Source organism: Pseudomonas baltica (assembly GCF_014235765.1).
GTDB lineage: Bacteria > Pseudomonadota > Gammaproteobacteria > Pseudomonadales > Pseudomonadaceae > Aquipseudomonas > Aquipseudomonas baltica.
Window position 1 is genome coordinate 1,712,978 of the sequence record NZ_JACMYH010000001.1, and the last position, 57,671, is coordinate 1,770,648.

47 protein-coding genes and 1 tRNA gene (1 of these 48 cut by a window edge) are annotated in these 57,671 nt (G+C 62.3%); 26 read left to right on the top strand and 22 right to left on the bottom strand.

Annotated elements, in window-relative coordinates; all coding sequences use genetic code 11:
• Positions 1 to 4: 4 nt before the first annotated feature.
• Positions 5 to 1,459 carry a pyruvate kinase gene (gene pyk, locus H7993_RS07680; RefSeq protein ID WP_122479344.1) on the top strand — a complete coding sequence of 485 codons (1,455 nt, stop codon included), beginning with the start codon at positions 5 to 7 and terminating at the stop codon, positions 1,457 to 1,459.
• Positions 1,460 to 1,558: 99 nt separating this feature from the next.
• Here pyk and H7993_RS07685 read toward each other — a convergent pair whose 3' ends face one another.
• Both H7993_RS07685 and H7993_RS07690 read right to left on the bottom strand, forming a co-directional pair.
• The gene (locus tag H7993_RS07685; protein ID WP_185793961.1) at positions 1,559 to 2,488 is read right to left on the bottom strand and encodes an iron-sulfur-binding ferredoxin reductase; all 930 of its coding nucleotides are present in this window, start codon (positions 2,486 to 2,488) and stop codon (positions 1,559 to 1,561) included.
• The gene (locus H7993_RS07690) at positions 2,481 to 3,587 is read right to left on the bottom strand and encodes a GGDEF domain-containing protein (protein ID WP_122479346.1); all 1,107 of its coding nucleotides are present in this window, start codon (positions 3,585 to 3,587) and stop codon (positions 2,481 to 2,483) included. Before H7993_RS07690 ends, H7993_RS07685 begins: the two co-directional genes overlap by 8 nt.
• Positions 3,588 to 3,916: 329 nt before the next feature.
• On the opposite strand from H7993_RS07690, the gene H7993_RS07695 reads away from it, so the two are divergent.
• The 10 genes from H7993_RS07695 to H7993_RS07740 all read left to right on the top strand — a co-directional run bounded on the left by H7993_RS07695 (position 3,917) and on the right by H7993_RS07740 (position 27,363).
• Entirely contained in the window at positions 3,917 to 5,440 is a 1,524-nt protein-coding gene (locus H7993_RS07695) for a fumarate hydratase (protein WP_185793962.1), read from the top strand.
• A gap of 188 nt (positions 5,441 to 5,628) precedes the next feature.
• The gene (locus tag H7993_RS07700) at positions 5,629 to 9,177 is read left to right on the top strand and encodes a Tc toxin subunit A (RefSeq protein WP_185793963.1); all 3,549 of its coding nucleotides are present in this window, start codon (positions 5,629 to 5,631) and stop codon (positions 9,175 to 9,177) included.
• A 153-nt stretch (positions 9,178 to 9,330) separates the two neighbouring features.
• Complete coding sequence (locus tag H7993_RS07705; protein ID WP_185793964.1) at positions 9,331 to 14,151, top strand: Tc toxin subunit A-related protein; 4,821 nt, start codon at positions 9,331 to 9,333, stop codon at positions 14,149 to 14,151.
• Positions 14,152 to 14,263: 112 nt separating this feature from the next.
• Positions 14,264 to 18,700, top strand: a complete 4,437-nt coding sequence (locus tag H7993_RS07710) for a SpvB/TcaC N-terminal domain-containing protein (RefSeq protein ID WP_185793965.1) — start codon at positions 14,264 to 14,266, stop codon at positions 18,698 to 18,700.
• A gap of 531 nt (positions 18,701 to 19,231) precedes the next feature.
• The gene (locus H7993_RS07715) at positions 19,232 to 22,117 is read left to right on the top strand and encodes a ribonucleoside-diphosphate reductase subunit alpha (RefSeq protein WP_185793966.1); all 2,886 of its coding nucleotides are present in this window, start codon (positions 19,232 to 19,234) and stop codon (positions 22,115 to 22,117) included.
• 161 nt (positions 22,118 to 22,278) lie between these two features.
• The gene (gene copM / locus H7993_RS07720; protein ID WP_185793967.1) at positions 22,279 to 22,620 is read left to right on the top strand and encodes a CopM family metallochaperone; all 342 of its coding nucleotides are present in this window, start codon (positions 22,279 to 22,281) and stop codon (positions 22,618 to 22,620) included.
• Between the two features lie 50 nt (positions 22,621 to 22,670).
• Entirely contained in the window at positions 22,671 to 23,498 is an 828-nt protein-coding gene (gene nadE, locus H7993_RS07725; protein ID WP_185793968.1) for an ammonia-dependent NAD(+) synthetase, read from the top strand.
• Positions 23,499 to 23,552: 54 nt separating this feature from the next.
• The gene (locus tag H7993_RS07730) at positions 23,553 to 24,455 is read left to right on the top strand and encodes a LysR family transcriptional regulator (RefSeq protein ID WP_185793969.1); all 903 of its coding nucleotides are present in this window, start codon (positions 23,553 to 23,555) and stop codon (positions 24,453 to 24,455) included.
• 383 nt (positions 24,456 to 24,838) lie between these two features.
• Positions 24,839 to 26,140 (top strand): MFS transporter, encoded by a 1,302-nt coding sequence (locus tag H7993_RS07735; protein ID WP_185793970.1) that lies wholly within the window; start codon positions 24,839 to 24,841, stop codon positions 26,138 to 26,140.
• Positions 26,141 to 26,175: 35 nt separating this feature from the next.
• Positions 26,176 to 27,363 (top strand): M20 aminoacylase family protein, encoded by a 1,188-nt coding sequence (locus tag H7993_RS07740; protein WP_185793971.1) that lies wholly within the window; start codon positions 26,176 to 26,178, stop codon positions 27,361 to 27,363.
• On the opposite strand, the gene pdxJ is transcribed toward H7993_RS07740, so the two are convergent.
• The 11 genes from pdxJ to rpoE form a co-directional block, all read right to left on the bottom strand.
• Positions 27,360 to 28,103 carry a pyridoxine 5'-phosphate synthase gene (gene pdxJ / locus H7993_RS07745; protein ID WP_185793972.1) on the bottom strand — a complete coding sequence of 248 codons (744 nt, stop codon included), beginning with the start codon at positions 28,101 to 28,103 and terminating at the stop codon, positions 27,360 to 27,362. The genes H7993_RS07740 and pdxJ overlap by 4 nt on opposite strands.
• 41 nt (positions 28,104 to 28,144) lie before the next feature.
• Positions 28,145 to 28,831, bottom strand: a complete 687-nt coding sequence (recO, locus tag H7993_RS07750) for a DNA repair protein RecO (protein ID WP_185793973.1) — start codon at positions 28,829 to 28,831, stop codon at positions 28,145 to 28,147.
• A gap of 125 nt (positions 28,832 to 28,956) precedes the next feature.
• Entirely contained in the window at positions 28,957 to 29,859 is a 903-nt protein-coding gene (gene era, locus H7993_RS07755; protein ID WP_122797209.1) for a GTPase Era, read from the bottom strand.
• Complete coding sequence (gene rnc / locus H7993_RS07760) at positions 29,852 to 30,541, bottom strand: ribonuclease III (RefSeq protein WP_122479360.1); 690 nt, start codon at positions 30,539 to 30,541, stop codon at positions 29,852 to 29,854. The genes era and rnc overlap by 8 nt, the downstream gene beginning before the upstream one ends.
• On the bottom strand, positions 30,538 to 30,915 hold the full coding sequence (locus H7993_RS07765; protein WP_122479722.1) for a DUF4845 domain-containing protein: 378 nt from the start codon (positions 30,913 to 30,915) through the stop codon (positions 30,538 to 30,540). Before H7993_RS07765 ends, rnc begins: the two co-directional genes overlap by 4 nt.
• 52 nt (positions 30,916 to 30,967) lie before the next feature.
• A complete protein-coding gene (lepB, locus tag H7993_RS07770) occupies positions 30,968 to 31,822 on the bottom strand; it encodes a signal peptidase I (protein ID WP_122479361.1) in 855 nt (284 codons plus the stop codon).
• A gap of 9 nt (positions 31,823 to 31,831) precedes the next feature.
• Complete coding sequence (gene lepA, locus H7993_RS07775) at positions 31,832 to 33,628, bottom strand: translation elongation factor 4 (protein WP_122479362.1); 1,797 nt, start codon at positions 33,626 to 33,628, stop codon at positions 31,832 to 31,834.
• Between the two features lie 204 nt (positions 33,629 to 33,832).
• Complete coding sequence (locus H7993_RS07780) at positions 33,833 to 35,218, bottom strand: DegQ family serine endoprotease (protein ID WP_240998822.1); 1,386 nt, start codon at positions 35,216 to 35,218, stop codon at positions 33,833 to 33,835.
• Positions 35,219 to 35,539: 321 nt separating this feature from the next.
• Positions 35,540 to 36,490 (bottom strand): MucB/RseB C-terminal domain-containing protein, encoded by a 951-nt coding sequence (locus H7993_RS07785; protein WP_185793974.1) that lies wholly within the window; start codon positions 36,488 to 36,490, stop codon positions 35,540 to 35,542.
• Positions 36,491 to 36,498: 8 nt separating this feature from the next.
• The gene (locus H7993_RS07790) at positions 36,499 to 37,092 is read right to left on the bottom strand and encodes a sigma-E factor negative regulatory protein (protein WP_122479365.1); all 594 of its coding nucleotides are present in this window, start codon (positions 37,090 to 37,092) and stop codon (positions 36,499 to 36,501) included.
• Positions 37,093 to 37,122: 30 nt separating this feature from the next.
• Positions 37,123 to 37,704 (bottom strand): RNA polymerase sigma factor RpoE/AlgU, encoded by a 582-nt coding sequence (gene rpoE / locus H7993_RS07795; RefSeq protein WP_011535354.1) that lies wholly within the window; start codon positions 37,702 to 37,704, stop codon positions 37,123 to 37,125.
• 579 nt (positions 37,705 to 38,283) lie between these two features.
• Here rpoE and nadB point away from each other — a divergent pair.
• Positions 38,284 to 39,900, top strand: a complete 1,617-nt coding sequence (nadB, locus tag H7993_RS07800; RefSeq protein WP_185793975.1) for an L-aspartate oxidase — start codon at positions 38,284 to 38,286, stop codon at positions 39,898 to 39,900.
• Here the strand turns inward: nadB and H7993_RS07805 are convergent.
• Both H7993_RS07805 and H7993_RS07810 read right to left on the bottom strand, forming a co-directional pair.
• On the bottom strand, positions 39,869 to 40,321 hold the full coding sequence (locus H7993_RS07805) for a protein YgfX (protein WP_185793976.1): 453 nt from the start codon (positions 40,319 to 40,321) through the stop codon (positions 39,869 to 39,871). The genes nadB and H7993_RS07805 overlap by 32 nt on opposite strands.
• Positions 40,305 to 40,559, bottom strand: coding sequence for an FAD assembly factor SdhE (locus H7993_RS07810; protein WP_122479368.1), 255 nt, complete (start codon positions 40,557 to 40,559; stop codon positions 40,305 to 40,307). The genes H7993_RS07805 and H7993_RS07810 overlap by 17 nt, the downstream gene beginning before the upstream one ends.
• 126 nt (positions 40,560 to 40,685) lie before the next feature.
• On the opposite strand from H7993_RS07810, the gene ygfZ reads away from it, so the two are divergent.
• Together ygfZ and H7993_RS07820 are read left to right on the top strand one after the other, a co-directional pair.
• Entirely contained in the window at positions 40,686 to 41,627 is a 942-nt protein-coding gene (ygfZ, locus tag H7993_RS07815) for a CAF17-like 4Fe-4S cluster assembly/insertion protein YgfZ (protein ID WP_185793977.1), read from the top strand.
• A gap of 53 nt (positions 41,628 to 41,680) precedes the next feature.
• Positions 41,681 to 42,493, top strand: coding sequence for an HDOD domain-containing protein (locus H7993_RS07820; protein WP_122797203.1), 813 nt, complete (start codon positions 41,681 to 41,683; stop codon positions 42,491 to 42,493).
• Here H7993_RS07820 and H7993_RS07825 read toward each other — a convergent pair.
• Together H7993_RS07825 and H7993_RS07830 are read right to left on the bottom strand one after the other, a co-directional pair.
• Positions 42,490 to 43,872: a sensor histidine kinase gene (locus H7993_RS07825; protein WP_185793978.1), complete on the bottom strand. Its 1,383-nt coding sequence runs from the start codon at positions 43,870 to 43,872 to the stop codon at positions 42,490 to 42,492. The genes H7993_RS07820 and H7993_RS07825 overlap by 4 nt on opposite strands.
• Positions 43,865 to 44,536, bottom strand: coding sequence for a response regulator (locus H7993_RS07830; protein ID WP_049860714.1), 672 nt, complete (start codon positions 44,534 to 44,536; stop codon positions 43,865 to 43,867). The genes H7993_RS07825 and H7993_RS07830 overlap by 8 nt, the downstream gene beginning before the upstream one ends.
• A 281-nt stretch (positions 44,537 to 44,817) precedes the next feature.
• Between H7993_RS07830 and H7993_RS07835 the strand changes: the two genes are divergently transcribed.
• The 4 genes from H7993_RS07835 (at position 44,818) to H7993_RS07850 (ending at position 48,959) form a co-directional block, all read left to right on the top strand.
• Positions 44,818 to 45,801 (top strand): Bug family tripartite tricarboxylate transporter substrate binding protein, encoded by a 984-nt coding sequence (locus H7993_RS07835; protein WP_122713340.1) that lies wholly within the window; start codon positions 44,818 to 44,820, stop codon positions 45,799 to 45,801.
• Between the two features lie 153 nt (positions 45,802 to 45,954).
• Positions 45,955 to 46,413, top strand: a complete 459-nt coding sequence (locus tag H7993_RS07840; RefSeq protein WP_185794201.1) for a tripartite tricarboxylate transporter TctB family protein — start codon at positions 45,955 to 45,957, stop codon at positions 46,411 to 46,413.
• Position 46,414: 1 nt separating this feature from the next.
• On the top strand, positions 46,415 to 47,929 hold the full coding sequence (locus H7993_RS07845) for a tripartite tricarboxylate transporter permease (RefSeq protein WP_185793979.1): 1,515 nt from the start codon (positions 46,415 to 46,417) through the stop codon (positions 47,927 to 47,929).
• Complete coding sequence (locus H7993_RS07850; RefSeq protein ID WP_122479724.1) at positions 47,922 to 48,959, top strand: AbrB family transcriptional regulator; 1,038 nt, start codon at positions 47,922 to 47,924, stop codon at positions 48,957 to 48,959. Before H7993_RS07845 ends, H7993_RS07850 begins: the two co-directional genes overlap by 8 nt.
• Here H7993_RS07850 and ung read toward each other — a convergent pair.
• Positions 48,956 to 49,642: a uracil-DNA glycosylase gene (gene ung, locus H7993_RS07855; protein ID WP_122797200.1), complete on the bottom strand. Its 687-nt coding sequence runs from the start codon at positions 49,640 to 49,642 to the stop codon at positions 48,956 to 48,958. The two genes, H7993_RS07850 and ung, sit on opposite strands and share 4 nt — an antisense overlap.
• A gap of 176 nt (positions 49,643 to 49,818) precedes the next feature.
• Here ung and H7993_RS07860 point away from each other — a divergent pair, with 176 nt between their 5' ends.
• Entirely contained in the window at positions 49,819 to 50,931 is a 1,113-nt protein-coding gene (locus H7993_RS07860; protein WP_185793980.1) for an enoyl-CoA hydratase/isomerase family protein, read from the top strand.
• 48 nt (positions 50,932 to 50,979) lie between these two features.
• On the opposite strand, the gene H7993_RS07865 is transcribed toward H7993_RS07860, so the two are convergent.
• Entirely contained in the window at positions 50,980 to 51,375 is a 396-nt protein-coding gene (locus tag H7993_RS07865) for a hypothetical protein (RefSeq protein ID WP_122713343.1), read from the bottom strand.
• Between the two features lie 221 nt (positions 51,376 to 51,596).
• On the opposite strand from H7993_RS07865, the gene H7993_RS07870 reads away from it, so the two are divergent.
• From H7993_RS07870 to H7993_RS07885, 4 genes are all read left to right on the top strand, one after another.
• Complete coding sequence (locus H7993_RS07870) at positions 51,597 to 51,806, top strand: cysteine-rich CWC family protein (RefSeq protein WP_185794202.1); 210 nt, start codon at positions 51,597 to 51,599, stop codon at positions 51,804 to 51,806.
• Positions 51,807 to 51,813: 7 nt separating this feature from the next.
• Complete coding sequence (locus H7993_RS07875) at positions 51,814 to 52,506, top strand: pseudouridine synthase (RefSeq protein ID WP_185793981.1); 693 nt, start codon at positions 51,814 to 51,816, stop codon at positions 52,504 to 52,506.
• A 165-nt stretch (positions 52,507 to 52,671) separates the two neighbouring features.
• Positions 52,672 to 52,745: transfer RNA gene (locus H7993_RS07880), tRNA-Gly, on the top strand.
• Between the two features lie 288 nt (positions 52,746 to 53,033).
• A complete protein-coding gene (locus tag H7993_RS07885) occupies positions 53,034 to 53,255 on the top strand; it encodes a PLDc N-terminal domain-containing protein (protein ID WP_185793982.1) in 222 nt (73 codons plus the stop codon).
• Positions 53,256 to 53,332: 77 nt separating this feature from the next.
• On the opposite strand, the gene H7993_RS07890 is transcribed toward H7993_RS07885, so the two are convergent.
• On the bottom strand, positions 53,333 to 53,773 hold the full coding sequence (locus tag H7993_RS07890) for a YqaA family protein (RefSeq protein ID WP_185793983.1): 441 nt from the start codon (positions 53,771 to 53,773) through the stop codon (positions 53,333 to 53,335).
• A gap of 368 nt (positions 53,774 to 54,141) precedes the next feature.
• Here H7993_RS07890 and H7993_RS07895 point away from each other — a divergent pair, with 368 nt between their 5' ends.
• Positions 54,142 to 54,723, top strand: coding sequence for a hypothetical protein (locus H7993_RS07895; RefSeq protein ID WP_185793984.1), 582 nt, complete (start codon positions 54,142 to 54,144; stop codon positions 54,721 to 54,723).
• Positions 54,724 to 54,823: 100 nt separating this feature from the next.
• Positions 54,824 to 55,138: a hypothetical protein gene (locus H7993_RS07900; RefSeq protein ID WP_185793985.1), complete on the top strand. Its 315-nt coding sequence runs from the start codon at positions 54,824 to 54,826 to the stop codon at positions 55,136 to 55,138.
• Between the two features lie 98 nt (positions 55,139 to 55,236).
• Here the strand turns inward: H7993_RS07900 and H7993_RS07905 are convergent, their stop codons facing one another.
• Positions 55,237 to 56,307, bottom strand: a complete 1,071-nt coding sequence (locus H7993_RS07905; protein ID WP_185793986.1) for a glycerophosphodiester phosphodiesterase — start codon at positions 56,305 to 56,307, stop codon at positions 55,237 to 55,239.
• Positions 56,308 to 56,447: 140 nt separating this feature from the next.
• Here H7993_RS07905 and H7993_RS07910 point away from each other — a divergent pair, with 140 nt between their 5' ends.
• On the top strand, positions 56,448 to 57,467 hold the full coding sequence (locus H7993_RS07910; RefSeq protein ID WP_185793987.1) for a DUF4917 family protein: 1,020 nt from the start codon (positions 56,448 to 56,450) through the stop codon (positions 57,465 to 57,467).
• Positions 57,468 to 57,489: 22 nt separating this feature from the next.
• Here H7993_RS07910 and H7993_RS20825 read toward each other — a convergent pair whose 3' ends face one another.
• Positions 57,490 to 57,671, bottom strand: the 3' portion of a protein-coding gene (locus H7993_RS20825) for a response regulator transcription factor (protein ID WP_342214368.1). The gene runs 31 nt beyond the window's last position; only the last 182 of its 213 coding nucleotides appear in the window; the start codon falls outside the window, past its right edge; its stop codon occupies positions 57,490 to 57,492.

Genomic DNA, 57,671 nt, shown 5'->3' on the forward strand with positions numbered 1-57,671 from the left:
GTGCATGACCGTTCGCCGTACCAAAATCGTTGCCACCCTGGGCCCCGCCTCCAACTCGCCGGAAGTGATCGAACAACTGATCAAGGCTGGTCTGGATGTCGCTCGCCTGAACTTTTCCCACGGTACACCGGATGAGCACAAGGCTCGCGCCCGTCTGATCCGCGAGATCGCCGCGCGCCTGGGGCGTCACGTCGCCCTGCTCGGCGACCTGCAAGGTCCGAAGATCCGCATCGCCAAGTTCACCAACAAACGCATCGAACTGAAGGTCGGCGACCGCTTCACCTTCTCCACCAGCCATCCGCTCACCGACGGCAACCAGGAGGTCGTGGGTATTGACTACCCGGACCTGGTCAAGGATTGCGGCGTGGGCGACGAACTGTTGCTCGACGATGGCCGCGTGGTCATGCGCGTGGAAACCGCCACCGCCGACTCGCTGCACTGCTCGGTACTGATCGGCGGTCCGCTGTCCGACCACAAGGGCATCAACCGCCGCGGTGGTGGCCTGACCGCACCGGCCCTGACCGAGAAAGACAAGGCTGACATCAAGCTTGCCGCCGAGATGGACCTGGACTACCTGGCCGTGTCTTTCCCGCGTGATGCGTCGGACATGGAATACGCGCGCCAGTTGCGCGACGAGTCGGGCGGTACCGCCTGGCTGGTGGCCAAGATCGAACGCGCCGAAGCTGTCGCCGACGACGAAACCCTCGACGGCCTGATCCGCGCCAGTGACGCGGTCATGGTAGCCCGCGGCGACTTGGGAGTGGAAATCGGCGACGCCGAGCTGATCGGCATCCAGAAAAAGATCATCCAGCACGCTCGCCGCAACAACAAGGCGGTGATCGTGGCGACCCAGATGATGGAGTCGATGATCCAGAACCCGATGCCGACCCGCGCCGAAGTGTCCGACGTGGCCAACGCCGTGCTCGACTACACCGACGCCGTGATGCTGTCCGCCGAAAGTGCTGCCGGCTCCTACCCGATCGAAGCCGTGCAGGCCATGGCGCGGATCATCGTCGGCGCGGAAAAGCATCCGACCAGCAAGAAGTCCAGCCATCGCCTGTACACGCAGTTCCAGCGTTGCGACGAAAGTATCGCGCTGGCTGCCATGTACACGGCGAACCATTTCCCGGGCGTGAAGGCAATCATCGCGCTCACGGAAACCGGCTACACCTCGCTGATCATGTCGCGCCTGCGTTCTTCGGTGCCGATCTTCGCCTTCTCGCCACAGCGGGCCACCCAGGCCCGTGCCGCGATGTTCCGTGGGGTCTACCCGGTGGATTTCGATCCGGCCGTTCTGCCGCCGAGCGAAGTGAGCAAGGCTGCCATCGACAAGCTGCTCGAGATGGGCATCGTGCAACAGGGCGACTGGGTCATCCTGACCAAGGGCGACAGCTATGCGCAAACGGGTGGCACGAACGGGATGAAAATCCTGCACGTGGGTGACCCGCTGGTCGACTGATAGCCGTTGGCTGCAAGACCAAAGGCCCCGGGGTTGAAACCTCGGGGCCTTTTGCATTTCTGTAGGAGCGCTCTGTGGCCCGCGAATGCGTGTTGCGACTCAGCCGCGGCCGACGAAGACATCGCTGTACAGCTGACTTCGGGGCAGGCCGGCCAGGAACAGCCTTCGGGAAAACTCTTCCACGCTGATCGGCGAGCCGCACACCAGGGCGATGGTCTGGCGCGACAGGAGGCGCAACGGCGGCGGCTCGCCTGCCGGGAACTGCTCTACCGCAAGGTTGGCATGAAGCTGGGCAAGCGCGCGCAACGGTTCATCCAGGTAGTGCTCGTTGGCCATGTGCAACAACCGGATCGGGCCGTGATGACCTTGTCGCAACGCTTCTCGCAGCACACCCCACAACGGAGCCAGACCCGTGCCGGCAGCGAACAACCACAATGGCCGGGCCTGCCATTCAGGATCGTAGTGCAAGGCTCCACCGCGCACTTCGCCCAGCTGCAGAGTATCGCCAACCTTCAGGCGACGAGCCTGGTCGATGAAAGCACCGGGGCGCCGACAGTCCAGATGAAACTCCAGAAAGTCATCGGCCTGGACGAGGCTGGCGATGGAATAGGGCCGCGCGATTTGCACGCCGTCGGGTGCAACCGTCCACAGCAGCATGTGCTGACCGGCTTGATAGCGCAGCGGGCGCTGCGCCTCTAGTCGCAGGCGCAGCACGTTTGCCGAAGGCCAGTCACAGCCGATCACATGCGCCGTCACACCGTCGCCCTGTGGATCGAAGACCGCCACCTGCAGATCCTCGACGACTTGACACTGACAGGCCAGGCGCCAGCCCTGCTCACGCTTGGTGGCATTCAACGCATCGGGCTTGCGGTCCTGTGGCTCGCCGCCAACACAGCGCACCAGGCAGGCGTGGCAACTGCCGGCGCGACAGCTGAAGGGCACCTGCAAGCCGGCCTGGTTGAGGGCGTCGAGCAGGTTGCTGCCCGCCGCCACCGTCCAGCGCCTGCCACCGACGTCCAGCTCAGGCATCGGCCATGTCCCAGGCCGCCGCGCAGCGGTTGCGGCCCTCACCTTTGGCGCGATACAGCGCCTGGTCGGCACGCTGCAGCGCATCATCCAGGTCATCGCCCTGCTTGAGCATCGTCATGCCCACCGACAGACTCAGATTGGCTGCTCCCAGCCCTTGCGGATCGGCGTCGGCAAAGGCGCTGCGCAGCCGCTCGCAGCACCGCACCAGCTGGTCTGCGTCGACTTCGGGCATGAGCAGCACGAATTCTTCACCGCCGTACCGAGCCAGCACGTCGCCGTCGCGCAGGCAATCCTGGGTCAAGGCCGCGAAGGCTTGCAGCACCTGGTCACCGGCCGCATGGCCGTGGATATCGTTGATGCGTTTGAAGTGATCGAGGTCGATCAGCGCCAGGCCATGCTCGACATCGGGCTTGAGCGTGGCCAGCTCGCGCGAGGCCAGGCGCAGGAAGTGTCGACGATTGAACAAGCCTGTCAGCTCATCGGTGGCGACCAGGTCTTCAAGCTGGCGCATCATGCCCCGCAGGGTATCCTGATGGGCCTGCAAGGCATAACGGCGTTGGCGCATGCGTTGGCGCGAGGTTTGTACATAGCTTGCATACATGCACAACCACAACAGCACCACCAGCATGGCGCAGATCTGCAGGGTGGCCAGGCCTGGGTCCGGCAGGGCCATGCGGTAGGCCTCCCACAGATTGACCCCGACGAAGGCGACGAACACCACCAGCGCACAGCGTACGAAGGCGCGACGTGGCAGGTGGAAAACGCCGAACAGCAGGATCAACACATACATCACCATGAAGGTGCCGCGTGCCACTTCCAGATTGCCGATCAACCAGGTGTGCCAGGCCACTGCCAGCAGCACTTGAAACTCGGTGAGGCTGGGATCGCTGAAACGTTGATTGGCACCGCTGCGAAAAACCCAATACAGCGCGCCCTGGCTGATCGCGACCAGGCAGGTGGTACCCACCGCCGTCACCAGAGACACGCGGCAATACTGCGTCAGAACCGCCACCCACACCAGCGCCACTACCAAAGCGTAAGTGCCGGCGGCCAGTGAGAAACGCTTGATCAATAGATGTTGCAGGGTGGACTCGGTCACTCGCAGGCTCGCTGTGCTGAATGGGAATCCCTCCCCTGATTGCACCGTAATAGTGCAAAGGCGTGATGCCATAGTAATGGCCAAGGGGTGAAATAACTATTCAAATTTGGATTGCTCGACGAAGTCTACTGGCTACCGGACCAACGGCGTATCCGCCTCGACACCACGCCAACCCGCCATTGCGGAGTGTCAGCTCGATCCAGCCGCGCTATACTGCCGCGCCTTTTTCGCGCCGACCTGCTACAAGTTGACGCACCTCGAAAGCCATGCGCCAGGCAAGACCTGACCGGCTTTTTCAACGAATGTTCCCCACAAGAGGAGCGCGCCCCATGACCGTGATCAAACAAGACGACCTGATTCAGAGCGTCGCCGACGCCCTGCAATTCATTTCCTATTACCACCCCGTGGATTTCATTCAGGCCATGCACCAGGCCTACCTGCGTGAAGAATCCCCGGCGGCGCGCGACTCCATCGCCCAGATCCTGATCAACTCGCGCATGTGCGCCACCGGCCATCGGCCGATCTGCCAGGACACCGGCATCGTCACCGTGTTCGTGCGGGTAGGCATGGATGTGCGCTGGGACGGCGCCACCATGAGCCTGGACGACATGATCAACGAGGGCGTGCGCCGCGCCTACAACCTGCCGGAGAACGTGCTGCGCGCGTCCATCCTGGCCGACCCGGCTGGCGCTCGCCGCAACACCAAGGACAACACGCCGGCCGTGATCCACTACTCCATCGTTCCCGGCAACACCGTGGAAGTGGATGTAGCCGCCAAGGGCGGTGGCTCCGAGAACAAGTCGAAGATGGCCATGCTCAACCCGTCCGACTCGATCGTCGACTGGGTACTCAAGACCGTGCCGACCATGGGCGCGGGCTGGTGCCCGCCCGGCATGCTCGGCATCGGTATCGGCGGCACGGCCGAGAAGGCTGCGGTAATGGCCAAGGAAGTGTTGATGGAGTCCATCGACATCCACGAACTCAAGGCCCGCGGCCCACAGAACCGCATCGAGGAGATCCGCCTGGAGCTGTTCGAGAAAGTCAACCAGCTGGGCATCGGCGCCCAGGGCCTCGGCGGCCTGACCACCGTGCTCGACGTCAAGATCATGGACTACCCGACCCACGCTGCCTCCTTGCCGGTGTGCATGATCCCCAACTGCGCCGCCACTCGCCACGCCCACTTCGTGCTCGACGGCTCCGGCCCGGCTGAACTCGAAGCGCCGGACCTGGACGCTTACCCGGAAATCGTCTGGGAAGCCGGCCCGTCGGCGCGCCGGGTCAATCTCGACACGCTGACGCCCGAAGAGGTGCAAAGCTGGCAGCCCGGCGAAACCGTCCTGCTCAATGGCAAGATGCTCACCGGCCGCGATGCTGCGCACAAGCGCATGGTCGAGATGCTGAACAGGGGTGAAACCCTGCCGGTCGACCTCAAGGGCCGCTTCATCTACTACGTCGGCCCGGTCGATCCGGTCCGTGAAGAAGTGGTAGGCCCTGCCGGTCCGACCACCGCCACGCGGATGGACAAGTTCACCCGGCAGATCCTCGACCAGACCGGCCTGCTGGGCATGATCGGCAAGTCCGAGCGCGGCCCCACCGCCATCGAGGCGATCAAGGACCACAAGGCCGTGTACCTGATGGCCGTGGGTGGCGCCGCCTACCTGGTGGCCCAGGCGATCAAGAAGTCGCGCGTAGTGGCCTTCGAAGAACTGGGCATGGAAGCGATCTACGAGTTCGACGTCAAGGACATGCCGGTCACCGTGGCTGTCGACAGCAAGGGTGAGTCGGTGCACATCACCGGGCCGGCCATCTGGCAAGCCAGGATCGCCGAAAGCCTGGCGGTGGAAGTGCAGTAAGCGTTTTGTGCTGAACCGAGAAGCCCGGCCCTGTGCCGGGCTTTTTGCGTTCATGAGCCGGATTCAGCTGGACAGGCGACCCTAACCGCATTGCCAGGCTTTGCCTACCTATCAGTTCTATGGATATCCCGCTCTCGGCAGGCCCGCTAAAAAGTCGGCCCTGATTACCCCCATGAGCGAGGCACACCATGAACACACCTGAACTCCCCGACCCAGTTTTCGATGACGGCGACCACCTGCCTGCCGAGGTCGAGCTGCCCGAGCTGGCGGATCCAACACCCAACCCGCTGTTCGACAACCTTGTTCCACTCACTCCGGAAAACCACCTGCTGGGCAGAATGAGCTTCGCCGATGCGATGCCGGAAATGGGCATGAGCTCGGTATTCGACATCATTCGCCAACCCAAGGCCGAATTCACCCGTCAGCTACGCACCCTCAGCGATGCCGATGGCGAACTGGCCTACGACAATGCCCTGTGCTACGCCACCCAGATCGCCCGTTCCTATCGTGAAGACATCGTGTCCTCAGGCCGCAACCTGCCACTGATCGCTCCGCAGACCGGCGTGCGTGCACTGGTCGACATCGGCCCGAGCTACCCCAACCTGTTCAAGGAAAACTGGGACCAGTTCTGCAAGGTCGGCGCCATCGAAGCCATGGACGGCCCGGTGGCCTACCTGGGCTCGTTGCGCCGCTTTGCCGAGCAGAAGATCGAAGGCGCGTCTACCTCGCCACTGCGGATACCGCTGGCGGTGCGCCGGCCGGATCTGGACAGCCTGGTGATCGACGAGCAGAGCACCTACCAGAGCGTGCCAATGCTGGACCTGGTGAACAACGTGTTGAGCCAGGGCATTGCCAAATACCAGACGGAGAAAGGCGACGCGCGGCCGATTCATGAGTTGCTGGCGGAGAAAAAGCATCCGTTCGTGTTTCCGTATCACTTTGCGCATCAGCAGGTGAGCTTGGCACTGGCTGGAGACAAGCCACAGCTGGGGGAAATCAACCACAAGCTGAGTTTGACGGTGCCCGTGGCCCAGCCGAAGACCAGTCGTTACAGCCATACCCAGGCGCAGCAATTGCTCTCTGGGTTAAGCCCCGCGCAGCAGAAATTGCTGACTGCTCCCAGCCTCTTTCCAACATTCACAATCAATGCCGCTGAGCTGGATCGAGCATTGAACCCTGCAGCCGCTTGGATCTCACCAGCCTTCAGTACGTTGTATCCCTACGAGAATTACAACCTCCATCTTTTGGTCCCCAACCAGGAAGGCGTGGTCTGTACACCTGCAGCTGTCGCATCAGGCAACACGAAGACCAATACGCTCATCCAACTCAGCGTACGCGGTGCGGCAGGCGAAAAAGTCATCACCCTGACCGCTTGCATGATGGTCAACGTGCCAGGCGCTTATTCGATCAACTACAACCACGTTTCGCAAAAGCTGGGTAGCCGCCTGCACATGTACCTCGATCCAAGCAACAACCCTGGCCTGGTACTTCCCGCCGATTACTCGGCGACCTTCATCGTAAACGTGGGTACCAATGTGGGTCGCCAACCCCTGATCGCTCAGTGGCGAATCTGTATCGACTTGTCCGCCGCGCCGCGGCTCGATGATCTGCAGCAGCGGTATTTCACCGACCACCTTGGCGTGGTGGAAAACTCGGTCGATGGCCAGCAGTTGGCAGACACCGACCGTTTTTGCGGTCAGACCGGCATCGATGCCGAGCAACTGGAAGCACTGATCGCGCGTAAAAGCGGGCGAACCACGCTTTCGCCAAACTGCCTGTCCAAACACGCGACAGCCGCCGACTCAGCGCCTGCGCGGCGCCTGCCCAACCCTTCCCACCACGCCGCAAGCTATATCAATGCCGGTGGCGCGATGGACGCTTGCATCAGCGACGACCGCCGCTACAACAATGCAATCGATCTGATTCAGCGCGAAGGCAGCCAGCGCTGGATCCTGGTCAATATCTCCCCCGACAGGCTGGACCGCATGCAACGCATGATCCGCCTGCAGCGCTGGCTGGACATACCGTTTGCGGAACTGGACACACTGATCATTGCCGCGATGCGCGGCGAATATGGTAGCAACCCAGCCCGTGAGCTGAATGCCAATACCCTGCGCTGCCTGGGGGTATTCCGCTATTTCAACCAGCACCACGGCATGGCTCCCGACGAATTTGCGGCGTTCATGGACGACCTGTGCCCCTTTGCCACCCAGCACAGATCATCGCTGTTCGACAGGGTCTTCAATACCCCGATGTTGTTCGGCACGCCGTTGGTCCTCGACCACAACGCATTTGACTACCCTGCAACCCCCACTTCATCGAAAACCATCAACCAACTGTGCGCGGGGCTTGGCGTTGAACCTGATGCGCAGTCCTTCGGGCTGATGGTAGCGGCTGCTCGTATCAACGTAGCGAGTGTGCTGCGGCGAACGCCACTGCTCATGGGATCGTTATACCGCCAGGCACGTTGCGCGCAGCTGTTCGGGATGAGTATTGCCGAGTGCCAGCAAGTGTTGCGCTTGTTGGGTGGGGAGGAGTACGTCAACACATTGGCCAAGGGCAAGCTGCTGCCACGCCTCGATACCGGCAATGCCCCCGCTGACATCCTCGACATCTTGATGGAGCTGGACTGGGTAGCACGTTGGGCCGCAATTAATAAGCTCACGGTTACCGGATTGCTTGCCTTGTTGGATACGGGCGACGCGCAGGAGCCAGCCACCGCCCTGCTCGAGCGCCTGCAGCAGATGGCCGATGAGGCCCGTACCTTGGCCGTGAACGCTGCCACGATATCCGCCCTCGGTCTACCCAACAAAGCCACCGGCGCGGCCATCGACTGGCACATGGAACTGGGCAAAGGGACCTCAGCCATCATTGATGCGGCCGGGCTGGTCAAGCCGCTTCAACCAACGCTGACCGACACCGATCAGCAGCAGTTGGCAGAAAAGGTTCGCTCGCTGGTCGCCTCGCTGGGGCTGGCCGCCAGTGACGTCCAGATCGCCGAAGACACACTGAATACGTATCTGGCCAACGCCCTGTGCCGCCAGCAGCGGCTTGTGGAAGGCCTGCTGCAGGAACACACCACGCTCCTGCCGGAATTGGCGGTATGGGTCGCCCACTGCGCCGATGTTTCACCCTACCGCCTGCTCGAGCGCACCCTCCAGGCCTGGCCAATAAACACCGAGCCCGATGCCGCCAAAGTGAGTGCGGTTCTGGCCGACCTGCGCCAGATCGGCACCTGCGCACGCGCTGTCAGCTGGGCCAAGGTCGGCGCCGCCGCGTTGCGCACCTTCGTCGTCAATCCGGCGTGGCTGGGGTGCGACAACCTGTGGCCGTTGTCCTTGAACACCCTGCACCTGCTCAAGGCCTACGACAGCCTGTTCAACACCTTGGGCCAGCCGGAAGAGCGCCTGCTCGGTTACGTGCAGCAAGCCAATGCATTGGTATCCAGACGGCCCGGCAAACGCCAACTGGCGGTCCAGTCGCAAACCTGCAATGCCGCCCTGGCGAGCTTGCTGGGCTGGAGCGAAAGCGAGGTGGCGATGCTCACCGCGCTGCTGCCTCAGCAAACCGCCAAGACCGTTGCCCATATCGACTGGGTGCGCCGCGCACAGGCCCTTTCGCTGGAAACCGGCCTCGACGCCGCGACCCTGCTCAAAGCCTGCTCCCTGAATGCCGACAGCCCCGAAGCTGACTGGCAAACGGTGGGCCAGGCGGCCATGGCGGCCGTGAGCCGCTGATTCATCAGGTGTGCCTGGGCCTGCCACTTCGCGGGTAGAACCCGCTCCCACAGGGCTCGTCGCTGCACCCCGACCTCTTGTGGGAGCGGGGCCTGCCCGCGAAGTGGCAGGCCCTAGGCGCCCTTTCATACATCACTTAAAGGAATTCACTGCATGACCATTGCAGCCACACTCAACGAAAGCTTTCGCGACGCCCTCGTCGCCTACTACCTGGGCGAAGTCGTGCCCAACGACGACACTCTGGCCGACCTTGGCCTGGCCAATAAACTGAAAACCGAAAACGACCTCTACGAATACCTGCTGCTGGACACCCAGGTCACCCAGGCTGTGGAAACCAGCCCCGTAGCCAGTGCCATCGCCAGTCTGCAGCAGTACATCAACGGCGCGCTGCTGGGCATGGAGCCGGGTTACGACAACGTGCGCTTCAGCGAAGCGCTGCTCGGCGAATGGCGCGACCAGCGTAGCCAGTACCCGTTGTGGGCCGCCAACCAGCAGCTGGCCTGGTACCCCTCGCTGTATATCGATCCCTCGCTGCGGATGAAAAAGTCGGCGTATTTCCAGCAGCTGGAAAACGACATCAACCAGAACCGTATTAGCGTGGACACCACTCAGGAGGCGGTAAAAAACTACCTGGCCAGCTTCGAGGAAGTGGCCAATCTGAGCATCATCAACGGCTATATCAATGGAACGGATTTCAAAGAGTCCACGTACTACTTCATCGGCAAGTCCCGCGCCGAAGGCGCCTATTACTGGCGCTCGGTAAACATGGCCGAACGCACTTACGTTAGTGGTACCCAAGGGCCGAAGGAGGATAATCCCAACCCCGGAGCGTGGTCAGACTGGAAACGCGCCAACCTGCCGATTTCAGACTCGGCCATCGAGCACACCGTTCGCCCGGTCTATTTCAACAACCGCCTGTTCGTGGTGTGGTTGGAAGTCACGGACAGCACGAGTTCTTCTGACAATGGCGAAGTGCAAGCCACACTGTCCAAGACCGACGTTGAGTACCCACCCCAGCTGCTGACCGGCTCGACACCCAAATCAACACAACAGCTGCGCCTTAACCTGACGTACAAGAAATATGATGACAGCTGGAGTGCGCCGCTTTGCTACTTGCAAGTGCCCGCTGAACGTGAACTCGTCAAGGACATCGGCACATCGCGCCTGAACACCATTGCCGTGGTAGACGCCAGCACCGCTTCAGAGTACCTGTACCTTGCGGTCCATGCGGATTACCGACCTGATCTCAGCGAGCCAGACGCCCACTCACGCGACGGCCTGAATGATCAATACGGACTTCTGCATACCCTTCAGCTCGACAAGAACTTCAACGCTACGCCACTTTTTCCTGCCTCGGGGAAGGTCGCAGCCAATGAGCCATTCGTGCCCGCTGACCGGCACCTGTTCGTACTGCGCTCAGGTGTTGTATTCGCTCAGCTGAATGCTGGCCGATTCCAGTTCCGTGTCGCCCCGCTACCCATGCGTATTTCAAGTGTCGAGACTACTGCTCCCCATGCGGGAACAGGCGATGTACGCGGCTGGGATTATGAAGGATGGCGAAACACCGTTGGCAGCCCTGCCCAAGGGCTGGACGTTGTCCTGGATTCGGAGCGTTCGGTATTGACGTTCGACACCACCGTGACAGCACCTTGGCCTGTGAGACCAACTCGAACGATTGAGTTCTCATCTGACGATGCCATCAAACCTATAGCGTTAAAACTCGTCCTCAATCCCGATGGCCCCACCGAATTGTACAAGTACTACAATTACTATCGATTAGCGGAAGGGTCGACGCTCACTGCGGCCAGGGGAAAGTTCAAGACCGAACCCGATTGCTATTTCCAAGGGTTCAAAGACTGGACAATCAGCTCTGCCATCCGCGATGAACTCAGTGACAATGAGCGGCTTCGTCTGAACATGGCGTCGGGATCGATGAGCTTGGCCGGGAAATACATCCAAAAAGAGTTGGTCGATAAAATTATTGAGTTTCCTACTGACGTGCAGCTGACCGTGTCGTTTCCCGGTGACACACAAATGTCAAACTTTGGCGCCTCTCGATTTTCCATCTCGGATCTACATGCCTTCACCCAGTTCGTCGCTCGCCCCGCGTCGATGGCAATCCCCAATCCGCCCAGCATGGCGGACAAAGTTAATCTGACGGCTGATCACCATACCGCGTTGACGCTCGAAAGCGGTGCCAAGAGACAGATCAGCATCAATATTGACCCTGAAACGCTGAGGCCTGCGTGGGCAACCAATACTTGGTCGGGCAATGCGAAGAAGTTCACCCTTATTCATGGGGTCTACTGTACCCAGCGGGGTGCCAACGGAGAACGAGGCGCAGGCCACTGTGTTAAGGCGACCGAAATCGAACTGGAATACGCCACGACCAGCGGTCACTTGAAAGCACCCGGTATGGGTGCCCATCAGGACATGTCGATGGGCATTGCCGAATTCATTGACTTTACCGATTCAAGCATTGCCCAGAATGATGCCCTTACTGGCGGCCGACACCCTATACGCATGAACACTCTGTTCAGTCGCACGCTGATCGAACGAGCGAATATCGCTGTCGAGAACCTGTTGTCCTGGCATACACAACTGTTGCCGGAGCCATCCCTCTCGGGTGTTGGCGAGCAGCCGAGCATGGACTTCAAAGGCGCCAACGGCCTGTACTTCTGGGAACTGTTCTTCCATCTGCCCTTCCTCATCAGCCACCGCCTGAACACCGAACAGCAGTTCAGCCAAGCCGAGTACTGGCTCAGCTTCATCTTCGACCCTAGCCGACGCGCCGACAGCAGCGGCCGTCCCGACTACTGGAACGTGCGCCCGCTGGTGGACGACCTGAGCCGCGAGCGTGCCACCCGTGCACCGATCGACCCCGACGGCATTGCCAGCGATAACCCGGTGCATTACCGCAAGGCGGTGTACAGCCACTTCATCAAGAACCTGCTGGACCGCGGCGATGCGGCGTATCGCCAGTTGACGCCGGATGCGTTGAACGAAGCCAAGCTTTGGTATGTGCGCGTACTGGACCTGTTGGGCCCGCGTCCGGACAAACGCCTGGTCAGTGGCTGGAACCCGCTGACGCTGAAAAAGCTGTCGGATTCGGTCAGCGGCGGGCTGCGCGCGTTCGAGCAACGTCTGATCGAGCAGGAGCGCCTGGTCGCCGAAAGTGCCGCCGAGAACGACGGTCGGTCACTCATCATCTTCCAGCAGCCGCCGCTGGCGCTCATGGCGTTCGCCAACGACCCCACCGTGCCGGAACTGGACAGCCCGCATTTCCGTGTGGCCCTGAACCGCGAGCTGGTGCAGAACTGGGACACCGCCGAAGCACGCCTGCGCAACCTGCGCCACAACCGCACCCTGGACGGCAAGCCGTTACAACTGCCGCTATTCGCTGCGCCGCTGGATCCGCGTGCCTTGATGTCGGCATTCGGCTCTGCAGCGGCCGGCGGTGGCGCGGGCCGTTTGCTAGGCCAGGAGATTCCGCACTACCGCTTCAGCGTGATGCACAATCGCGCCAGCGCTGCGGTGGAGAATCTGATCCAGTTCGGCAGCACCCTGCTGTCATTGCTCGAGCGCAAAGACAACGCTCAACTTCAGGAAATGCAACAGCAGCAAGCGTGGGACATGGCCAAGCAGGCCGTCGTACTGCAAGAGCTGGTTCAGCGTGTTGAAGCTGAAGGCCGCAAGGCGTTGCTGGCCAGCCGCGCCATCGCCGAAAGCCGCCTGACGCATTACGCCAGCCTGGCGACTGAGATGGTGAGCGCCGGCGAAGTGTCTGCCGGTGCCCTGCACCTGCAAGGCCGAGTGGCTGAAGGCGTGGGTTTCGTGTCCCAGGCCATCGGCGAGGGCCTCAAGGTAGCACCGAACCAGGCGGGGGCGGTCGGCGGCGTGATCGCCGGCGTCGCCAGCGGTGCCATTGTCGGCGCCACCACTGGCGGCTGGCGTCTGGAAGGCGTCACCGGCATCGCCACCGCGGTGGCGCAGGGCATGGCCACCGCTTTCCATGGCGCGGCTGAAGCTTTGGACCGCACCGAGCAATACCGTCGTCGCCATCAGGAATGGATGCACGCCGAAGACCAGGCCAAGCGCGAGATCGAGCAGATCGACGCGCAACTGGCGGTGCACGACGAGCAGGCCAAGGTCACCGCCGAGCAACTGCGCCAGACCGAGCTGATGGTCGACCAAGCGGCTACCACCTTCCAGTTCCTCAACAAGCGTTTCACCAATGCCCAGCTGTACCAATGGCTCAACGGTCAGTTCGCCACGTTTTACTACCAGGCCTACGACACCACCTTGTCGCTGTGCCTGGCGGCCGAAGCGTGCTGGCAGTACGAGATCGCCGACTTGAAGACCCGCTTCATTCAGCCGGGTGCCTGGAAGGACAGCTACCGCGGCCTTACCGCCGGTGAGTCGCTAAAGCTCAACCTGATGAAGATGGAAGCGGCCTATCTGCAACGCAATGCGCGCTCGCTGGAGATCACCAAGACCGTGTCGGTGCGCCGTCTGCAGGAAACCGAGGCCAAGCCGTGGGCGACCATCGTCGAGGACTTGGGCAAGACCGGTGGGCTGGAAATCAAGCTGGAACAGGGCCTCTTCGACAGCGACTACCCCAGCCAGTACCTGCGCCGCATCAAACGTGTGAGCGTGACCTTGCCGGCGGTGCTGGGCCCTTACGAGGACTTGGCGGCCGTGCTTACGCAAACCTACAGCAAGGTCGAAATGGGCGACACAGTGGGCGCCAACGTCTGGGAAAACATGCGCGCCAGCCAGCAGATCGCCCTGTCCAGCGGGGTCGATGACGATGGCATGTTCACCTTGAACTTCGACGACGAGCGCTACCTGCCGTTCGAGGGCACAGGGGCGGTGTCGACCTGGAACCTGCGCTTCACCCGTTCCACGCCCGAGCTGTTGACGGCGTTGAGCGATGTGATCGTGCGAGTGAGCTACACCGCCAAGTCGGCGTAGATCAGGCGACCGCGTTCGCGGGCAGAGCCCTCTGCCCGCGACAGAGGCGACTCAGCATTCAATGACCGGGCCGTGGGCCCGGTCTCTGTGCCATTTTCAGTGATACCTACTCATGAATACACACCACGACACCTCACTGGCGATCAACACGCCTTCACTTCCCAAGGGTGGCGGCGCCATCCAGAGCATCGGCAAGGGCTGGGGCTCGGTGGGCGCCAGCGGCGCTGCCTCGTTCAGCATTGCGCTGCCGCTGTCACCGGGCCGCGGCGCCACCCCACAACTGGGCCTGAGCTACAGCAGCGGCGCCGGTAACGGCCCCTGCGGCATGGGCTGGGGCCTGAGCCGTGAGAGCATCGCCCGGCGCACGCAAAAAGGCGTCCCGGCGTACACCGTCGACGACGAAATGGTCGGCCCGGGCGGCGATGTCCTGCTGCCACAGCGCGACGCCCAAGGCGTCATCGTCAGCACCACCGTCCATACCTTTCGCGGCCAGGCGCTGGGGGCCAGTTACCGAGTGACTCGCCACTGCCCCAGAGTGGAAGGCAGCTTCGCGCGTATCGAGCATTGGCAGCTGGACGATGCCGACGCCGGGTTCTGGCTGGTCCATGGGAGCGATGGCGGCCTGCACCTGTACGGCAAGCGCGCCAGTGCGCGCGTCTTCCCAGCCCACGCGCCGCAGCAGGTGGGCGAATGGCTGCTGGAGGAATCGGTAACGCCCACCGGCGATCACGTCGTCTACGAGTACCGCGCCGAAGACGGGGTTGGTCTGGCTGAAGGCGATGAACGCGACCACAGCGCCCAGCGCTACCTGAGCCGCGTGCGCTATGGCAACTTCACCGCCCATGCACCGCTGTATTTGTGGGATGAAGCGAGCCTGCCCGAGCATTGGCATTTCGACCTGGTGCTGGACTATGGCGAACGCGCCATCGAGCAGGGCAGCGTACCGACCTACGCCGCCAGCCAGCCCTGGCCGCTGCGGCCCGACCCCATCGCCAACTTTGCCTACGGTTTCGAACTGCGAAGCTTGCGGCGGTGCCATCAGGTGCTGATGTTCCATCGGTTCGACGAACTGGGCAGCGCGCCCGTGCTGGTCAACCGCTTGTGGCTGGAATATCGCCAGTGTCACGGTTACAGCCTGCTCACGGCCGCCATCGCTCAGGCCTGTGAAGGCACCGAGATGGTCGAACAGCCGCCGCTGGAATTTCGCTACGAGCATTTCCGCTTCGAAGACGCGCGTTACCGCGAGTTCGAAGCGATGCCGGGCCTCGACGATGGCCAGACCTATCAGTTGGTTGACCTGTACGGCGAAGGCCTGCCTGGCGTGCTCTACCGCCAGGACGACAGTTGGCGCTACCGCGAACCGGTGCGCGGCGATGACTCGGCCGACCCTGATGCCGTGGCCTACGCACCTTGGCAGCAATTGCCCAGGCAACCGGTCGCGGACGCGCGCAAGCCCGCTCGCCAGTTCCTCAGCGACCTGACCGGCGACGGCCGTCTGGATTGGATCGTCGCCCAGCCCGGGTACAGCGGTTTCTTCACCTTGGGCAACGATCGAGCGTGGTCCGGTTTCCACCCGTTCGATGCCTTTCCACTGGAGTTCTTCAGCGCCGAGGGGCAAATGACCGACCTTGTCGGCGATGGCCTGCGTGATTTCGCGATGATCGGCAGCCGCAGCGTGCGGCTGTACCCCAGCGCGCGCGACAAAGGCTTTGCCCTGCCCCGTGACGTTGCCCACGCCGACGACGCGTTGCCATTGGCCAGCAACAGCCAGCATGAGTTGGTGGCGTTCAGCGACGTGCTGGGCAGTGGCCAGCAGCACTTGATCCGCATCCGCCATGACGAGCTGCGCTGCTGGCCGAACCTGGGCCGCGGCATGTTCGGCAAAAGCTTCAAGATGGCCAGCCTGCCGTTTGCCTTCCGCGAGTTCGATGCGTCGCGGGTACGCCTGGCTGACCTGGATGGCTCCGGCGCCGCCGACCTGATCTACCTGAGCAGCGAGCATGCGCAGGTGTTCCTGAACCAGAGCGGCAATGGCTTTGCCGAACCGGTGCTGCAGGCCTGGCCCCAGGGCCTGCGCTACGACAACAGCTGGCAGGTCAGTGTTGCCGACCTGCAAGGGCTGGGCTGTTCGAGCCTGGTGCTCAGCGTACCGCACCTGCCGGGACAGCATTGGCAGCTGGACTTCAATTCAGGTCGCAAGCCCTACCTGCTGGTGGGGTCGAACAACAACATGGGCGCGGACACCCAGGCCTGCTACCGCAGTTCGGCTCAGGAATGGCTGGATGAAAAAGCCGAACAGCTGGCCGCAGGGCTCACACCGGTTGCCGAGCTGCCGTTTCCGGTGCACGTGGTGGTGGGCCAGACCCAGCACGACGAGATCACCGGCAATACCTTGAGCCAGCGCGTGCAGTATCGCCGAGGTCACTACGACGGCCGCGAGCGCGAGATGCGTGGCTTCGGCCTGGTGATCGCCACGGACTCCGAAGCGCCGTCGGCGAGTGCCGAGCCAACCTCGCCAGTGCTGCTGACCAAGACCTGGTACCACACCGGCCGAGCAGTGGATGAAGTCCTGCATGGCACCGTCGAGCATGATCCGCAGGCACGGACACTGGGCCCGATTCTGCTGCTGCGCCACGATGCCCAGACCGGCAATGACAGCATCGTCACCGAGCAGGACGAAGGCTTGCGCCACGACATGGCCCGGGCGCTCAGCGGTCAGGTGCTGCGCACCGAAGTGTTCGGCCTGGACGGTCAAGCCTGTGCGGCGGTGCCTTATTCGGTGCAGGTACAGCGCCCTGCCCTGCGCCTGCTGCAACCGCGCAGCGCGCGGCAGCGTTACGCCACCCTGCTGCCCATGACCCTGGAAACCCTGAGCTACCAGTACGAGCGCATCGCCGACGACCCGCAATGCAGCCACAGCGTGCAATTGCGCGCCGATGCTTTCGGTGCAGTGACCCACGCAGTCAGCATCGCCTATGCCCGGCGCAAGCACGAGATCGACACCCCACCCTACAGCGACGAACACGAGCAGACCTGGTGGCGAGATGCGTTCGACCCGGCCCAGCATCGCTATTACTTCAGCGAAAGCCGTACCCAAGCCATCCATCTGGCCGATGACCCACAGTACTGGCGCTTGCACCTGCCCTACCGTGCACGGGGCAACGCCTGGTCGCTGCCCAAGGCCGACGTGACACTGGACCAGCTCGGCTACGAAGCGCTGTTGCGTGACGATGGACTGTTGGGCAACACCGCGCCCAGGACCCTGACCGCCTTGAGCATGCAACGCTATCAAGGGTGCAGCGACGGCAGCGCCAGTTTCCTCGCCCTGGCCGACTTCGCCGAGGCGGCCGAGCTGGATGAAGCAGCGCTGCAAGCCTATGCAGAGGTATTGGAGCCGCAAGCGCTGGACGCCAAGCTGGTGGAACTGGGTTATCGACGCATGCCGGCATTCCTGCCCGAAGAGCCGGACCGCGTGCTGTGGTCGGTGCGCCAGGGGTATGCCACCTACGGCGACGCCCAGGCGTTCTACAAGGTCCAGGCCTACCGGCAGAGCCCCGCGATGGGTGAAACACGCGTGCAGTACGATGCCTACCAGTTGCTGCCAGTGAAGGTAATCGCCGCCGATGGCTGCACTACCCAGGCACGGTATGACTACCGGCACTTGCAGCCGGTGGACGTGGTCGACCCCAACGACAATCGCCAGCAAGCCAGCTATGACGCCTTCGGACGCTTGTCGCTGAGCAGCTTCTTCGGCACCGAGATGGGCGAGCCGGTGGGCTTTGCACCGTTGCAGGGCCAGACCATGGCCGGCAGTATTGCCGAAGCGATTGCCGACGACGCCGCTGGCCTGGGTGACTGGGCCATGGCCTATATCCATGAAGGCGATGCCTGGATGGGCGAGGTGCCCGCCGTTGGTGTGACCGACAGCTACGCGCTGGGCGAGCAGGTAATGGCCGGTCGCGTGACCCTGAGTGGGCAGCTGCGTGCCTCGGCTCGCCAGGGATGGCAGCAGGGCTTGTTGGCCGACGCGGTCGCCGAGACTCTGGCGCCACTGGCCAGCTATCCTCGCCAGCCGGTTCGCGTGGCGGCGTTCCAGGCCGATCGCTACCCCGGCGACCCCGAGTGCCAGGTACGCATGAGCATCGAGAGTTTCGACGGCTTCGGGCGCAACCTGCAAAGCAAGCAGCGGGTCGAGCCCGGCATGGCCCACCAGGTGGACGGTGACGGTATGCTGCTGGCCGAGGATGCCCATGCCGATCCACGCTGGCGGGTCAGCCAGCGCGTGGAGTACGACACCAAGGGACAGGTGATTCGTGTGTACCGTCCGTACTTCGCCAACAGTGATCGCTATATCGATGACGCCAGCCATCGCGATGCCGAGCACAGCTACCATGATCTGCAGCGCTATGACGCCCTGGGACGGCCGACGGAAACCTGGACTGCGGCGGGCTGGTTGCGCCGCCAGCGCCATACCCCTTGGTACAGCATCAGCGAAGACGAAAACGACACGGCCGAGGAGGTGCTGGCGATGCGCGCTGCCGAGGCTTGATCCCTGCCGCCGCTAGCCCGGCGGACACTGCTCGCAGGGCGGCATGTCGCCGCCCTGTCGAGCCATGAAGTGACAGCGTCGCTTGCCAAGCCCGGTGAGCGTCAGTTGTCTAGTGGGCCTGTGGCGAGGTTCACCAAAAGTCTGGGGACAAACGGTCATTTGCCTCCAGTCCAGACACGGCGCGGGCTAGCGCCGTCACCCACACAATACCCACATGTTATCCACAGTCTGGCACCTTGCAATGACCCCCAGACCGCATTATCTTGTATCCCCGGCGCGCAAAACCACTACATGTAGGGTTTCGCCTGAAAAACCAAGCACAAGTCAAAGCAAGAACTCAAGCCCTTGCAGCGTGCTTTCCCCGAGTTTTTTCGCCCACGAATTCTCCGCCTGCCGCTACCTGCGGACGGCCGCATTTTCCGCTCTTTCCTACACCCGGCTGAAGGCCTCGGCCTTCCGCGGACAGCTTTTCGGTGACGGACCCAACGATTGGCGTCCGCTCAAATTTTTGAACGTGGAGATACTCACCCCATGCAAACCGACACAACTCGCGAGAACTCGCCGGCCAAGGCGCCGCAGGCCAACGATGCCAATCTGGATCTGGCCGCGACCGCTCCAGGCCAACTGCGCGTGATCAAGCGCAACGGTACCGTGGTCGGCTATACCGACGACAAGATCACCGTGGCCATCACCAAGGCGTTCCTTGCAGTTGAAGGCGGCAATGCCGCCGCCTCGTCGCGCATCCACGACACCGTCGCGCGCCTGACCGAACAGGTCACCGCCACTTTCAAGCGGCGCATGCCATCGGGTGGCACCATCCACATCGAAGAGATCCAGGACCAGGTCGAACTGGCCCTGATGCGCGCCGGCGAGCAGAAGGTCGCGCGCGACTACGTGATCTACCGCAACGAGCGCTCAAAGGAGCGCGCCACCCGCATTCCGGCCGATGCACCGGTCGAAGCGCACCCCAGCATCCGCATCACCAAGGCCGACGGCAGCCTGGCGCCGCTGGACATGGGCCGCCTGAACACCATCATCAACGAAGCCTGCGAAGGCCTGGCCGAAGTCGACGGTGGCCTGATCCAGAAAGAAACCCTGAAGAACCTGTACGACGGCGTGGCCCTCACCGACGTCAACACCGCCCTGGTGATGACCTCGCGCACCCTGGTCGAGCGCGAGCCGAACTACTCGTTCGTCACCGCCCGCCTGCTGATGGACACCTTGCGCGCCGAAGGCCTGAGCTTCCTGGAAGTGGCTGAAAGCGCCACGCACCACGAGATGGTCGACCTGTATGCCAAAGCGCTGCCCTCCTACATCGCCAAGGGTATCGAGTTCGAACTGCTGAACCCCGTGCTGGCCACCTTCGACCTTGAAAAACTGGGCCGGGCGATCAACCACGAGCGCGATCAGCAGTTCACCTACCTGGGCCTGCAGACCTTGTACGACCGCTACTTCATCCACAAGGATGGCGTGCGTTTCGAACTGCCGCAGATCTTCTTCATGCGCGTGGCCATGGGCCTGGCGATCGAGGAGAAGAACAAAGAAGACCGTGCGATCGAGTTCTACAACCTGTTGTCGTCCTTCGACTACATGGCCTCGACCCCGACCCTGTTCAACGCCGGCACCCTGCGTCCGCAGCTGTCGAGCTGCTACCTGACCACCGTACCGGACGACCTGTCGGGCATCTACGGCGCGATCCACGACAACGCCATGCTGTCCAAATTCGCCGGCGGCCTGGGCAACGACTGGACGCCAGTGCGCGCGCTGGGCTCGTACATCAAGGGCACCAACGGTAAATCCCAAGGCGTCGTACCTTTCCTGAAGGTCGTCAACGACACCGCCGTGGCAGTGAACCAGGGCGGCAAGCGCAAGGGCGCGGTCTGCGCGTACCTGGAAACCTGGCACCTGGACATCGAAGAATTCATCGAGCTGCGCAAGAACACCGGTGATGACCGTCGTCGTACCCACGACATGAACACCGCCAACTGGATCCCCGACCTGTTCATGAAGCGCGTCTTCGACGACGGCAAGTGGACCCTGTTCTCGCCCAACGAAGTGCCGGACCTGCACGACCTGACCGGCAAGGCCTTCGAGGAGCGCTACGAGTACTACGAAGCGCTGACCGAGTACAACAAGATCAAGGTATTCAAGACCGTCCAGGCCAAAGACCTGTGGCGCAAGATGCTGTCGATGCTGTTCGAAACCGGCCACCCATGGCTGACCTTCAAGGACCCGTGCAACCTGCGCTCGCCGCAGCAGCACGTGGGCGTGGTCCACAGCTCGAACCTGTGCACCGAGATCACCCTGAACACCAACAAGGACGAGATCGCGGTCTGCAACCTGGGCTCGATCAACCTGCCGAACCACATTGCCGACGGCAAGCTGGACACCGCCAAGCTCGAGCGCACCATCAACACCGCCGTGCGCATGCTCGACAACGTGATCGACATCAACTACTACTCGGTGCCGCAGGCGCGCAACTCCAACTTCAAGCACCGCCCGGTCGGCCTGGGCATCATGGGCTTCCAGGATGCGCTGTACAAACAGCACATCCCGTACGGTTCCGATGCCGCCGTCGAGTTCGCCGACAAGTCGATGGAAGCGGTCAGCTACTACGCTATCCAGGCGTCGTGCGACCTGGCCGACGAGCGTGGCGCCTACGAGACGTTCCAGGGTTCGCTGTGGTCCAAAGGCATCCTGCCGCTGGATTCGCAACAGATCCTGATCGAAGCCCGTGGCCAGAAATACATCGATGTCGACCTCAACGAATCGCTGGACTGGGCGCCGGTCCGTGCCCGCGTGCAGAAAGGCATTCGCAACTCGAACATCATGGCCATCGCGCCGACCGCGACCATCGCCAACATCACCGGCGTGTCGCAGTCGATCGAACCGACCTACCAGAACCTGTACGTGAAATCGAACCTGTCGGGCGAGTTCACCGTGATCAACCCCTACCTGGTTCGCGACCTGAAAGAGCGCGGCCTGTGGGACTCGGTCATGATCAACGACTTGAAGTACTACGACGGCTCGGTACAGCAGATCGAACGCATCCCGCAGGAATTGAAAGACCTCTATGCGACCGCGTTCGAAGTGGACACCAAGTGGATCGTCGATGCAGCCAGCCGTCGCCAGAAGTGGATCGACCAGGCCCAGTCGCTGAACCTGTACATCGCCGGCGCTTCGGGCAAGAAGCTCGACGTGACCTACCGCATGGCCTGGTACCGTGGCCTGAAGACCACCTACTACCTCCGTGCCCTGGCCGCGACCAGCACCGAGAAGTCGACCATCAGCACCAGCAACCTCAATGCAGTGTCGAGTGGCGGTAACAGCGCCCCGATGCAGGCCGCGCCAGCCGGCCCGGCACCCGTGCCAAAGGCCTGTGCAATCGACGAGCCGGATTGCGAAGCTTGCCAGTAAGCGACCGCTAGACCCTGAAGCCCGCCTCACGGTAACGTGAAGCGGGCTTTTTTGTGCTCGGCGCGCGGACGCTGTTCTCGCACATCCCGAAACACCGCACGTGGAACCTTCCCCACGGTTACCCGTCAACCCCTCGAACCCACCTCGGATTGGTCACTACCATGAAAACCACCGCTGCCCTGCTCCTGGCCTGTATGGCCGCCCCAGCCTTTGCCGCCGAAATGTCGCACAGCAACAGCGACATGACCCCGATGCAGCACGAGTACATGATGAGCATGGAGACCATGCAGAAATCCATGCACGAAGGCGGCATGGAGACCGACGCCGACGTCGCTTTCGCCAAAGGCATGCTGGCCCACCACAAGGCCGCACTGGACATGGCCAGGATCGAGTTGAAATACGGCAAGGACGCTGAGATGCGCAAGCTGGCCGAGAACATCATCAAGGCCCAGCAGGCGGAAATCGATCAGATGGAGACGTGGGTCAAGAAGCATCAGAAGTGATGTAAGCTTTCGCCCTATCGCGCTCGCCCCCCACTTCAAGGAGTCCGCCCATGAGCAACCGCCAAAGCGAAATCGCAGCCGCCCTGGCCGTGATCCCGCCGTTCGCCGACGACCACGCCATCGACCAGGAAATGGAACGCCGCAAGGCGTTCATCAAGCAGTGTCTGACCACGGCCGGCTTGAAGGTTCTGGTACTGGGCATCAGCGGCGGCGTCGACTCGCTCACGGCCGGGCGCCTGGCACAGGTGGCCATCGAGGAACTGCGCGAGAGCAGCGGCGACCCTGACTACCGATTCATCGCAGTGCGCCTGCCCTACAACGTCCAGCACGACGAGGACGACGCTGCCGCCTCGTTGCGCTTCATCAAGGCGGATGTCGAAGAAACGGTGAACATCGCCGATGCCGTGCAAGGCCTTGCCCAGCAGACAGCACAACTGCACGGTCTGAGCGATGCCCGTCGCGATTTCGTCATGGGCAACGTCAAGGCACGGATCCGCATGGTCGCGCAGTACACCATCGCCAATGCCAACAATGGGCTGGTGATCGGCACGGACCATGCCGCCGAGGCCGTCATGGGGTTCTTCACCAAGTTCGGTGATGGGGCGTGCGACCTGGCGCCGCTCAGCGGGCTGGTGAAAAACCAGGTTCGTGCCATCGCCCGCCGGCTCGGGGCACCAGACAATCTGGTGATGAAAGTGCCAACGGCCGACCTCGAAGAACTGCGACCCGGCAAGCCGGACGAAGATGCCCATGGCGTGAGCTACCAGCAGATCGACGCGTTCCTCCACGGTAAGCCGGTGGGCGACGAAGCCTATGGGATTATCGTGAAGGCGTACGACCAGACGCATCACAAACGTGTGCTGCCGTTTTCGCCTTGATTTCCCTTCGATGTGCGGTTGATCATCTGAACAGGTCAGGGAGATCAACCCACAATGAAATTGCATCAACTGCGCGCACTTGTCTGTATTCATGAAACCGGGAGCCTGCAAGACGCCTCGCACGTGCTGCACCTGACGCAGTCGGCATTGAGCCGGGCGATGAAGGAACTGGAAAACGAATTGGGGGTTACCCTTCTGGTTCGTTCCAACAAAGGCATGAGCCTGACCGAGCATGGCCAGCGCATGCTGACCCACGCTCGCCAGGCGCTGGAAAGCGTGCGGCGAGCGCGTCAGGAAATCGAAGACATGAAGGGGCTGACCGTGAGCGAGGTCACCCTGGGAGTGACGCCCGTCACCGCGCTGCTGCCGCCACTGCAACAGACCCTTCTGCGTTTCCAGCAGACCTACCCAAACGCCGCGCTGAAGGTACTGGAGATGCGCCCTGCCCAGTTGCTGCAGCATCTGCGCGATGGCCTGCTGGACTTTGCCCTGACGTCGCAAGTGCCAAGCCATGCCGTAGGCCTGGACTGGCAGCCGCTGTGCCGCATTCCCGGCAGCGTGGCGGTGCGCAAGGATCATCCGCTGCGCCACGTGAGATCGCTGCGGTTACTGCAGCAAGCCCAGTGGATCAGCGTCGATCCTGTTGCAGACAGCCAATCCCAGTTCAATCAACTGTTCGCCGGCAGCGCGCTTGGCCGCCCGTCCAAGGTGTTCGAATGCACCGCAATGAATCTGGCGCTCAAGATGCTGATCGAGAGCGATGCCGTGATGGTGGTCAGTGAGAGTGCTCTCGGACCCTGCTGGGCGGGCATGACCGATATGGCCAACTACCTGCATACGCTTGGGTTGCAAGAGGCGGTTCCCGATTTTTCGGTCAATGTGGTGTGCGTGAACCAGGCCTACCTGACCCGGACCGCGAGCCTGTTGTTCGGTCAACTGCAGGCCAGCTTTGCGTAAACGGCCACTTGGACCAATACCCTGACGGCGACCCCTTCAAAACAGCGGATTCAGACATTTCGAGTTGAGCAATACTCAAGCCCTTGCACGGACCGTAATTTCAGACCCTCAACTTTGCCGAATCCCCAGGCTAGAGCCTACGGTCAGTGAATGAAACGGCTTCAGCTCAGCAGGCAACGGCTCCCACGGTTACCAACCTTCCCATTTTCCGCTACTCGTCTGGATGGTTTTGGGTCGCTCATTCCCCGCCAGCAGCGCCATCCGGTATCAGTCAACGCCTCCATCGAAACCAAGCCATAAGCCCTTGATTAAATGTGATGTGCAGTGACTGAACCCATCCCCGACACTGGCCCGCACCACGATTCCGGGTACAGGCCTTACCTATGAAAAGCACTCTTGCCAGCGATTCACCTCTTCCTGTCGCCGATGCACCGCCCGCACCGCAGCCCAACAAGATGCGTCGGGTCATCATCGCTTCTTCCCTGGGCAACGGCCTGGAGATCTACGACTTCACCGTGTACAGCTTTTTCGCAGTCATCATCGGTCAGTTGTTCTTTCCCGGGTCCTCGCCCATGGCCTCGCTGCTCATGTCTCTGGCGACATTTGCCGTCGGCTTCGTCATGCGGCCCTTGGGTGCGTTGCTCATCGGTCGAGTCGCCGACCGCCGAGGGCGCAAGGCTGCACTGTCGCTGACCATTGCCCTGATGACGGTGGGTACCGGCATCATCGCCTTCACACCCACCTACGCCAGTATCGGCATCAGTGCCAGTGTCCTGCTGGTGATCGCCCGGCTGCTGCAGGGGCATTCAGTCGGTGGCGAAGTGGGTTGCGCGTCGGCGTTCATGATGGAGTCGGGCCGCACCGACAACCGTTGCTTCGTGGTCAGCTGGCAGGGCGCCAGTCAAGGCGCTGCCGCATTGCTGGGTGCGGGCACGGGCTTGCTGCTGACCAGCAGTCTCAGCGAGGCATCGTTGCTGGAGTGGGGATGGCGGGTGCCATTCGTGATCGGCCTGCTGATCGGCCCGGTCGGCTGGTTCATCCGCCAGCATCTGGATGAAACGCATACGGCCACCGCCACTGCACCCTCGCTGGGACAGTTGCTCAATACGCAAAGCCGCACCCTGGTGCTAGGCATCGCCTGGATGTCGGCGACCACCGTGACCATGTACATGGTGGTCTATTACATGCCCACCTACCTGACCCAGACACTTGGCCGCCCGCAGAGCCTGGGGTTTGCCCTGGTCGGCCTGGCCAGCGCCCTGCTCGTCGTCATTACGCCCATCGCCGGCCGTTATGCGGACGGTTTCATTCGCCGCAAGCCGTTGCTCTATGGGGTTACCGGGCTGGCGCTGCTGACGGTCTACCCGGCATTCATGCTCTTGAGCCACGAGAACGTTCTGCTGTGCATCGTGGCCATTATCCTGCTGATTCTACCGATGGCGATCGGACTGGCGCCGAGCATGGCCATGCTGCTCGAAGCATTCCCCCGGGAACAGCGGGTGACCGGCATGTCGATCATCTACAGCGTCAGTGTGACGCTGTTCGGTGGATTCTCACCGCTGCTGGTGACATGGCTGATCAACGTCACCGGCAACCCATTGACCCCGGCGCTGTACCTGTTGGCCACCGTGGCGCTCAGTCTGTGTGCCCTGCGCCTGCTGCCAGAGCATCCCGGCCGCGACTGATCGTTCAATACACTGCAACACAGAGGAAGATGCCCATGAGCGAGCCCATGGTTCACCCGCACCTGCTCAGCACTGCAACACGATTTGCGACACTGCGCCAAGACATTCACCGCCACCCCGAACTGGGGATCGACACCTGTCGCACCGCGGCAATCGTGGCCGAACGGCTCGCTGCATGGGGTTATGAAGTCCATGCCGACGTGGGCAAAGGCGTTGTGGGCGTACTCAGGCGCGGGCAATCCACACGTACGCTGGGCATCCGAGCGGACATGGATGCATTGCCCATCCTGGAGCGCAACGGGCTGCCCTGGGCAAGCGAGCGCCCAGGCTGCATGCATGCCTGTGGCCACGATGGGCATACTGCAACCTTGTTGGCGGCGGCGGAGCATCTGGCGGCAGACGCTCGATTCGACGGCACCTTGAATTTGATTTTCCAGCCGGACGAGGAAGGTTTGACGGGGGCGCGCTCGATGCTGCAAGCCGACCTGTTCGCCAGGTTTCCCTGCGACGCGGTCTATGCCTTCCACAACATGCCCGGCTTGCCGGTCGGGGTGGCCGTGGTTCAGTCCGGCGCCTTCATGGCGTCTTCGGAAGAAGTGCAGATTACCCTGACAGGCCGAGGTGGCCATGGCGCCATGCCGGAACGCGCCATTGATCCTATACCAGCCCTGGCAGGCATCATCACTGCGTTGCAAACGGTGGTTTCGCGCAACCTTTCGACCAGCGACGCTGCGGTGGTGAGTGTGGGCAAGGTCCGCGCCGGTACCGTCTACAACATCATTCCAGAGAGCGCCACCTTGATGCTCGGTGTGCGTACCGCAACGCCTGCCGTACGCGAAAAGGTGGAGCAACGGATCCGCGAAATCGTGCAGGGGCAGGCAGCCAGCTTCGGCGTCACCGCAGCCATTGAATACCGGTTGCTGGCACCCGTGCTGGTCAATGCGCCCGAAGAAACCGCACGTATGCATGCCGCAGCCTGCGCGGTGTTGGGTGCGGACAATGTGTTGGAGCAGATGCCGGTGCGCTTGATGGGCAGCGAGGACTTCGCCTGGATGCTGAACGAGCGTCCAGGCTGCTATTTCGTCCTGGGGAACGGCACCGGGTCGTTCAATGGCTGCTCGGTGCACAACGACCACTATGACTTCAACGACGCGGTCATTCCCTTGGGCGCCGCGTGCTGGGCGAGGCTGGTGGAAGACTATCTGCAACCACTGGGCGACTAGCGCTTGCTTGCCGCCTGAATCAACGCCTTCATCTCGGCCACCGCGGCCTTGAAGCCCACGAACAACGCATGGGCCACCAGCGCGTGACCGATGTTCAGCTCGTTGACCCCGCGAATCGCGGCCACCGGCTCGACGTTGTGATAGTGCAGACCATGGCCGGCGTTGACGATCAGCCCGTGGCCCAGACCGAAACCCACGCCGTCGAGGATTCGTTGCAGCTCATCGGCGACATCGGTCGGGGTCTGGGCGTCGGCATAGCGGCCGGTGTGCAGTTCGATAGCCGGCGCACCCACCCGCTTCGAGGCTTCGATCTGGCGCTCGTCGGCATCGATGAACAGCGACACCTCGCACCCCAGCTTGCCCAGACGCTCGACGGCGGCCTTGATCTTGGCTTCCTGACCGGCGACGTCCAGGCCGCCCTCGGTGGTCAGTTCTTCGCGGGTTTCAGGCACCAGGCAGACGTGAGCCGGGCGAATCTGCTCGGCAAAGGTCAGCATGGCCTCGGTAACGCCCATTTCGAAATTCATTCGGGTCTGCAACACGTCCTTGAGCAGCAGCACGTCGCGCGGCTGGATGTGCCGACGGTCTTCACGCAGATGCACGGTGATGCCATCGGCTCCGGCTTCCTCGGCGTCGAGCGCGGCCTTGACCGGATCGGGGTAGCGCGTGCCACGGGCCTGGCGCAGCGTCGCCACGTGGTCGATATTGACGCCCAGCAGAATGCGGTTACAGGTATTCACGAGAACTCTCCGAAAAATCCAGGCCACAGCATACGTGTTGGTCAGGGCTTGCGAAACAGCTCGCGACTGACCAGCGGCCGACCGCCCAGGTGCACCGCCAGGGCCTGGCGCATGAGGCGCTTGGCCGCGGCCAGTGCACCTGGCGTTTCCCAGCTGGCCTGGGCCATGGCCAGCAACTCGGCGCCCTGGAACAACCCTGGCTGCAACAGCTCGACCCGTTCCAGGCCAGCATCCACCAGCAAGCGGTACAAGCCGTCGACCGCCACAGGCTCACCATTGACGTCAACGTCCAAGGCAAAGCCATAACCGAGCTGATCCAACAGGCGCCACTCGAAGGAGCGCAGCAAAGGCTCCAGCGCCCGCCCTGCGCCAAGTGCCTGAAGGGTGGCGGCATAATGCTCGAACAGCTGGGGGTGGGGGTCTTCACTGGGCAACAGGCGGATGATCAGCTCGTTGAGGTACAGGCCGCTGAACAGCGCGTCGCCGAGCATCCACACCGCCACCCCGGCGGACTCCATACGCGAAACGTTCTTGAGTTCGCCCTTGCCGCGAAACTCGACCTCGAGCGGTACGAAGGGACGCGCCAGGGTGCCCGCCTTGCCGCGCGCGTTACGCAACACGGCGCGCAGGCGGCCCTGGGGGGTGAGGAAATCAACGAGGGCACTGGTTTCGCGATAGGCGCGCGAGTGCAGGACGTAGGCAGGTTGTGGCGTCGGGGCATTGGACATGACTTACGCAAACCTGTAGCAGCGGCGCAAGCCGCGTCACGAACCCACGCGAACGAACAGAAGATCTGCTGCACCCTGTGACGCGACTTGCGCCGCTGCTACAGGGTGTCGTCCGCGATGTGAAATTACTGGTCGTTGTAACCCAGCGAACGCAGCGCTCGCTCGTCGTCGGACCAGCCGCCCTTCACCTTCACCCATAGATTGAGCATGACCTTGGAGTCGAACAGCACCTCCATGTCCTTGCGCGCTTCCATGCCGATGCGCTTGATACGCTCGCCCTTGTCACCAATGATGATTTTCTTCTGACCATCACGCTCGACGAGGATCAAGGCATGGATGTGCAGCGTCTTGCCCTGCTGCTTGAATTCCTCGATCTCGACGGTGATCTGGTACGGCAGCTCGGCGCCCAGCTGGCGCATGATCTTCTCGCGCACCAGTTCGGCAGCGAGAAACCGGCTGCTGCGGTCGGTGATCTGGTCTTCCGGGAAGAAATGCTCGTTCTCCGGCAGATGCCCGGCAATCACTTTTTCCAGCGCTTCGAGGTTATGCCCGTGCTGCGCGGAAATCGGCACGATCTCGGCGTTCGGCAGCTGCTCCTGCAGCCAGGCCAGGTGCGGCATCAGCTCAGCCTTGTCCTCGATGCGGTCGGTCTTGTTGATCGCCAGGATCACCGGCCCCTGCACGTACTGCACCCGCTCCAGAACCAGTTGGTCTTCGTCCGTCCACTTGGTGCGGTCGACCACGAAGATCACCACGTCGACGTCTTTCAACGCTGCCGAGGCGGTCTTGTTCATGTAGCGGTTCAGGGCCTTTTCATTGCCCTTGTGCATGCCCGGGGTGTCGACATAGACGGCCTGGATCTCGCCCTCGGTCTTGATGCCCAGCATGTTGTGGCGGGTGGTCTGCGGCTTGCGCGACGTGATCGCCAGCTTCTGCCCCAGAATGTGGTTGAGCAACGTCGACTTGCCGACATTCGGACGGCCGACGATGGCTACATAGCCACAACGGGTAACGGGTGCATCAGTCATTGCCATTCTCCACGCCCAGGGCGATCAGGGCAGACGCGGCGGCCACCTGTTCGGCGATGCGACGGCTGACGCCCTGGCCCCGGCTTTTCTCATTCAGAAGGACGACTTCACACTCGACGAAGAACTGTCGGCAGTGCGGGTCGCCCTGGATATCCACCACTTCATAGCGCGGCAGTTCAGCACCGCGCGACTGCAGGAACTCCTGCAGGCGGGTCTTGGGATCTTTGTTGGTGTCGACCAGCGTCAGTCCTTCGAACTGCCCTTCCAGCCAGGCCAGCACGCGATCACGCGCTGCATCCATACCGGTGTCCAGGTAGATGGCCCCGATCAGTGCTTCGAGGGCATCGGCCAGGATCGATTCGCGGCGAAAGCCACCACTCTTCAATTCGCCCGAGCCCAGGCGCAGGTAATCGCCCAGATCGAAGCCGCGGGCCAGTATGGCCAGGGTTTCACCCTTGACCAGACGCGCCCGCAGGCGTGAAAGCTGGCCTTCGCGGGCTTGCGGAAAACGCTCGAAAAGCGCTTCGCCAGCGACGAAATTGAGGATAGCATCGCCGAGAAACTCGAGGCGCTCGTTGTTGCGCCCGGCGAAGCTGCGATGGGTCAGTGCCAGCACCATCAGGTCCTGGTCCTTGAAAGTGTAGCCCAGCTGGCGTTCGAGGCGGCCCAGGGAAGCAGTCACGGCTTGACCACGCTGAACTCACGATCGAACTTGACCACCACATCCAGATTCTGGATCAGTGGCTCACGCTTTTCGTACTTGAGGTGGGCCTTGAACGTGTTACCCGCCTCGGTGATGCTTAAAACCTTGTTCAAATCCAGATCCTGAATATTGTTGACCTGCATGGCCCGGCTGACGTGGCCATAGAATTCACCCACCGTATCGACCCGGGTGGACTTGTCGGCACCCGCCGACTCGATGGCCTGGGTCAGCGTCCGGTAGTCCATGTAGTGCGGCACCAGCTTGAAAGCCGTACTGGCCACGAACGCGATCACCGCCAGGGTGAGCAACCAGCCAACGATGGACATGCCTTGCTGGGACTTCACTGCGTTCATGCTGGACACCTCTGAAAACATTCGGCGCCGTCCGTGGACGGCGCCGGCGGCGCTACTTGATCAGCCCGACTCGCGAGAAGTTGGGCAAGTGGCTGAGCTTGGGCTCGGGCCAGCTCATCCAGATGGCAAAGGCCTTGCCGACGATATTCTGGTCGGGGACCATGCCCAGCAGTTCCTTGGGAATCGACGGATCGTCCCAGTAGCGGCTGTCGTTCGAGTTGTCGCGGTTGTCGCCCATCATGAAGTAGTGCCCGGCAGGCACCGTCCACTGGCTGTCGGGCGGCGCGCGATAGCGCGACATTTCCTGGCGGATGACGTGCTCGACTTCGCCCAGCTTTTCCTTGTACAACTCGGCGCTGCCCAGGCTGCCCGGCTCGCTGCCAACCAGTTGCCGCGCGATCAATTCGCCGTTGACGTACAGCTGCTTGTCCGAGGTGTAGCGAATCTGGTCGCCCGGCAAGCCGATCACGCGCTTGATGTAGTTGACGTTGGGGTCGCTGGGGTAGCGGAACACCATGACGTCGCCGCGCTTGGGATCGTTGACCTCGATGATCTTCTTGTCCACCACCGGCAGGCGAATGCCGTAGGAGAACTTGTTCACGAGGATGAAATCACCCACTTCCAGGGTCGGGATCATCGAGCCCGAAGGAATCTGGAATGGCTCGACCAGAAACGAGCGCAGCACCAGCACGATGAACAGCACCGGGAAGAACGACTTGCCGTACTCGACCAGCAGCGGTTCCTTGTCCAGGCGCTCGACCACCGCCGGCTCGGGCTGGCTGACGCTGCCCTCGTAGGTGGCGATCGCAGCCCGTCGTCGTGGCGCCAGGACGACCAGATCAAGCAAGGCCAGCAGACCACAAACGGCTACGGCGATGACCAGCAACAGCGGGAAATTTAGTGACATAGGACTCGACTATTCCAACCTGAGCACAGCAAGGAAGGCTTCCTGTGGAATTTCCACGTTGCCGACCTGCTTCATGCGTTTCTTACCGGCCTTCTGTTTCTCCAACAGCTTGCGCTTACGGCTCACGTCGCCACCGTAACACTTGGCCAGTACGTTCTTTCTGAGCGCCTTGACAGTGGTCCGGGCAATGACCTGTCCGCCAATGGCGGCCTGGATTGCCACATCGAACATCTGCCGAGGGATCAGCTCCTTCATTTTCTCGGTCAACGCACGGCCCTTGTAGGCCGCATTGTCGCGGTGCACGATCAGCGCCAGGGCATCGACCTTGTCGCCGTTGATCAACACATCCAGCTTGACCAGGTTGGCCGACTGGTAACGCTCGAAATGGTAGTCCAGCGAGGCATAGCCACGGCTGGTGGATTTCAGGCGGTCGAAGAAGTCCAGCACCACTTCATTCATCGGCAGGTCGTAGCGAACCTGAACCTGGCTGCCGAGGAATTGCATGTCGCGCTGCACGCCGCGCTTCTCGATGCACAGGGTAATGACGTTGCCCAGGTGCTCTTGAGGCACAAGAATCGTTGCCGACACGATCGGCTCGCGGAAGTCCTCGACGGACGAGGCGTCCGGAAGCTTCGACGGGTTGTCCACATAAATGGTTTCACCGGTCTTCATGACCACTTCGAAGATCACGCTCGGCGCGGTGGTGATCAGGTCCAGGTCGTACTCGCGCTCCAGGCGCTCCTGGATGATCTCCATGTGCAGCATGCCCAGGAACCCGCAGCGGAAACCGAAGCCCAGGGCATCGGAGCTTTCCGGCAGGTACTGCAGCGAGGAATCGTTGAGGGTCAGTTTCTGCAACGCGTCGCGGAAATCTTCGAAGTCTTCCGAGCTGACCGGGAACAGCCCGGCGTAGACCTGCGGCTGAATGCGCTTGAAGCCGGGCAGCACGGCAACATCGGGCGTGCTGCTCAAGGTCAGGGTGTCGCCGACCGGCGCGCCGTGAATGTCCTTGATGCTGCCGATGATGAAGCCCACCTCGCCCGCCTTGAGGTCGGCCGTGGCGGTGTGCTTGGGCGTGAAGACGCCGACGCTGTCGACCAGGTGCACCTTGCCGGTGGACTTGACCAGAATCTTGTCGCCCTTCTTCACCCGGCCATGGCGCACGCGCACCAGCGAGACAACGCCCAGGTAGTTGTCGAACCAGGAGTCGATGATCAACGCCTGCAACGGTGCTTCGATATCGCCGGTAGGGGCTGGAATGGTCTGCACCAGGCGCTCGAGCACGTCGATCACGCCCATGCCGCTCTTGGCGCTGCAGGCCACGGCGTCGGTCGCGTCGATGCCGATGATCTTCTCGATCTCGTCCTTGACCTTGTCCGGGTCGGCCTGGGGCAGGTCCATCTTGTTCAGCACCGGCATCACTTCCAGGCCTTGCTCGATGGCCGTGTAGCAGTTGGCCACGGACTGGGCTTCGACGCCCTGCCCCGCATCCACCACCAGCAGCGCGCCCTCGCAGGCCGCCAGCGAGCGGCTGACCTCGTAGGTGAAGTCGACGTGCCCTGGGGTATCGATGAAATTCAGCTGGTAGGTTTTGCCGTCTTGCGCCTTGTAGTGCAGGGTGACGCTGTGCGCCTTGATGGTGATCCCGCGCTCACGCTCCAGGTCCATGGAGTCCAGGACCTGGGCCTCCATTTCGCGGTCGGCCAGGCCGCCGCACATCTGGATGAACCGATCGGCGAGGGTCGACTTGCCGTGATCGATGTGGGCGATGATGGAGAAATTGCGGATATGACTCAAATCACTCACGGGTCAACACTCAAAAAGGCTGCGGGCCGAACGCCCAACGAAAAATAGCCGGGAATTGTACCTGAATAACGTTCGGGTGTGGGAGCGGTGGGTCGAGGGGTGGTTGTACGGACGTCTTCGCGGGCACAGGGCCCGCGAAGACCACACCACCGCTCACAAAAAAGGCGACCCGAAGGCCGCCTTTCGTTCATACAGCCAACCTGCTTACTCAGCCAGCTTGAAGGTGATGAAGCTCGCCCTGCCCTGGCGCAGCACGCGCATGGACACCGAACGATTCTTCGGCAGGCCCTTGGCGATATCGGCGAACTGCTTCGACGACTCGATGGCCTGGTTGTTCAGGTGCGTGATGACGTCGCCGGGCTGCAGGCCGATCAGCGCAGCCGGACCGTCCTGCACTTCCTTGATGACCACGCCGCCCTTGAGCTCGAGTGCCTTTTTCTGCTCGGTGGTCAGCTCTGCCACCGACACACCCAAGCGATTGCTGCTGCGCTCGGTCTGGGCCTTGGCGCCTGTATCCAGATCCTGATCGTCATCCGGCATCGCACCAACGGTCACGTCGATCGTGCGGCGCTTGCCTTCGCGGATCACTTCCAGGCTGGCCTTGGCACCGGCCTTGAGCCCTCCGACCAGATGCGGCAGGTCGGCCGACATATCGATCGGCTGGCCATTCATGCTCAGGATCACATCACCCACCTGCAGGCCGCCCTTGGCTGCCGGGCCTTCTTCGAGCACCTGGGCAACCAGTGCACCGGCCGGCTTGTCCAGGCCGAACGACTCGGCCAGGTCCTTGTTGACCTCTTGAATGACCACGCCCAGCCAGCCGCGGCTGACCTTGCCGTCCTTCTTGAGTTGGTCCGAAACGTCCAGGGCAACGTCGATCGGAATGGCGAAGGACAAGCCCATGAAGCCGCCGGAACGGGTGAAGATCTGCGAGTTGATACCCACCACTTCACCGTTCATGTTGAACAGCGGGCCACCCGAGTTGCCTGGGTTGATCGCCACGTCGGTCTGGATGAACGGCACGTAGGCGTCATTGGGCAGTGTACGGCCCTTGGCGCTGACGATGCCCTTGGTGACCGAATGGTCGAAGCCGAACGGCGAGCCGATGGCCAATACCCACTCGCCTACTTTCAACTTGGCCGAATCGCCCAGCTTGACCGTAGGCAGGTTCTTGCCGTCGATTTTCAACAGCGCCACGTCGGTGCGCGGATCGGTGCCGACCAGCTTGGCCTTCAGCTCACTGCGATCGGACAGACGCACGATGATTTCGTCGGCGTCGGCGATCACGTGGTTGTTGGTGAGTACATAGCCGTCGGCCGACACGATGAAACCCGAACCCAACGACTGCGCTTCGCGCTGACGATCGCCGCGCTGCGGGGAACGCGGTCCACCGCGTGGCATGTTGCGCTCGAAGAACTCGCGAAACATCGGCGGCAGGCCTTCCAGATCTGGCATCTGGCTGGCAGCCACACCGCGATCCGGCAGCTTCTGCGTGGTACTGATGTTCACCACGGCAGGCGAAGCCTGTTCGACCAGCGTGGTGAAATCAGGCAACGCTTCAGCCTGCACGCTGGCAACGCTGCCCAGCATCAGCACTGCCGCGAACAGTGAAAGAAAGGGGTTGAAACGTGTTATCGACATACGGCTCCCGTTCGTAACGAGCATGGTTGAGCAATAGGGTTGTGCGGTCGGCAAGACCGGGATTCGGCCCTCTGGCAATCCCGTGTTCCAGCGCGGCGCACGGCAGCGAACCAGCAACTGCATAACGGTTCGCCCCCGAGGCACAGACCTATAAGAAAAAAACCGGCGGTTTGCAACCTGCATGAAACAGCTTTCACGTTACGTCGCGATGATTAAACCAGCATGAAGGCCTGTCGCGAAGCATGGACGGTGCCTTGGGGCGCGCACAGTTCAACGCCGAGCCTGAACATCCTGGCGTTGCATCGACAGGGCTATTCGCTCAGCGGTGCCCAGCGGGATTTCACCCACTACCGTGATCATCATTTCACCTTCCGAGGTCTTCAACCGTCGCGACACTGCCGCCGTCGGGCCAAGCTGGACGCGGGTATCGCGCGCAGATGCACCATTGAGCGGTTCAACAAATACAGAAAAATGCGCAAGCCCATCGGCGTACAGCAGACTGGTCACACTGGCATTGCTGGCGGAAGATTTGCGCAGGCCTGTCTGGGCCAGTTCGAAGCCAGCCGGGATCCATTTGGAGCGCCACGTGGAGACATCGCGCGGTGCGGTGGCAGCGAGCGCGTGCAATACAGGCTTACAATTTGGTGTCGCCTTCAAGTCAGCAGATGCAGGGGCTCCCACTGCCAGACGCATGTACTGCAAACGTTCGAGCAGTCGCCCTTGCGCGTCGATCAACAAAGACTTGAGCAACAGGCCGGTACGTGTGTCCAGATGCATTTCGAAGGCATAGCGGTCGCGATCCCTGGGAACCAGAGTCACTACCACCGCCTCGCGGCCAGCGACCCTGGAAGCTCCGGCAACGCGCAGGTCGTACCACGACATCAGCTTGAGCGGATCGACAACGCCATCGGAGCCAACAGGACCTTGCACCACGCCGAGCACTGGGTTGCCCGTTGCGCAGGCCGTACGGCCACCGGCCTGGACACGCTCGGACGCGATACCATCCAATTTGAGCACACGCTCACGCACCCCGCCGTCGCCAGCACGGTGCCAAACCTGATAAGTGGAGAAATCACCGTCACGTTCGTAGACGAACGTGCCTTCGAAACTCTGCGTGCGCTCGGCGCGCGTCATGCTTTCGAGCCACTGAGCTGCATCGGGTGCAGCAGCGGCCGGTGCGGCCAGGCCAAGGAGAAATGGCAGGAGCAGAGCCGCACGCATGATCGGGATTAACGGTTTTCCATGCTCGCGGAACGGGCATAAGGCAGAGCGCTTTCCGAACCTTTGGCGGCAGCTTCCTGCGAATGTTGACGCAGATAACCCGGCAGGCGCTGGTCGTTCAAACCTTCCTCACCTTTAAGCACACCGTTGGCCATCGGCCCTGGTGCGTCGGAGCTGTCGGGCGTGTAGCCCGCCAGAACGGCCGGACCTTGCACCATCGGCGTCGACGGCGCTTGCTGCGCGGGCTGCTGTTGCGCCAGCTCGGCGCCGGTAATGTCGTCCTGGTTGTACAGGCGCACGCCTGCCAGCACGGCGACGGTCACCGAAGCAGCCACGGCCAGACGACCGAGGCTGCGCCATGGGCCGCGAGCAGCCGCTGCCGGCGCAACGTCTTCGGCAATGGCTGCCGACACTGCAGCCGACAGGTCCAGGCGCGGATCCAGAAGGTCCTTGTGCATGACAGCACGAGCGACCTGAAAACGTGCCCATGTGGCACGGGTTTCGGCATCGTCCAGCGCGGTCAGTACCCGACGCAGTTCCAATTCGTCCGCTTCGTTATCCATCACTGCGGACAGCGATTCCTGCAGGGCTTCACGACTCATGGCGTTCCTCTCTTGGCTATCGCCGCTGTCTCAGGATTCCTGCAACAACGGCTGCAGGGCTTTGTCGATGGCTTCCCGGGCACGGAAAATCCGCGACCGCACGGTCCCCACCGGACACTGCATGACACTGGCAATGTCTTCGTAACTCAAACCGTCGAACTCGCGCAGGGTCAATGCCGTGCGCAGGTCTTCAGGCAGCTGCTGGATGGTTCGATGGACGGTGCCCTCGATCTCATCGCGCAGCAGTGAACGTTCCGGTGACTCGAGGTCCTTGAGGCCATGATCGCCGTCATAAAACTCCGCGTCCTCGGAACTTACGTCACTGTCCGGTGGCCTGCGTCCGCGGGACACCAGATAGTTTTTCGCCGTGTTGATGGCGATACGGTACAGCCACGTGTAGAACGCGCTGTCTCCGCGAAAATTGCCCAACGCGCGGTAAGCCTTGATGAAAGCTTCCTGCGCCACGTCCTGGGCTTCATGGGTGTCGTGCACGAACCGCACGATCAACCCGAGAATCTTGTGCTGGTATTTCAGCACCAACAGATCAAACGCTCGCCGATCACCGCGTTGTACACGCTCGACCAGCTGCTGATCCTCTTCCTGGGTTAGCATGAACACTCCTCATGGGTCCGGAAGGAGCGCTGCTCAGGCCATCGTTCAGGCTTGCAACCATAGACTCGGGCTATTCGCAAAAGTTCTCCCCTCCAGGCAAGTTTCCCGCAGGTCTGGATCAAGCCTGCACGGAAAGCGCAGCTCGAACGTGCCGGGCTGCGCCGATAATCTTTCCGTCGAGCGCTGCAACCTGGCATTGCCAATGCAACCACTGTTCGACGCTGTTTCCTTCCTATAGGCAACCTTCTATTGATTGCAGGCTTTCTTGGAAAGTTCCCACAAAAACGAAGGTTTAGGCCTATACGCACGGCTTACTCGGTCCTACAACCGTTCCTATAACTGAAGTGATTCAGCTCGCGCAGCCCAGGTCGAGCGCCTGTTCGCGTAGCGCAAGCGTCGATGCGGCTGCTATAAATGCCGCGCCACGCCAGCGGGAAACCCTGGACTCCGTGCGTCGAAGGTGCCGCTATTGTGCCGCTACCCCCTTGGATATACCAGCGGGACGTGCACAACAGGCGCGAACGGCACGTTGGATGGCGCTTCACGCAACCTTACTTTCGACCTGCGGATGACCTTCGAATGGGCAAGCAACTGCAACACGATGTTCTGGTGATCGGTAGCGGAGCCGCAGGCTTGAGCCTTGCGCTGGCGTTACCCGACACGCTGCGCATCGCGGTCATCAGTAAAGGTGGGCTGGGCGATGGCTCGACGCCCTGGGCACAGGGCGGCGTGGCGGCCGTACTGGCCGATACCGATACCGTCGAGGCTCATGTTCAGGACACGCTCGAAGCGGGCGCCGGCCTGTGCGATGAAGAGGCCGTGCGCTTCACCGTAGAGCACAGCCGGGCGGCGATTCAGTGGCTGGTCGAGTTGGGCGTGCCGTTTACCCGTGAACACGAATCGGATCCCGCGCACACCGGCTTCCCCTTTCACCTGACCCGTGAAGGAGGCCACAGCCAGCGCCGGATCATTCATGCGGCGGATGCCACCGGCGCGGCGATGTTCGACACGCTGTTGGCAGCGGCGCGCCTGCGGCCCAACATCGAACTCATGGAGCAGTGCGCGGCCATCGACCTGATTACCGAACGGCGCCTGGGCCGCGCTGAGGACCGCTGTCTCGGCGCCTACGTGCTGGATCATCGCAGCGGCGCGGTGAACACTCACGCGGCGCGCTTCACCGTGCTGGCAACCGGTGGCGCCGCCAAGGTCTACCTGTACACCAGCAACCCCGACGGTGCCTGCGGCGATGGCATTGCCATGGCGTGGCGCGCGGGCTGCCGGGTCGCCAATCTGGAATTCAACCAGTTCCACCCGACCTGCCTGTATCACCCCCAGGCCAAGAGTTTTCTCATCACCGAAGCGCTGCGTGGCGAGGGCGCCCTGCTCAAGCTGGCCAACGGCGAGCGTTTCATGCCTCGCTTCGACTCGCGTGCCGAGCTTGCCCCGCGCGATATCGTGGCGCGCGCCATCGACCACGAAATGAAGCGCCTGGGCGCCGAGTGCGTGTACCTGGACATCAGCCACAAACCGGCAGACTTCATCCGCAGCCATTTCCCGACGGTGTACCAACGCTGCCTGACGTTCGGCATCGACATCACCCGCCAGCCCATTCCCGTGGTCCCAGCCGCCCATTACACCTGTGGCGGCGTGCAGGTGGACCGGCACGGCCGCACCGACGTCCCCCATTTGTATGCCATTGGCGAAACCAGTTGCACCGGCCTGCACGGCGCCAACCGCATGGCCAGCAATTCCCTGCTCGAATGCATCGTCTATGCCCGCTCCGCCGCCGAGCACATCGTTTCCTGCCTGGCCGAAGTCGCACCGCCCGGACCGTTGCCGCAGTGGGACGCCAGCCAGGTGACCGATTCGGACGAAGACGTGATCATTGCCCACAACTGGGACGAATTGCGGCGCTTCATGTGGGACTACGTGGGCATCGTGCGCACCACCAAACGTCTGCAGCGCGCGCAGCACCGAGTGCGCCTGCTGCTCGACGAGATCGATGAGTTCTACAGCAACTATAAGGTCAGCCGCGACCTGATCGAACTGCGCAACCTGGCGCAAGTGGCCGAGCTGATGATCGCGTCGGCCATGCAGCGCAAGGAAAGCCGAGGCCTGCACTACACGCTCGACTATCCAGACCTGCTGCCAGAGGCACATGACACTATTCTGGAACCGCCCACCTTTGCCGACTGAACTTCAGCCGCAGGCGCAGGCGTCGATGGGTGTCTGCATCCAGGCAGTCAGGCAGGACACAAGCGCTGCGCACCCGTCGCTGACCGGCCAGGCGGAAGCGCAGCACGACCACATGGGGCAGCGCCATGCTGTCGGGGCGCAGCTGCACCGTTTGCCAGCTACCAGCCTCGGTCCACACGGACCAGCCGCTCCGATCACGGCGCAGGCCGGTCACGGCGTGGGGGCTGCCGAGCAACACTTGCCGCGGCAATACGTACAGTGCGTGCGCGATGCATAGCGCCGCCGCGGCCAGGTGCACGAGTACGGGCGCATCCATCAGCAGGTTTGCCAGCCACGCCGAGGCCTGCGCCAGCACGTAGAAGGCCAGCAGCCTCCGCGAGGGCTGCCAGTGGCACTCGAAGCGGTTACTTGGGCTGGACACGATCCAGGATCATCCGAACCATGCGCTGCAACTCGGGGTCATCGGACTCGTTACGCTCCATGAACCAGCCGAACATGTCCTGATCTTCACATTCGAGCAGGCGTACGTAGACATCGCGATCCACCTGATTCAAGTGGGGATAGACTTCCTTGACGAAAGGCACCAGCAACACGTCCAGCTCCAGCATGCCGCGGCGGCTGTGCCAGTAAAGCCGGTTGAGTTCAACGTTTTCGACCATGGGGGGCTCCTTGAATAGGCGCGCAGTATACAGAGGCGCCGGTGGAGTGTCAGGGCGGAGGGGATAGCATTCCCCCGGCGCGGGGCTCTATGATGACGTCCAGTCTTTTCAACTCAGCGATGACCCATGTCCGATAGCGCTATGTTCTGCACCCTGACCCACGAGGGCGTCCTCGCCGTTCGCGGCTCGGACGCCGGCAAGTTCCTGCAGGGCCAGCTCACCTGCAACCTCAACTACCTGGACGAGCACACGGCCAGTCTCGGCGCGCGCTGCACGCAGAAAGGCCGCATGCAGTCCAGCTTTCGCATTCTTTTGCAGGGCGATGGCTGTGTTCTGGCCATGGCCCGCGGCCTGCTCGAAGCACAATTGGCCGACCTGAAGAAGTACGCGGTGTTCTCCAAGTCCAAGCTCACCGACGAGAGCGACGCCTGGGTGCGCTTCGGCGTGCAGCACGGCGATGGCGCGCTGAACGCGCTGGGCCTGGACCTGCCCCTGGATACCGATGCCGTGGTACGTCACGGCGCGCTGATCGCGGTGCGCGTGTCGCCGGCGCGGGCCGAGCTGTGGGCGCCTGCCGAGCAGGCCGAGAACCTGGCTGCCCGGCTGGCCGAACAGCTGGCCCAGGGCTCGCTCGACGATTGGCTGCTGGGGCAGATCCGCGCCGGTATCGGCCAGGTGCTGGAGCCGACTCGCGAGCTGTTCATCCCACAGATGCTGAACCTGCAGGCCGTGGGCGGCGTGAGTTTCAAGAAAGGTTGCTACACCGGCCAGGAAATCGTGGCACGCATGCAGTACCTGGGCAAACTCAAGCGACGCCTCTACCACGTCCAGTTGACCGGCCCGACGCGTCCGGAACCGGGTACCGCGCTGTTCTCGCCGGTGCATGGCAGCGCCATCGGCGAGATTGCCCTGGCCGCACCGACGGCCGAGGGCTACGAGGCTCTGGCCGTACTGCAGGACAACGCGGTCGAGGATGGTCGCATTCATCTGGGCAGTCTCGAAGGTCCTGCGCTGGCGCTTCTCACCTTGCCCTATACACTTGATCGAGACCGTGAAATACAGCGCTGACACGGCCCGTAGCAGGGCCTGCGCACCCCTCTCCCGCTATGCCGAGGCGTCGAATGAACCAGCTGGCCGATACAGTACAAAGGGATTTGCTGGCCGCCATCGACCGTGACGAGCTGGTGTTGCCGACCATGCCGGAAGTCGCCCTGAAAATTCGTGAAGCGGCCGAGGACGACAACGTCAGCGTCAATCGCCTGAGCCAGGTCATCGCTCAGGACGCGGCGCTGTCGGCGCGCCTGCTCAAGGTGGTCAACAGCCCACTGCTGCGCGCCAGTTTCGAGGTCACCGACGTGCGTACGGCGATCAATCGACTGGGCGTCAACTACAGCAGCAACCTGGCCATCGGCCTGGTCATCGAACAGATCTTCCACGCGCGCGCGCCTGCTGTGCAGAGCCGCATGCGCGAGGCGTGGCGGACCAGCCTGGAGGTGGCCGGCATGTGCACCGAGCTGGCGCGGCGATTCACCACGCTCAAGCCCGACCGCGCCGCTCTCGCCGGCCTGGTGCACCAGATCGGCGTATTGCCGATCCTGACCTACGCCCAGGAGCACAACGAACTGCTGGCCGACCCGGTGAGCCTCACCCATGTGATCGAGCATATCCATCCGCGGATAGGCGACCACATCCTGCACAAGTGGGACTTTCCGGCCATGCTCGCGCAGGTGCCAGGCCAGTTCCTGGACCTGAACCGGCACAACACGGAAACCGATTATGGCGATCTGGTGATGATCGTCACGCTGTTGCGCCTGCCGCACAATACGGGCCTGCCGACCCTGGTCGAGCATCCGGCGTATCAACGCCTGGAAATCAAGCAAAGCCCGGTGCTGCTGGCCAGCGATCTGCTGCAGGCACAGTCGCTGCTGAACTAGAGCGCGAAGTCGACGCGCACTTTCAAGCCGCCCCTGGCGCCATCGTGCAGGCTGATGCGCGCCATGTGCGCTCGGCAGATTTCACCGACGATGGCCAGCCCCAACCCGGTTCCGCTGCTCTGCGCATTGCGCCGGTAGAAGCGCTCGAAGACTCGATCGCGTTCATCCGCCGGAATGCCTGGCCCGTCGTCCTCGACCTCAAGGACGCCAGGGGCCAGCACGCGCAGAATGACGTTACCGCCGGCCGGAGTATGTGCCAAGGCGTTGTCCACCAGGTTGCTGAGCAGTTCGTTGAGCAACGTCGGCTCGCCGCGCAGCCAGATGGGCTCGTCGGCCTCCAGCGCCAACGCCACACCCCGGCCGTGGGCCAGGGGGGCCATGGCCATGCCCAGTTCGCGGGCCAGCTGGCTCAGGTCCAGGCGCTGGGCGCCGCCTTCGGCGATGGCTCGTGCGCCGTTCTCGACGCGGGCCAGTGACAGCAACTGATTGGCCAGGTGGGTGAGTTTGTCGGTGCCTTCCACTGCCTGCTGCAGAGTGGTGCGCCAGACTTCCGGCTGTTCGGCGCGCAGGCCCAACTCCACCCTTGCCTTGAGCGCTGCCAGCGGCGTGCGCAGCTCGTGGGCAGCATCGGCAATGAACTGCGCCTGCCGCTCGAACTGGACACGCAGGCGTTCGGTGAAATGGTTGAGGGCCTGCACCAGCGGCCACAGTTCGCGCTGGACCTCGACCAGCGGCAGGGGGCGCAGGTCATCCGGCTGACGGTCTTCGACTTCGTCGCGCAGACGCTCCAGGGGCCGCAGGGCAGCGCTGACCGTGACCCACACCAGCAACAAGGCGCCGCCGCCGAGCATGCCCAGGCGCAGCAGGGTGTCGGCCATCAGGCTACGGGCCATCGACACGCGCGCCTCTTCGGTCTCGGCCACGCGAATTTCTGCCATGCCGATCATGTTCGGTTCGCTGACCGCCTTGAGCAGGCTCACCACGCGTACGTTCTGCCCCAGATAACGGCCGCTGTAGAACGTGGCCAAGGCTGGGTAGTCGTCCGTACGCGGAGTGCCGCGCGGCGGCGCCGGCAGGTTTTCGTAGCCGGAGATCAGCTTGTGGTCGATGTCGTTGACCTGATAGTAGATGCGCCCGGCGCTGTCGTAGGCGAAGGTATCCAGGGCCACGTAGGGCACGTCGGCACTGAGCGTGCCGTCGCGCTGGGAAAGCCCGGCAGCAATTGTGCGCGCCGAAGCCAGCAGGGTCCGGTCATAAGCCGTGTCGGCCGCTTCGCGGCCATTCCAGTAGGCACTCAGACCGCTGGCCAGCATGAGGAAGACCAGCAGCATGGCGAGGTTCCACAGCAGCCGCCAACGCAGGCTGCTGACTTCACGCATCGCGGCTTTCCAGCAGGTAGCCCAGACCGCGGAAGGTGACGATGGCGATCGGTTGCTTGTCGAGCTTCTTGCGCAGGCGGTGCACATAGATCTCGATGGCGTCGGCGCTGGCTTCCTCGTCCAGGCCGAATACCTGGGCCGCCAACTGCTCCTTGCTCATCACCCGCCCCGGACGGGCAATCAGCGCCTCGAGCACCGCCTGTTCGCGCGAGGTCAGGGTCAGCAGTTCCTTGCCCAGGGTGAAGCGTCGCGTATCCAGGTCATAGGCCAGCGGACCGCAGCGCTGCTGGCGCTCACCACCGAGCACGGTGCGCCGCAGCAGGGCCTTGACCCGGGCTTCCAGCTCGGTGAGTTCGAACGGTTTGGCCAGATAGTCGTCGGCGCCCAGGTTCAAGCCATGGACGCGGTCCTTGACGTCGCTGCGCGCCGTGAGCATCAGCACCGGCAGATTTTTGCCTCGCGCTCGCAGGCGCGCCAGTACCTCGAAACCATCAAGCCTGGGCAGGCCGACATCGAGTATCGCGGCGGCGTATTCCTCGCTGGCCAGGGCCAGGTCTGCCGCCACCCCGTCGTGCAGCACATCGACGGTCAAGCCGGTGGCCTTCAGCGCCTGGGCGACACTTTCGGCCAACTGCAGGTGATCTTCTACAAGCAGGACACGCATCGGTATTCCTCACGGCCAATCTTTTCTATGTCGGGATAATGTTGCCGTAGTACGGTATTCGCTGATGTCAGCGCCAGCTGCGAAAGGCTCATCAACCGCTTTATGTGCCCGAGTTTACAGGCCCGCGCCGGACTGTGAAGCAGTCTTGGCAGATTGACCGCCACTGAAAGCTTGGTGAAAGGTTCGCAACATAAGGTTTCAGCAAGGCGAGTCCGTAGAGACCTGCCACGCAAACGTCACGATACGTTTTCGATAACAAGAACAACAATGGAGAAATACCCATGATCCGCGCCATGCGTCCGCTTGCCCTGGCTGTCAGCTGCCTGTTCATCAGTGCCCCGCTGCTTGCCCAGGAAGAACCCAAACGTCCTGAATGCATTGCCCCAGCTTCGCCGGGCGGTGGCTTCGACCTGACCTGCAAACTTGCCCAAAGCGCACTGGTCAACGAGAAGCTGCTGTCCAAACCCATGCGCGTCACCTACATGCCCGGCGGTGTCGGCGCGGTAGCGTACAACGCGGTGGTCGCGCAGCGCCCAGCCGACGCAGGCACCCTGGTGGCATGGTCCAGCGGCTCGCTGCTCAACCTGGCGCAGGGCAAGTTCGGCCGTTTCGACGAAAGCGCCGTACGCTGGCTGGCCGCGGTAGGCACCAGCTATGGTGCCATCGCGGTCAAGAGCGACTCGCCCTACAAGACCCTGGATGACCTGGTCAAGGCGCTCAAGGCCGACCCGAGCAAAGTCGTGATCGGCTCCGGCGGCACCGTCGGCAGCCAGGACTGGATGCAGACCGCACTGATCGCCAAGGCTGCCGGGATCAACCCGCGCGACCTGCGCTACGTTGCCCTGGAAGGTGGCGGTGAAATCGCCACGGCCCTGCTCGGCGGCCACATCCAGGTCGGCAGCACCGACATCTCCGACTCCATGCCGCACATCCTCAGTGGTGACATGCGCCTGCTCGCGGTGTTCTCCGACAAGCGTCTGGACGAGCCGGAAATGAAGGACATCCCCACTGCCAAGGAGCAGGGCTACGACATCGTCTGGCCTGTGGTGCGCGGCTTCTACCTGGGGCCGAAGGTGACCGACGCCGAATACGACTGGTGGAAAGCGGCGTTCGACAAGCTGCTGGCATCCGAGGAGTTCGCCAAGCTGCGTGACCAGCGCGAGCTGTTCCCGTTCGCCATGACCGGGCAGGAGCTGGACACCTACGTGAAGAAACAGGTCGCCGAGTACAAGACCCTGGCCAAGGAATTCGGCCTGGTTCAGTAATCGGCTTGGGACTGCGGGTAGCCATTCGCGGGCAGAGACCCGCTCCCACAGGGTTGGATGTACACGTCCACTGTGAGAGCGGATCTCTGCCCGCGAAGGCTTCCCTGCCGACACCACCATCGTCCTCCTTCACGAAGGAACATGACCATGATCATGATCGTTCAACGGCTTTTCGCCCTGCTGTTGCTGCTTGTCTGTGCCGGTCTGGCACTGATGGCCTGGCCCTACCAGGCACCCTTTTCCTATGAGCCGGTAGGCCCGCGCGCCTACCCGTTGCTGATGCTGGGCCTGATGAGCCTGGCCTTGCTGTACTTGGTGTTTCGTCCCACTCCGATCGTGCACAGCGAAGAAGAACCGCCGCTGGACCGCCCGACCTTGAAGAAGATCGCCTTGTGCATCGGCCTGCTGCTGGTGTTCGCCGGGACGTTCGAACCCCTGGGCTTCATTCTCAGCAGCATCCTGATCGGCATTCCGATGGCCTTGCTGTATGGCGGCCGCGCAATGCCCAGCGTGATCATCATCACCTTGATGAGCATCGGCCTGTACGTGCTCTTCGACAAAGTCATGGACGTGCCGCTGCCCCTGGGCCTGCTCAGCGTTCTGGAGAACTGACATGGATACTCTTGGCTACCTGGGTCAGGGCTTCGGCGTTGCACTGACCCCTTACAACCTGATCACCGCCCTGTCGGGCACCCTGATCGGCACCGTGGTCGGCCTGCTGCCGGGCCTGGGGCCGATCAATGGCGTGGCACTGCTCATCCCGATCGCCTTCGCCCTGGGCCTGCCGCCGGAATCGGCGCTGATCCTGCTGGCAGCGGTGTACCTGGGCTGCGAATACGGCGGCCGCATCAGCTCGATCCTGCTCAACATTCCCGGCGAAGCATCGACCGTGATGACCACTCTGGACGGCTACCCGATGGCCCGTCAGGGCCTGGCTGGCGTTGCGCTGTCGTTGTCCGCCTGGAGCTCGTTCATCGGTGCATTCATCGCCACCTGCGGCATGGTCATGTTTGCCCCGATCCTGGCCAAATGGGCGATTGCCTTCGGCCCTGCGGAATACTTCGTGTTGATGGTGTTCGCCATCGTCTGCCTGGGCGGCATGGCCGGTGACAGGCCATTGAAGACGTTCATTGCGGCGCTGATCGGCCTGTTCCTGTCCAGTGTCGGCATCGACGCCAACAGCGGCGTGTACCGGTTCACCGGCGACAACATCCACCTGACCGACGGTATTCAATTCGTCGTGCTGGTGCTGGGCCTGTTCTCGATCAGTGAAATCCTCCTGCTGCTGGAAAAGACTCACCACGGCAGCGTGGCCGTCACAGCCACCGGGCGCATGATGTTCAACCTCAAGGAAGCCGCTTCGGTGTTCTGGGTGAACATCCGCTGCGGCGTGCTGGGCTTCATCATGGGCGTACTGCCCGGCGCCGGCGCCACCCTGGCCAGCGCCGTGGCCTACACCACCGAGAAGCGCCTGGCGGGTGCCAGCGGCAAGTTCGGCCAAGGTGACAAGCGTGGCCTGGCCGCGCCGGAAACCGCCATCGGCGCCACTGCCTGCGGCGCCCTGGTGCCGATGCTGACCCTCGGCGTACCGGGTTCGGGCACCACTGCAGTGATGATCGGCGCCCTGTCGCTGTACAACATCACGCCAGGCCCGCTGCTGTTCCAACAGCAACCGGACATCGTCTGGGGCCTGATCGCCTCGCTGTTCGTCGCCAACATCATGCTGGTGATCCTGAACATCCCCATGATCCGCATCTTCACCAAGATCCTCGCCGTGCCGAACTGGGCACTGGTACCGGTCATCGCCATCATCACCGGCATCGGCGTCTACGCGGTCCACGCGACCACCTTCGACCTGTTCCTGATGATCGGCATCGGCATCTTCGGCTACATCCTGCGCAAGTTGGATTTCCCGCTGTCGCCCGTCCTGCTCGGCTTCATCCTGGGTGGCCTGATGGAGCAGAACCTGCGTCGCGCGCTGTCGATTTCCAACGGCGAGCTGCAGATTCTCTGGGGCAGCCCGATCACCGCAGGTGTCTGGATACTCACCGTTCTGATGCTGCTGCTGCCGGTGGTTCGTATCTGGCGCAAGCGCGCTGCCATGCGTCGTGCCGCTGCCGATGTTTGATCGGTTCCTGCACAACTGGTGGGGTACACCGTTCGTAGGTCTGGCTGGCGGCTATGTCGCCAGCCTGATCGGCTGGCCGCTGCCCTGGATGATCGGCTCGTTGCTGGCGATCATCCTGGTGCGCTGCCTGACACCGTGGCAATTGGCGGAAATACCCAATGGCCGCAAGCTGGGCCAGTGGATCGTCGGCATAGGCATCGGCCTGCACTTCACCCCCCTGGTGATGGAGCAGGTTGGCGGCCATTTCGGCCTGATTTTTTTCGGAGCGCTGATCACCAGCGTTTCCAGTGCCGTGGGCGTGTGGCTGATGCTGCGCACCGGTGAAGACCGGGCCACGGCTTTTTTTTCCAGCATGCCGGGCGGTTCCGGCGAAATGGTCAACCTGGGCGCGCGCAATGGCGCCGACCTCAGCCGCGTCGCTGCAGGGCAGAGCCTGCGGGTGCTGGCCGTGGTGCTGTGCGTGCCGGCGCTGTTCAAATTCCTGATGGGCGACGGCACACCGATCAGCCATGAAGGCGGCGTCGACTGGGCCTGGCTGGCGTTGATCTTCCCTCTCGCCGGGGTGGCGGCCTGGATCTGGCAGCGACTGGACCAGCCCAACCCCTGGCTGTTCGGCCCCCTGCTGGTCAGCGCTGCCATGAGCGTCAGCTTCGATCTGCACATCGGCCTGCCGGACGGTGGCAGCCAGATCGGCCAGTGGCTGATCGGCAGCGGCCTGGGCTGCCACTTCAATCGCGCGTTTTTCCGCCGCGCGCCATCGTTTCTCGCGCGTACGCTGGTCAGCACCGCCTTGACCATGGCCATTGCCGGCGGCTGCGCACTGGCCCTGAGCGCCCTGACCAACCTCGACCTGCGTTCGCTGACCCTGGGCATGATGCCCGGTGGCATTGCCGAGATGAGCCTGACCGCCGAGGTGCTGCAGCTGTCGGTACCGCTGGTGACAGCGATGCAGGTGATGCGCCTGCTGTTCGTGCTGTTTCTGGCCGAACCGCTGTTTCGCCAGTGGCAGAAGCGTCGACCGGTGCCTTAGGGCAGGCGCCAGTCGATGGCGGTCAGACCGTTCTGTTCTAGAAACTTGTTGGCGCGGCTGAAGTGGCCGTTGCCGATGAAGCCCTTGTGCGCCGACAACGGCGAGGGATGCACAGAGGTCAGCACCAGGTGCTTGCTGTTGTCGATCAGCTTCTGCTTGCTCTGCGCATGCGCGCCCCACAGCATGAACACCACGCTGGACTGCTGCTCGCTGACCACTTCGATAATGCGGTCGGTGAACGGCTGCCAGCCTTTCTTGGCATGGGCGGCGGCGTTTGCCCTCTCCACCGTCATGGTGGTGTTGAGCAGCAATACACCCTGCTCCGCCCAGCTCTGCAGATAGCCATGCTTGGGGATGTCGATGTTGAGGTCGCGCTTGAGCTCCTTGTAGATGTTCACCAGCGAAGGCGGCGTAGGAATGCCCGGCTGCACCGAGAAGCACAAGCCATGCGCCTGGCCCGGACCGTGGTAGGGATCCTGACCGAGAATCACGACTTTCACCTGGTCCAACGGCGTGGTGTTGAGCGCGTTGAAGATCATCGGCCCGGGCGGATAGATTTCTTTCCCCAGCGCATGCTCCTGGCGCAGGAATTCGCGCAACTGGGCCATGTAAGGCTTGTCGAATTCCTCACGCAGTGCAGCTTTCCAGCTAGGCTCGAGTTTGATGCGGTCGTCTGTGCTCATATGTTCCTCAACAAGAAGCAGGCACCCTAAAACAACAGGCACCAGAAATCAGTGGGCGGACGGTAGGAATGCGGACACAGAAAGTCAAATCCAGACTGGACAGCGCACTGCGACCCTCCGTCGGCCCTTCGCGGTCATCGCTGCGCTGCTGCCGCCCCTTTTGATGCGAGGTCAGGATGGATTTGAATTTCGAAGAACTCAGCGCCGGTAATGGCGCGCGGATCGGCGTCGCCTCCCTGAATGCTGAGAAAACCCTCAATGCTCTGACCTTGCCGATGCTCGAAGCGCTCGCGGGAAAATTCGATGAGTGGGCGCAGGATGACCGGGTGGTCTGTGTGGTGCTGCGCGGCGAAGGCGAGAAAGCCTTTTGCGCCGGTGGCGACGTACGCAGCCTGGTCCAGGCCTGCCGAGCCCACCCCGGTGAGGTGCCGCCGCTGGCGGCACGATTCTTCGCTGCCGAATACCGCTTCGACTACCGCCTGCACACCTACCCCAAGCCGGTGATCTGCTGGGGCCACGGCTACGTACTGGGCGGTGGCATGGGCTTGCTGCAGGCGTCGAGCATTCGCATCGTCACGCCGAGCAGCCGCCTGGCCATGCCCGAGATCACCATCGGCCTGTACCCGGATGTCGGCGCCAGCGGATTCCTCTCGCGCATGCCCGGCAAGCTCGGTCTGTTCCTGGGCCTGACCGGCGCGCAGATCAACGCCCGTGACGCCCTCGACCTGGGCCTGGCCGACCGTTGCCTGCGCGACGATCAATACGAAGATCTGCTCGACGGCCTGCTGCAGCTGAACTGGCAGGAGCAGACAGCCATGCAGCTGAACAGCCTGCTCAAGGCCCTCGAACACGATGCGCGCGACAGTGCCCCAGCGGCGCAGTGGCTGCCGCGCCGGGCCGCCATCGACGCCCAGCTGGACGTCAGCGATGCGCCGGGCGCCTGGCATGCACTGGTGCAATGGCAACGACACGAGGACCCCTTGCTGGCCAAGGCCGCCAGCAACCTCGCCAAGGGCTGCCCGCTGACCGCGCATTTGATCTGGGCGCAATTGGCCCGTGCCCGCCACTTGTCGCTGGCCCAGGTGTTCCAGATGGAATACAGCTTGAGCCTGAACTGCTGCCGTCATCCCGAATTCAGCGAAGGCGTGCGTGCGCGCCTGATCGACAAGGACAACCAGCCGCACTGGCACTGGCCTGATGTCGACCATGTACCGCAGGCAGTGGTCGAGGCGCATTTCGGCAAGGCCTGGGAAGGCCGTCATCCGCTGGCGGATCTTTGTGATTACTGAATGGCAGGTGAAAAACGAAAACGGCGCCCCTGAGGGCGCCGTTGCTGATTAGTGCCGACCGCCGCGGCCCGGGCCACGGTCGGAGCCTCGGCCCCGGTTCCAATCCTGGCCGTAATGCCGCGCCGGCCCGTCGCGCCAGCGTGGATCGGGGCCGCGCCCTGGCCTGAACCCCGGCCGGTAGTGCGGAGCAGGCGGACCGTAGTAGCGAGGCGGCGGCACCGCGTAATACCGAGGCGCCGAGAAGTAGCGCGGCCCCTCGTAATAGCGCGGCGCCGGCGTCACGTAGTAACCGCTGCCATAGGGCTGGCTGTAGGGGTAGTAGCCGCCTCTCGGCGAGCTGTCCACGGAATAGACTTCGGTGCGGTAGTAACCTCCCCCTCCATAGGGCACACAGGCACTTGTCAACAAGCCCAATACCACGATCAAAAGAGCTCTAGGGGACATAAGCGGCCTCCTGGACCGCGAGAGGGATCGAACCAGCACGACTGGTCGTTACCCGGAACGGTGGTTCTGGGCATAACTCAGACAGCAGGAAAGATACTGCATTTCACTCGGCAATAAATTGATACAAAGCGTTCTGCATCGACGCTTTTCGCCGACCTGCAGGGCGCTGAAGTAGAATGCCACGTTCATACCTTCACGGATCGCTCATGACCACGCTCGCGCTGACCGACAGCCGCCTTTGCCCAGCCTGCGGCGGCCGCAACGACTGCACATTGGCCGATGCCAAGACGGCCGCACAGCCGTGCTGGTGCTACACGGTCAGCATCGACCCCGCTGTGCTGCGGGCTTTGCCCGAGCATCTGCGCAACGCCGCCTGCTTGTGTCCGCGCTGCGCGCGAGTGAATGAGCAACTGCCTGAGTCGGAGGCATAGCGCAGCGATGCGTCTGGACAGGTTCCTTTCCAATTTCGAACGCTTCAACCGGCAGCAGGTGCGCCTGGCCTTGATCGCAGGACGGGTCCAGGTGGATGGCAGCGTGGTCCGCGACCCGCTGCACGCTGTCTCTGAGTTCAGCGAAGTACGGCTTGACCAAGCGCTGTTGCAGGCCGGCTATCCTGCTCGCTACCTGATGCTGCACAAACCACCTGGTTGCGTCAGCGCCACGCAGGATCCGCAGCATCGGACCGTGCTCGACCTGCTCGAGGTGCCCGACAAGCACCAGTTGCACATTGCCGGGCGACTGGATTTCAACACCACCGGGCTGATGATCCTGACCAACGATGGGCAATGGTCACGCCGCCTGACCCAACCGGCCACCAAGCTGCCCAAGGTGTACCTGGTCGAGACCGAGCAGGTCATCGAGCCCCATTATATAGAGACGTTCGCCAAGGGCATCTACTTCGCCTTCGAAGACCTCACCACCCTGCCCGCCCACCTCGACATCCTCGGCCCGCGCCTGGCGCGCCTGAGCATCGTCGAAGGGCGTTACCACCAGGTGAAGCGGATGTTCGGCCACTTCCAGAACAAGGTGCTCACGCTGCACCGCGAGCGCATGGGCGCGCTGATGCTCGATGACAGCCTGCAACCCGGCCAGTACCGCAGCTTGAGCGCAGAAGAGATCGGTCTGGTTTGAGGGGAATCGAGCAGAGATACGAAATTTAGCGCTTCAAATTGCCAGGCGCTTCTGGTACAAAGTCAGCCGCCCGGAGCAGGTGTCGAAAGACGCAGTGCACCGAGGTCGCCAAGCTGGCAATCGAGTTCGCAATGAACTGCCAGCGGCACGGAAACAACGCGTCATGCGGGTATAGTTTAGTGGTAAAACGAAAGCTTCCCAAGCTTTAGTTGAGGGTTCGATTCCCTCTACCCGCTCCATGTTTCAGTCAGTATTTTGATTTTCTCCCCCTCCCCGCTCAGCCTCTTATCCGCCGAACCTTATTCGCCATACTCCGCAGAACACTACCTCCGGCGTAACGAAGCTCGGGCCATCTGCTTCGCCAGCTCATGGATATCATCAGCCAATGCACAGACTCCGATTCGCCCCCCCCTACATCCTGCAAATCGAGCACGGGAACGTACGGTCAATCGCCAACTGGATATGATCGGGAACTTGCGCAAACCGGTATCCCTCTCCTGTAGGTGATTGCTCAGGAGTGATAAACCATGGAAACCTCGATTTTCTGGGCGGCGTCCGCCTTGATCGTTCTGTTGCTGGACGCGTGGGTACTGACCAGCGTCTGGCGAAGCACCAAAAGCTCCGGCACGAGGCTGGGCTGGACGGTGCTGATCTTTGTACTGCCCCTTGTCGGACTCGCCATCTGGGGCATCGCGGGGCCGAGAGGCGTTGCCATTCCGCCAACATCGGATAAGCACAGCAAAGGCTGATGTCGATCCTACCCATCTGATACGCGTTGGCTGGCATGTATTTAATTCGCCATCCCCAGGCGTTTGGCTGAAGGCGTTCATATCGCCCAGCCAAGCGTGATCGCGGTCAGTGCCAGATAGCGGAACGCCTTGGCCAGTGTAACCACGACCAGAAAACGCCAGAGCGGCTCACGCATGACGCCAGCGATCATAGTGATGGGATCACCGATGATCGGCACCCAGCTGAACAAGAGCGCCCAGTATCCGTAGCGCAGGTAGGCATTCTGCGCTTTATCCAAGTGGCGCTCACTGATGGGAAACCAACGGCGGTGCCGAAAACGTTCGATAGAGCGGCCCAGGTACCAGTTCACCACAGAACCCAGCACGTTGCCCGCCGTGGCGATCAGTACGAGCAACACCGTTGCGTAGTGTTGCGAAACAAGCATCCCCACCAATACCGCTTCGGATTGCAAAGGCAGAAGCGTGGCGGCACCGAACGCCACGACGAAAAGGCTTACATAGCTGGTCAGTTCGAACACCTTGTCATCTCGCGTGTGAAGGCCTGCTGCGGAGTGAACGTTTCAAACGCAGTTATCCGCAACAGCTCGCAGGTTTCAAGGGCTGATACCAGCTCTGCTGTACCGCATGGTGTGGAAACTGTCCCATTGGCACCAGCTATACAGATAAACAAGATGCAGATGTAGCGCATCGATCAGCACAGATTCGTTGCTCGCAACCTTGCAAAGCCCCCCCGCCCAGCACCCTTCATTTCTCGATCAAACAGCCAGTTACGCCAACTCAATCAGAAAACCATCCAACATTGCGAAGAAATTTCTGACACTGATGTTGACGGTTCAGTTACCTATCCAGCCTAGTAATATCCTCTTACTTGATAGGGACATCCATCATGATCATCCTGGTAGCGGGTATTCATGGCGTGGGAAAAACCTGGCATTGCGAGCATTACGGGCACCGTCGGGGCGTGTTGCACAGCAGCGCTTCGGGTTTGGTCAGGCAGGTGCTGGCCTGTGTGAAATGGAGCGATGATCGCTACGCGACCAATCGAGACCGCAACCGCCAGGCACTGGAACTGGCCGTGACCAGCATCGCCGCCAGTGGCAAGTCGATGCTGCTGGAAGGAAACGTGGCGTTGATGGGTAAGCGCCCACGTTCGTCGGGCACCGATCTGACGGCGTTCGAGCGGCTTTCCCTGGGGGCGATTCTGTTGCTGGAGAGCGATCCGTGGACGGTGTTGAAGCGCTTGCCGGCCAGCCACGCTTCGCCGACCGAGGTCGAGGTGTTCCAGCATCAGGAGCGTGACAGCGCGCGAGCGGTGGCGCGCCATCTGGACATTCCGCTGATGCTGCTGCGCGATTGCAGTGACCACACCTTTGGCCAGACCCTTGATGCCTGGCTGAAGCGCGGGCAGCCTATCTCCATTGATACAGCCAGACGCCATCCACCTGGATTTCATCGCCAATACCGCTGAGAAGCATTGCTGCGACGAGATGCCGCTCGTCGCCTCGACGGCACCTTGCGTGCAAGACGCTGGCCCAATGCTTGTACCCCAATCACTGCGGAGATGCACCATGATGATTAGCAAAAAGCTTGCCTCGCTGGCTCTGGCCGGTCTTCTGTCGGCCTCGTCGTTCGCGGCGATGGCGGCATCCAATGACAGCAACCCTACTGCCACCCCGGAAGCACCATCGGGCAAGCAGGTCATTCCAGGCACCGACAAATCGCCCGACAATGGCAACGCCACCGGTATCGACGGCAAGACCGGTTCCATGAGCCAGGGCGCAGACGCCGGCACCACCGACGGTGGCCCTACCCCGATGGGCGCGACCAAAGGCGATGGCAGCTCGGGCAACAGCGGCGGCAACGGCAGCGGCGCTGGCAAATAAGCCCACCGCACCTTCTGCAGCGGCGCGAATTCCGTCCTTCAAATTGCCAAGCGCAATTGCAAGGTCAACCGGATTCGCGCCGTTGGCGTTTCCGCAGGTCAGTAACCGTTGCGTTGAAGAACCTCGATGACCGATTCAGCGGCAGGACGCTTGTAGAACTTCAGCAGCTCGCTGGTACGGTTGGTGAAGATGCCATCCACGCCTGCGTCACTGACCTTCTTGAAATCGACCGGCTCGTCCACGGTATACACGTGCACCAGAAGACCTTTGTCGTGGGTCAGCTTGTTCATCCATGGCTGAACCAGGTCCATGTAGCTCTGCTCTCCCCCCTCGGTCAACGCTGCCGAAGGGCCGGTGCCCACCGCGCCGTTGGCTTTGGCAATGTCCAGCCAGCGCTCGAACTCGGCACGGTCGCGGGGCCGTTGCTGGGCGTAGTAAGCCGCTTTGTCCTTCATGCCGGACGCTGCGAACGTCACCTTGGATTCGGGCTCGATGCTGCCCTCGCCTACCCATAGCAGCAATACCTTGGGCACCTGCGGCATTTCCTTGGCCAGCAGCTCCAGGCTGCCTTTTTCGAACGTCTGCAACACGACCCGGTGCTGACCATCGAGCCAGCCACGCTGCTTGAGTTTGGCCTTGAGGTCACGCTCGATACCAGGAAACTGCTGCGGCACCTTGGTTTCGATGTACACCCCAGGCGTGTGCGTACCGCCTTGCGCCACGTCGAGTACCTCATCCAGGGTGAGAATCTTCAAGCCTTTGTAACTGTCACGGGCGCGCTCGGGGTGCGCTGCGTTGAACCAGCTGCCGGCATCCAGGGTTTTCAGCTCCGCCAGGGTAAAGTCGCTGGCCGGCTTGTCCTTGCGCTCGGGAAATTTGCTGGCGATGTCGGTGGTGCGCAGCAAGGTATCGTCGTGCAGTGCGATCAGTTGCCCGTCGCGAGTGCGCTGCACATCGAGCTCCAGATAGTCGGCGCCCAGGTCACGGGCCAGCAGGTAGGCCGGCAGTGTCGATTCCGGCGCATCGAACGAAGCACCTCGATGGGCAATGACCGCAGGGTGCGGAATGTTGGCGGCATGAGCCAACTGATCGGGGGTTTGCCCCTGGGCCGAGGCAGCTGCGCCCATGGCAGCAGTGAGGCAGAGCGTCTTGTACAGGTGTGCCAACATGTGTAGTCCTTCCACGGATGATCGAAAACGGCGCGGTTTGATGCCGGTGAACCGACCCAGCATAGACGGCGTCGGATGACAGGACATGGCGTGATAGAGTCGCGCCCTTGCCCAAGACACGAGTAGAACGAATCATCACCATGGCACATGACACCTTCGACGCCCACCTCGACGATTGGCAAACCCTGCATACCCGTCAGCCTGCACAAAGCCTGTTGCTGGGCAACGGCGCCAGCCGCGCAGTGTGGCGCAGCTTCGCCTACGACGGGTTGTTCGAGCGCGCGCAAAAGGTGCGCAACAAGCCCTTGAGCCTGACCGACCTGGCCTTGTTCAAATCGCTGCAGACCCGCAGCTTCGAGCAGGTGCTAGCGGTGCTCAACAGTACCGTTCGGGTCAATGCCGCCCTGGCGATCAGTTCCACCGCCCCGCTCAATCGCTACTATGCGATCAAGGAAGCGTTGATCCATGCGGTGCGCAGCGTGCACATTCCCTTTCGCCTGCTCGATGAACAGCGCCTGGCCGCGCTCAACCTTGCACTGCGCGCGTTCGACACGGTGTACAGCAGCAACTACGACCTGCTCTGCCCCTGGGCCGTGCAGCACGACCCGCAGGGTTTTGCCGAGCTGATGGACGTGGACACCGGTTTCGACATTCGCCACACCGCCGCCACAGGCTGCCGCGTGCTGTACCTGCACGGCGGTCTGCACCTGATCAAGAACAGCGACGGTACGACCCGGCAACGCACCGCCGAGGGCGAAGCCTTGCTCGACGGGTTTGCGATCAACACGCCTGGCGATGTGCCGTTGCTGGTCAACGAAGGCCCCAGTGCGCAGAAGCTGCGCACCATTCGTGATTCGGACTACCTGAGCTGGTGCCACGGCGAGTTGAGCCGGCAAGACGGCACTGTGTGCATCTTCGGCCACAACCTGGACAGCGACGATGCGCACATCCTTCAGGCGCTGCGCCTGGCGCCTGCGCAGACTTTTTATGTGTCGATCTTCCCGCTCAGCGATGCCTGGATCATCAGCCAGAAACAGCGCTTCGAAGAACTGTTCGCCGGCTGCGGCAAGACACTGTATTTCTTCGACGCGACCAGCCATGGCCTGGGCAGTGCGCAATTGAACGTGGCCGTGCCTGCGGTGTTGAAGAAGAAACGTTGAAGACTCGAGCGCAACCAGGCGCTCACCACAGCGATATCAACCCTTTCTCCAGTGCCAGCAGCACAGCCACGCTGCGTGAACCCACGGCGAATTTGCGACGAATGTTGGCGAAATGGAAATTTACCGTTGCCTCGGAGCAGGCCAGTATCCGCGAGATTTCCCACGAGGACTTGCCTCTGCCACTCCAGACGAGCACTTCCTGCT

Coding starts and splice junctions, on each gene's coding strand:
- copM (WP_185793967.1), top strand. CDS start 22,279: ATGAAAACCACCGCTGCCCTGCTCCTGGCCTGTATGGCCGCCCCAGCC.
- H7993_RS07905 (WP_185793986.1), bottom strand. CDS start 56,307: ATGTTGGCACACCTGTACAAGACGCTCTGCCTCACTGCTGCCATGGGC.
- rpoE (WP_011535354.1), bottom strand. CDS start 37,704: ATGCTAACCCAGGAAGAGGATCAGCAGCTGGTCGAGCGTGTACAACGC.
- H7993_RS07730 (WP_185793969.1), top strand. CDS start 23,553: ATGAAATTGCATCAACTGCGCGCACTTGTCTGTATTCATGAAACCGGG.
- ung (WP_122797200.1), bottom strand. CDS start 49,642: ATGAGCACAGACGACCGCATCAAACTCGAGCCTAGCTGGAAAGCTGCA.
- era (WP_122797209.1), bottom strand. CDS start 29,859: ATGACTGATGCACCCGTTACCCGTTGTGGCTATGTAGCCATCGTCGGC.
- H7993_RS07865 (WP_122713343.1), bottom strand. CDS start 51,375: ATGTCCCCTAGAGCTCTTTTGATCGTGGTATTGGGCTTGTTGACAAGT.
- H7993_RS07810 (WP_122479368.1), bottom strand. CDS start 40,559: ATGGTCGAAAACGTTGAACTCAACCGGCTTTACTGGCACAGCCGCCGC.
- H7993_RS07830 (WP_049860714.1), bottom strand. CDS start 44,536: ATGCGTGTCCTGCTTGTAGAAGATCACCTGCAGTTGGCCGAAAGTGTC.
- H7993_RS07735 (WP_185793970.1), top strand. CDS start 24,839: ATGAAAAGCACTCTTGCCAGCGATTCACCTCTTCCTGTCGCCGATGCA.
- H7993_RS07860 (WP_185793980.1), top strand. CDS start 49,819: ATGGATTTGAATTTCGAAGAACTCAGCGCCGGTAATGGCGCGCGGATC.
- H7993_RS07700 (WP_185793963.1), top strand. CDS start 5,629: ATGAACACACCTGAACTCCCCGACCCAGTTTTCGATGACGGCGACCAC.
- H7993_RS07850 (WP_122479724.1), top strand. CDS start 47,922: ATGTTTGATCGGTTCCTGCACAACTGGTGGGGTACACCGTTCGTAGGT.
- H7993_RS07885 (WP_185793982.1), top strand. CDS start 53,034: ATGGAAACCTCGATTTTCTGGGCGGCGTCCGCCTTGATCGTTCTGTTG.
- H7993_RS07910 (WP_185793987.1), top strand. CDS start 56,448: ATGGCACATGACACCTTCGACGCCCACCTCGACGATTGGCAAACCCTG.
- lepB (WP_122479361.1), bottom strand. CDS start 31,822: ATGTCACTAAATTTCCCGCTGTTGCTGGTCATCGCCGTAGCCGTTTGT.
- H7993_RS07715 (WP_185793966.1), top strand. CDS start 19,232: ATGCAAACCGACACAACTCGCGAGAACTCGCCGGCCAAGGCGCCGCAG.
- H7993_RS07705 (WP_185793964.1), top strand. CDS start 9,331: ATGACCATTGCAGCCACACTCAACGAAAGCTTTCGCGACGCCCTCGTC.
- H7993_RS07740 (WP_185793971.1), top strand. CDS start 26,176: ATGAGCGAGCCCATGGTTCACCCGCACCTGCTCAGCACTGCAACACGA.
- ygfZ (WP_185793977.1), top strand. CDS start 40,686: ATGTCCGATAGCGCTATGTTCTGCACCCTGACCCACGAGGGCGTCCTC.
- H7993_RS07825 (WP_185793978.1), bottom strand. CDS start 43,872: ATGCGTGAAGTCAGCAGCCTGCGTTGGCGGCTGCTGTGGAACCTCGCC.
- H7993_RS07710 (WP_185793965.1), top strand. CDS start 14,264: ATGAATACACACCACGACACCTCACTGGCGATCAACACGCCTTCACTT.
- H7993_RS07765 (WP_122479722.1), bottom strand. CDS start 30,915: ATGAACGCAGTGAAGTCCCAGCAAGGCATGTCCATCGTTGGCTGGTTG.
- H7993_RS07790 (WP_122479365.1), bottom strand. CDS start 37,092: ATGAGTCGTGAAGCCCTGCAGGAATCGCTGTCCGCAGTGATGGATAAC.
- H7993_RS07875 (WP_185793981.1), top strand. CDS start 51,814: ATGCGTCTGGACAGGTTCCTTTCCAATTTCGAACGCTTCAACCGGCAG.
- H7993_RS07845 (WP_185793979.1), top strand. CDS start 46,415: ATGGATACTCTTGGCTACCTGGGTCAGGGCTTCGGCGTTGCACTGACC.
- H7993_RS07840 (WP_185794201.1), top strand. CDS start 45,955: ATGATCGTTCAACGGCTTTTCGCCCTGCTGTTGCTGCTTGTCTGTGCC.
- H7993_RS07895 (WP_185793984.1), top strand. CDS start 54,142: ATGATCATCCTGGTAGCGGGTATTCATGGCGTGGGAAAAACCTGGCAT.
- nadE (WP_185793968.1), top strand. CDS start 22,671: ATGAGCAACCGCCAAAGCGAAATCGCAGCCGCCCTGGCCGTGATCCCG.
- H7993_RS07695 (WP_185793962.1), top strand. CDS start 3,917: ATGACCGTGATCAAACAAGACGACCTGATTCAGAGCGTCGCCGACGCC.
- H7993_RS07900 (WP_185793985.1), top strand. CDS start 54,824: ATGATGATTAGCAAAAAGCTTGCCTCGCTGGCTCTGGCCGGTCTTCTG.
- H7993_RS07785 (WP_185793974.1), bottom strand. CDS start 36,490: ATGCGTGCGGCTCTGCTCCTGCCATTTCTCCTTGGCCTGGCCGCACCG.
- pyk (WP_122479344.1), top strand. CDS start 5: ATGACCGTTCGCCGTACCAAAATCGTTGCCACCCTGGGCCCCGCCTCC.
- H7993_RS07835 (WP_122713340.1), top strand. CDS start 44,818: ATGATCCGCGCCATGCGTCCGCTTGCCCTGGCTGTCAGCTGCCTGTTC.
- H7993_RS07820 (WP_122797203.1), top strand. CDS start 41,681: ATGAACCAGCTGGCCGATACAGTACAAAGGGATTTGCTGGCCGCCATC.
- recO (WP_185793973.1), bottom strand. CDS start 28,831: ATGTCCAATGCCCCGACGCCACAACCTGCCTACGTCCTGCACTCGCGC.
- nadB (WP_185793975.1), top strand. CDS start 38,284: ATGGGCAAGCAACTGCAACACGATGTTCTGGTGATCGGTAGCGGAGCC.
- H7993_RS07780 (WP_240998822.1), bottom strand. CDS start 35,218: ATGCTGGGCAGCGTTGCCAGCGTGCAGGCTGAAGCGTTGCCTGATTTC.
- H7993_RS07685 (WP_185793961.1), bottom strand. CDS start 2,488: ATGCCTGAGCTGGACGTCGGTGGCAGGCGCTGGACGGTGGCGGCGGGC.